Source organism: Bifidobacterium castoris, from assembly GCF_003952025.1.
GTDB classification, from domain to species: domain Bacteria; phylum Actinomycetota; class Actinomycetes; order Actinomycetales; family Bifidobacteriaceae; genus Bifidobacterium; species Bifidobacterium castoris.
Map to the genome: position 1 here is coordinate 1 of NZ_QXGI01000012.1, position 55,661 is coordinate 55,661.

Consider the following 55,661-nt stretch of genomic DNA (forward strand, 5'->3'; position numbering starts at 1 on the left):
GTGGGAGAACATGGACGAGGTGCCTAGGTGACATCGTGAACGGTACGACCGTAACGACCACCCTCGCACAATCGTTGGTATTCCAACCTTTTGTGTACCATGTGCATAGCAGGTGGGGGGCACATGCCCCCCACCTGTTTTCATTAAATTTTCATTACACGCGCGGAGGTGTGTGGGATATGCCAAGGAAGAGGGCGACCGGGGCGGCACGTCCGTACCCGTATCGGCAGAAACGCAAGGACGGCACCTATGTGGAACGGTGGAAGGTCGAACTGACGTTGGGCAAAGGTCCGGACGGCGGATACCGCACCAAGCAGATCACCGCGAGCACGTTCAGGGAATGCCAACGCAAGTACAAGGAGGCGTTGGAACGTCTCAACCGGACCGGCACGGTCGAGACGCCGGACGATGCGCCGCTCACCGACTACGTTGACAAGGTGCTCGAATCGGCGCATCATCGCGTCTCGCCGGGAACGATGAAGAACTACCGGGCCGGGGCGAAGGAGATACGACGCGCGTTCGACGGGGTGCGCGTGCGTGACGTGCGCGCGAGCATGCTGCGGTCGTTCCTCGACGACCTGTCGTCGCGTTCCGCCTCGATGACGGCGAAGGCGCGCACTCTGCTCAATCAGGCGTTCGACATGGCCGTCGGCGATCAGGTGATCCAGTCGAATCCGTTGGCGTCGGTGAAACGCCCGTCGAACCATGCGCAGACGGACCGGCGCGCGTTCAGCGTGCCCGAATTGCAGCTGATGCTGCGCAACGCCGCGACGATGCCGCTGCCGGTCGCGGCGCGCCTGTGGTGGCGGATGCTGACAGGCATGAGGCAGGGCGAGATTCTGGGCGTCGTCCTGGAGGATTTGCATTTGGATGCGCCATGCCCGTTCTATTCACTGCGATGGTCGATGACGTCGATTCCGCGCCGGCATGGATGCGATCGGCTGCCGGACGGGACATGGTCGTGCGGCAGGCAGGTCGGCGCATTCTGCCCGCAGGCGTATTACGACGTGCCCGACCGTTTCCGCATGCGTGTGCTGCATGGCGGCCTGTGTCTCAAGTCGCCGAAGTCGGGCAGGTCGAGGACGGTGCCGTTGATGCCGCAGTTGGTGCAGGTCGTGCACGCGTATCTCGCCTACACGGCGGATTGGCCGAACCCGCACGGCTTGTTGTGGCGTCACGAGGATGGTACGCCCATCGATGACGAGGAGGATCTGGACGATTTCAAGCGGCTGCTCGTCATGTGCGGCATGGACCCCAAGGAGCGGCGCGGCCATGAGACCCGCTACAGTGCGGTGACGTTGCTGCGTCGTGCGGGGGTGGATACGAAGACGGTGTTGGAGATCGTGGGGCATACGACGATGCAGGTGGATGACATCTATCGTACGGTGGATATGGAGGAGAAGGCCGAGGCGATGAACGAACTGGGCGAGTCGCTGCAACTGCCGAAGGGGCTGCTGCCCGGTGGGGAGGGGTGACGTGCTGTGTCTTCCGATTCCCTCGATTTCGACCGACTTGGACGGCGGCCTTTCTTTAGTTTTCCTTTACCTTACTTATCTATTACTTTATAAGACATATAGGAGTTCACCTAGCTCAGAGCGCGCCAACACGCCGCGTAGATATACAGTAGTTCATCTGGTGTGATATATTCGTGTTACAAGAAAAGCCCCGCCTTCTAGCGACCAAACTCTAAGACGGGGCACGGAAAGCAAGTAGCTTCCATGTCCAACTATAGCAGTCGGCATGGAGGCGGAAAAGATGGCACACATGTCCTACCAGAACGTTGACCTTGTGAACAAGGCGTCAAGCGAAGGACGCCTGCTCAAGCCGCGCGGCGGTAACGTCACCACCGACAGCTTCGTCAAGTGCGTGCTGACCGACATGGCGCAGGCGTCGATGCAGTGGCCTCCGACCGAGAAGATGAAACGCAACCACACCCCAGCACGGCTCTACACCGGCGGCTGGAGCATGATAGCCGACATTGAAGGCATGATGCTGCTCCCCAAGGAAATACTGTTCGAAGGCACCGAAGAACAAGTGGAGGCGGAGCGCGAGAAACGCGCGCGCACAGCCAAGGCGCGAATAGTCAAGGCGTGGGCGTTTCTCAAGGAGCGCGGGCTCATCAAGCAACTGTATCCGCAGTCACTTGGCAAGAATGCCGGATACCTGCTACTGATCGGCGACGCCACCGAGAACGATGCGGTCGAACAATGGGCATGGGACTGCATCGAATGGCGAGGAGGCGCGTGAAATGACGCAGTGGTTCACGTCTGATACGGTGTTGGCCCCCTTAAGTGTAGCTAACGAATCCCGTAGCGACATTTAACGGGCTTGGTGTGGTTCTCGCTGCACGATCCTTGCTTGGAAGGAGTGAAGATGATTAGTAGTTCCATCGTTGCGATTGGACAGCCCGGCGTTCCTGACTCGAATAAGTATCTGCTGTATTATGACGCCGATTGGGATTGCTGGTTCTTCCCGAACCGTCGTTCCACTCCGGATATTCAGGATGATGAGCGTGATCTGCGGAACTATTTGAGCGTCGAGTTCAAGGTTTCCGCGCAGGATTGCGAGCTCGCGATGCGCGGTACTGAGGAGAGTACGAAATACTCCACCGAGCATGACGAGGAACGGCACTATCGCTACCGCATCTACTCGGGTGACATGCAGACACTTCCGGAGCATTGGTCGCTGGACGGCGAGTTTGGGATCGGTGGTCACCGGTGCATGTGGATGACTATCGCGGAAATGCTTGCAGATGAACGCATTCATGCTGTCAACTACGATGTAGTGACCGCAGTGCGCGACAGTCTATGAAGCTGTCGGTCTGAGTGTAGATAGGACGTTATGAGGGTGGCCCAAATGGCTCAAATGGCTTGAATCATGTTTGGAATGCCATTGCCGCAGGTATGAAATGACCCCGCCTGGTTCGCTCTCCCGTGGGAGGTCGCGTGCGGGGTACTGTCACTGACGCAGTACCCATGCCGGTCTTCCCGTTCGACGACCGAGCACTCCCGATCCAGTAGGCGAGGACCAGCATGGGCCACTAGTGTTTACCGCGTACCAGCAAGCATACCACACGCAGTGAAGGCCACCCACCTAACACAAGGGGAGCGGCCTTCACCGCGTTTTCACGGATGAGGAATTAACCTCATCACACAACCAATCATAACAGGGGCGGCTACAGCTTTGTGATATACAGAATCCTCTCGTCAGCTGGGCCGTATGTGGTGTTAAAAAGCATACGCCATTTCCAACGGTATCCATCCTTGTCATATTGGCCTCGCAACGGTTCTTGATGTGTCTCGTAATATGATGCCGCTTTCTTCTCGTCGGCCTCGTAATGCTCGTAAACGTCATCAGGCATCAGGTTCGTCAAGCACTTCATCGTGCTCACGTTCCCGTATCCCTCGTCAAGGCTGAATGCGTACTGGATTTCTTTGCCGCGTTCCGACTGTATGTCGCATTTCTCTTCGGCTTGTTCGATCACATTCACTTGGGCTTGTTCGGTCACGTTCGCCTGCCCGCAGCCGCTCCCGGTGAGCGCTAATGCGGCGACCAGTACTATTGCGGTGCCGGTTTTGAGTGTCTGGTTCTTCATGGTGCCTCCCTTTCTCTCTTTTTGTTTGGTGGTTCTACCGTACCGTGTTTTCGTGGTGGGGTTTCGCCGCCGTGTTGCATGTTGTCGTTTTTCCGTCGTATCATTGCAACTGTTCGAACAGATGTTCGATGATACTGGGAAAAAGGAGCGTCGGCAGCTCCGCCAAGAACACGCCGACGCTCGATGAACGACCTACGAGGAGGTCATATTGTTAATTGTAGTGGAAGCACCTAATCTTCATCTCCCTTCCTTCGTGATGCCGCGAGCTTCGTCGATCAGTGCGAACCCGTTCGCGAATCCGAGTACTTGGGCGATTAGGTTTATGTCTTTTGTGGTCCATGGCAGTAAGCCTCTGTATCGCGGGCTTACGTATGCCTGTGTCCGACCTATCGTCTCGCCTAATTTAGTCTGAGTCATTCCTTTCTCTTGCAATCCTCGCCGTATGGTCTCGGCGAGGATGATGGTAAAGGGGTCCATTTCTTCATATTCTGATTTCCTTACCATATAAGACATGGTATCGCATATGCTATAACCGTCAATCTCGACACGCCGAAGAAATAGCCGGAATACCTATGTATCTGGCCGCATACAGACAAGGTGTATAGCATATGCTTTGACAACACGACGGAAATGCGTAAACTGAACATCAGAGCGTATAGCAAATGCTATGCCAGAAAGGAGCGTGCTGATGACTGATATGGATTCGCTGATTTCAACGGCGATTCGCACAACCGCAGCTCGTGATAACCGAACTATGCGGTCAATCTGCAAGGGCATTAACTTCAGGCCGACAAAGTTCTATGACAGGTTGTCCGGAAGGAGCTCTTGGAACACCCACGAAATCGATGCGGTAGCCAAGGAACTCGGGCTCGTTGACGGCTGGGAACTAATGGACCTCGCAAAAGAAGAAGCGGAAATCGCCTCGCGACGCAACGCAGAGAAAGCCTGACTCGTCGGCAAAAAGGAAACAGCCGGTGCGTGAACACCGGCCAAATAAAAGGTATGAGATGAATACTACAACAGCACTACAGACATTCGACTTCCATACGAACGCAGTCCGCGTTCATGTCGAAGGTGAGCACGTCGAATACTGTGCGAAGGACATCGCGGCAGCACTCGGCTACAAGGACACTACCAACGCAATCAAGCAGCATTGCCGTGGGGTGGTGAATCGCCACCCCATCCTCGACAGCCTCGGACGCACTCAGGAAGCGGTCTTCATCGGTGAAGGCGACGTCTACCGGCTGATCGCATCCAGCAAGCTCCCCGCCGCAGTCGAGTTCGAACACTGGCTGTTCGATGAAGTCCTCCCCAGCATTCGCCGTCATGGCGGCTACATGGCAGGTCAGGAATCCATGTCCCCAGAAGAGATGGCGCTTGCCTCCCTGAAGTGGTTGCAGAGCGTCGTGGACGAACAGAAGCGCCAGATCGAAGCGCAAAAGCCGAAGGTCGTGTTCGCTGACGCGCTCACCGCCAGCAAGAAGGACATCCTCGTCGGCGAGTTGGCGAAGATTCTCAAGCAGAACGGTATCGAGATCGGCCAGAACCGCTTGTTCGCGTGGCTGCGCGAACACGGCTGGCTGATGAAACGTAACGGCATCCGCAACTTCCCGACACAGAAAGCGCAAGACATGGGGCTCTTCTTTGTCAAGGCGAAGCCAGTCACACTGCCCGACGGCTCCACCATCACGTCGTACACGACGAAAGTCACGCCGAAGGGACAGCTCTACTTTATCAACAAGTTCCTTGAGGGGGAGACGGCATGAGCTACACCAGCAACTTTCAGGACGAGCCGCATACCGCAACCCATGATGACGAATACGCGAATCTCGTGTATTCAGCCATATGCAACCTCGATAAAGAGATTGCCGAGAGGGCGAAGCTGAACACACTCGAGTGGGCGAAGGAAGACGGCCTCACCGAAGAAGAGACAGAAAAGGAGATCAAGAGGCTGCAACGCAATGCGATGCACTCATGCATAGACGTATTTGACGAAGCTCAAGCAATCGTCGAATGCATGGAATCGCGCAAGGCCGGTGAAGTCATCCTCGCGACAGCAGAGGCAAAAATCGCATTCGATAACATGTGCGGCACCTTGGATGACTATGAGCGCATCTTATACGAGGCGGTGCGGGCAGTCATGCTTCGCACACCAACATATGAGGAATGGTTGGCGCAGAACCCCACACCAGATACCCAAGAGGAGGATCAGGCATGACCGAGTTCAGGACTGCTGCCGAATTGTCGGCGCGCAAGGCTGGGAAGCCGATCAGTGATCGTGCCCGCATGTGGGCGATGGAAGAAGCGTTCATCTGCGCACTGACCGGACAGCGTGAGTATGCATGTTATCCGAAGTCGTTCGCCTCGTACACTGCCGCTGACATGTTCGCACGCACGGTAGCGAACCGTACGCGTCATTCGTTCAGGCCGGAAGTGTGTGGCTTCCCGGGACGGTTCAAGACCATCATCACCAAGGATGACGGCGAGTACCACGTATGGGTCGCCTATGAAACGAACACAAGCAAGGAGGATTCCGATGCTTGACCAGAAGAACGTGTCCGCGTATGTGGATGACGAGATGGGTTCGGAGTCGCGTCGTGTGCGTTATGGCGTGGTGAACGTGGTGGCTGCGATCACTGCGGTTGGCACGCTCATGGTGATGGTGTTTGGTCCGGGCGCGTGTGCTCGTCCGGCTCGGTATTTGTTCAGTTGGCTTGTGCTGTTGGTGTCCACGCTTGTTGCGGTGGCGCCGTTGGTGGACTTGCTGCCGGAGGAATGCTTCGACGACGAAGAAGAGGAGGAGTGATGGGTGACCCATTGTATTTCGTCGATCATGACGGCGACCCGTATGTTTCCGTGGCATCCCTGTTGCGGTTTCTTGACCGCAAGATTGAAGCGTTGGACGTGACGTTGAAGTCCATGAGGGAGAGCAATGCGATCGATGGCGTGAGCTTACTTACAGGCATGCGGCTTGAGGTGGTGGGCATCCGCGCTCAGATTGATGACATGGTCACGCTTCGCGACGACCGCATCGAACAGCTTGAGGATGACTGATGGTTACGCGGAAGAACCGGGACCGGATTCTCAAATGGGTCGCGGATGACGTGCCTATCAGGTGGATCGCGAAGAACACGGGGCTGACCGTTTCCGAGGTCGAGCTGATCGTCGCCCAGGAGGAGCGGAAGGCGTGGGAGGCGCAGGAATGACGACCGTCGTTGATTGCGAACCGTCTTGCCGCACCTATCTGAACCCAGCTTTGTTCGAACGGCATGAGGATTCGCACAAGAAGCTGCTGCACATTCTCATGCCGGGGGACACGGTCGTCATAGGTCAGTCGGCGCGGCCGGGCGTGGTGCAGGTCGTCCGAAACGTGGTGGTCGGTTTCGAGAACGGTTGTTTCACGATCGATCAGCGTCCCGACCGGCTCGTGCTGCCGCATTATCTGCACACCGAACCGACTGACCCGTACGACTGGCGTCTGCTCGTCGTGTTCAAGCCCCGTCAAGGAAAAGACGGCATAAAACCCTCGTCATAACTGAACAGGGGACGGTCGTGCCTGAGTTCTCAACGTATCGTCCCCACACCCACATTCTCTATCGGAAGGAAGCGTGTTTTGGCAAGGGAGCACTACGAGCGGTTGGACATCCTGTCATTGACTGAAGCGTCTGAGGTGTTCGGCATCTCGGTGAAGGCGTTCCGTTACAACTTCAGCCACATCATTCACTCGTTGCAGAAGACGAAGCTGGGCACCGGATGGGTGCGCTACGGAGACTTGTACGACGCGTTGGGTGACATGCCGATTCTTCCGCCGGATGAATGATCCGCATTGTGGCCGTCGCAGGTTTGCCCCATGCACAACACCGCCCGTATGGGGGTGTCGAACGCTGGAGCCGGTTCGATTCCGGTGCGGCCAACTATGCGGGGTGGGCGTCAACGCCACGCGAACCCGGTTCTGAGGATTGGCCGGGAGACGCGAACGATGCGTTTGCGGCTAACGACCGTCGTCCTTCCATGACGGTCGTCCTTCCTGGACTCCTGTGGGGGATATGCCGCCGCAGCGTCCACGCCCGCACCAGATTTCACACACATGACAGAACGGAAAGGAGGATCCTGATGGACTCTCATGGGCATTACACGGGGGTGTGCGCGGATTGCGGACGGACGTGTCCGTTGTATGCGCGTCGCATGTGCCGGACCTGTTACAGCCGGTTCGTCAACGACATGAATGTCGGCGTGTGCACGGTGTGTTCGCGTATCCGTCGTCTGGTCGCGAAGCGCATGTGTTACACATGCTACTCGCATGCGCGCGGCTACAAGAAGCCGCGCCATGAGGGGGAATGCCGAAACTGCGGCCGTCATATGCGTCTTGAAGCGAAACGGTTGTGCCGCACCTGTTACAGCAAACAGCTGGGCAGATGGGAGCAATGCTCGCAATGCCATGAGCGGCGACTCATCTACGGAGCTTCGCTTGTCTGTCCACGATGCCGACTCAGCAACTATCGCAAACAACACAGAAAGGAACACGCATCATGAGGACGCGTATCAGCAAACACGGCAAATACGAGATCAGGGAAGGCGTCGCCAGCGAAATCGGCGACAGCCTGGAACCCGGCGACCTGCTCACCACGCTCACGGCAGACGGCAAGTCAATCGACGTGGAAGTCATCAATCCGATCACGAACGATGACGAGTTCAACGAAGCGATCACGAAACTGCCGGCGGAAGTCTTTATCATAGTTGCTCTCGCTCGGGCGACTGTCACCGACTTCTACTCCCTGCACCCCTATCTCGTGCGCTGCCTTCAGGATGGCGAATACAACATGTGGCTGTCCACTAAGACCGAAAGTATCCCGGTCAAGATCAAGCATCCGCTGCACGATGACGAGCCCATCACTGCTGACAAGGTGGACGCGGACATTATCACCGAGAAGAAGGTGTACACGGACGGCACCGTGAAGGTGCCTAACATGCCGGGCCTGTACAAGGACTGCTCCGGAGATGTTCTCGTAGCTTTCCACAATCTCGGTGCTAGCAAGCTGTACTACTCCTACATCACGATCGAGGGGCAAGAGTGTCTGAGCCTTTTTGAATTTGCGAGGCCGGTCGAAGATCTAGCCGACAGGTGGGCGCCGTACACGCGTATCACGTCAATCGAGCAGCTGCGTAAGGCGATCAACGCCGGGGTGGAATCGTGAGTGGGAAGAAGAAGCCGATGCCGCAGGATGCGTTGGTTCCCGACGAGCTGACGCCCGACATGACGCTGATGCTGATGAAGCCGGCGGCGGATTTGTCCAAGGCGTGCGCCGCATACCTGATGAAGGTGCGCACGCTCATGGAAACCCGTGACAAGGATTCATGGCGTGAGAAGTGGCCGGATTCGGAAATGAGCGAATGCGTCGAGGTCGTGTACGACACGGCCGATATGGCGCAACGCATGCTGAAGACCGCGCAGGCGATCTCGACGATGCTCGTAACCCCGTTGAACAGTCATGAGATCGTCCTGTTGGACGAGTTGCGTCGAAGTCTTGAACCCGACGACGTGGACATGGACACGGGCGAACTCCAGTGAAAGACAGTAACGAACGCCCGTTGCCCAGTGATGTGCCAGTGGAGGACACGCTGACGATCAGTGAGTTCCTCCACTCGGTACACCACCCGCAAGAGGACATGACGCGCGCGACGATCCGGTTCGGACAGTACGCGTTCAACCAATACCGCAAACAATACGGTCGGCCACCGTACACGCGGCGCATCAACGGCAACGGGCCAGTCAAGGTCTACCTAGACCCGATCGAATACATCTTTCTGTGCAGCACATACGAGCAGTGGCGGCGCAGGCAACAAGGAAAGGAACACGCATGAACCTGTTGGAAGAGACTCTGGCGGACATCAAACGGTATGGGTATACGACTGCCGGCGTGCTGTACGTCGGCAGTGAGGACGGCCGTGTGCAGATGACATGGGAGCAAGCCGAACCGTTTTTGAATGTCAATTACGACGCCGGGTATGGTGCGCAAGAAATCGTGAAAGACCTGTGCGTGCGTTTCAAGGGTGGGGCGATGCTGATACGCCATGAGTACGACGGCAAGGAATGGTGGCGGTTCGTCCCCGCGCCAAACATGCATGGCGCCCCGTTCAAAATCGTGAAAGGCGAATACAAGTCTCTTGCCGATGTCAACTATCCAATGGGAATCCCCGTCAACACCAAGGTGGAGGACTGATGGGGAGGCATCTGGTTCGTGATTGTGATGCGTTCACGCTTGTCCGGTTCACACAGCCGACCGCTGCGGAACGTCATGCGGCATGGCTCGACCATCGTCGTCAAGGTGTCGGCGGTTCCGACATGGCGACGATTCTCGGCATCAACACGTATAAGACGCCGTACGAACTGTGGCTGGAGAAGACCGGCCGTGAGCACCCGGTTGACATCAGCGGTAAATGGGCGGTCGTCAAGGGCAACGCATTGGAAAAAGAGCTGCGTAACCGGTTCCGTGACCTGCATCCAGAATGGGAGGTGTACGACGGTACCGACAAGAGCCTGGTCAGTCGTGCGCACCCCTGCATGATCGCATCCCTTGACGGCATCCTCTACGACGAGACGCGCGGATTCGGAGTGTTGGAAATCAAGACGACGAGCGCGCATCGCGGACAAACCGACTGGCATGACACAGAAGGCAACCTCAGGATTCCCGACTATTACCTGACACAGGTCACGTTCTATCTGGCCGTCACCGGTTGGACATGGGGCGTGGTTTATGCGGACATCGGCGAAACGGAACCGGTCGAGATCATGTTCGAACGAGACGAGGACGACATCAAGGCCGTCATCGACGCCGCCGAATCGTTCTGTGGGTATGTCGAGCGTGACGAGCCTCCAGCGTTGACCTCCACGGACGTGGACAGGGTGCAGCAGGAGGAACAGCCAGAAGGGTACGAGCAGGTCGATGACGGTGAGTTCGATAGGCTCGCCGGGCTCTGGCAGCAGTTTGACGACGCCGAGAAAGCCGCCAAAAAGAGCAAGACGGGTATCGGCGACCAGTTGAAGAAAATGGTCGGCGATACGCGTCGAGGTCTTGTCAGCGCGCACGCACAAGTCGGCTACAAGGACGTCAACTACAAGGCGCAGCCGGAGAAACTCATTCCCGCGAAGGACGCGTACACGGCACGCCGTTTCTACGTCAAACCACTCAATAACGACTGAAAGGAACCATCATGGGCGCATTGGCGACCACAGCGAAGAACAACGAGTTGACCACGATGAACACCATGGGTGACATTCATGCGCTGATCCGCGGCAGGCGCGCACAGATCGAATCGGTCATGAGCGGCGTTCTCACTCCAGAACGGCTTTATTCATTGTTGCAAAGCGCGGTGAGCCACGAACCGAAACTGTTGCAGTGCACTCCGGAAAGCATCGTGGCGTGCTGCATGAAATGTGCGGTGCTCGGTTTGGAACCGTCGAATGTGGATGGTTTGGGTAAGGCGTACATCCTGCCGTACGGGAACAAGAACTATCAGACAGGACAGGTGGAGGCAACGTTCATCCTCGGATACAAGGGCATGATCGAACTCGCCCGCCGTTCCGGTGAGATCAAGTCGTTGAACGTGACGCCCGTGTTCGAGGACGACGGCATCAAACTGTTCATGGACGAAGCAGGACAACCGTACATCAAGGCCGGTGAGGTCAATCCGCTCGCCAACCATACACCGGACAAGCTCATGTTCGTGTTTTTGAACGCCGAGTTCACCAACGGCGGCCACTATCGCACATATATGACGCGTGCCGAAATCGACGCGGCGAAGAAACGCAGCAGTGCAGGGGACCGTGGCCCTTGGAAGACGGATTACGTGGCGATGGCGCGCAAGACCGTCGTGCGGCGCGCGTTCCCCTATCTGCCGGTGAGTACCGAAGCGCAGTCGGCGGCCGTGGAGGACGAGACCACGCCGCATTTCGATTTCCTCGACCGTAACACCACTCCGGTGGGTGAACCGTCTGACGTGATGCAGGAGGCGACAGCATGAGTTTGCCTGATGTGACGATTGTCGGGAACCTGACCGCCGACCCGGAGCTACGCACCATTGGCAACGGTTCGAAGGTCGTGAACTTCACGATCGCAGCGAGCTCCCGCCGGTTGAACAAGCAGACCAACCAGTGGGAAGACGGTGACGTGTGGTTCCTCAGCTGCAACGCGTGGGACGGGGAGCATCACATGCTTGCAAGCAACATCGCGGCCTCCCTGAGCAAGGGGATGACCGTCATCGCCTATGGGCGTGTACGCCAACGTGAATACCAGGCGAAGGACGGTTCGAAACGGTACGTGGTCGAGATGACCGTGGATCACGTCGGCTACGACTTGCGTAAGTCTGCCGTTGCCGTGAACCGTCCGCAGCAGTCGGGTTTCAACCCCAATGGCGGTTTCCAGCAGCCGGCACAGCAGCAGAACGGGTGGGGCGCGCCCTCACAGCAGCAGGCGCAGCAACCGGCGGCAGACCCGTGGGCCAGCTACAGAGAGTTCGGTTCGTCCGACGGGGCGCCGACATCAAACGAGGACGACTTCTAAGGAGACACAATATGACAGCAACATCCGTGGATATCCCCAACACCCAGATGACGAGGCGTCAACGGTTCACGGCAGTGGCGAGCTTTCGCAAACACCACGCATGGGCCGTCGACTACGAGCCGCACACACTGCTCGACCATAACCCCGGCATGAGCGTGCGTGAAGCGTTCGAACAGCTCAAGGCCGAAGCGGAACGCGAACAGAGGCTTCAGCAGGAGAAGGAACGGCGCGACGTGCAACGCACGGCCCACCGGCTCTATAACACGCGTTACTGCGCGTTGGAGGAGCCGGAACGCATCCAACTACGCATCTTCTTGGAGAACGGGGGACGCAAGGACATCGCCGACGCGTTGGTCGACAATGTGACGTGCAGCGCCGAATCGATCCGCAAACTCATCGACGAAGGCGAATGGGACCGCGACCCGGAAAAGGACTGGCTCGCGATCCTGCCCCCACGAGCGCAACCAGAACCGACGGTAGGCGGCATAGGCCGCTTCCTCGCCGACCTACGCGCACACCGACGCAAATGGCGCATGTGGGGGACTTTTCCCACAAGTGAAGGAGCTGAACACGAGGCGCGTGTACTGAGTCAACGAGCCGGCCTCGGATTCGACATCCGCACCGTCACCTACCAGCCGGACGGCACCACCGGCGTATTCGCCCGACGACCATAAGGAGCACATCATGGGCAAACGTAAAACCGTTGCGGTTCTTGCCGCAGTGGTCGTGGCCGTTGGTGTTGCCGGCTGCGACATCAAACTGGGGGATTCCGACGGTACGCGCATCGAGTGCGAATACGTGCCGATGACCCGTCCGATGTGGATAGACGATCAGATGTACCTGATGCCGTATCAGGAATGCATTCCCGTGAGTGTTGACGAGGAGGCGACGTGATGCATCATTGCGATCTTCCACCGAGGCGTGGGAACTTCTACGAAGTGTATCGGTGCCCTGTGTGCAGACAGTGGTGGTTCAACAATTGCGGCCTCTGGGTACACAGAAGCCGGCTCTTCCTGTTTTTTGCCGGCTACAACGATCAGTGCCGCAGTTTCCTGCGTCACAACGGAAAGGGGCGGTCGTGAGTAATCCGAGCAAGGCCAAGGGTACGCGATTCGAGTCGGCCGTATGCGACTACCTGCGGTGGGCGTTGGATGACGAACGTATCCAACGGCTCACCTTGCACGGCAGCAAGGATGTGGGCGACATCGGCAACATCTACTTCTGTGGTGCGCCGGTGGTCATCGAATGCAAGGCGACGCGCACACCCAACTGGCGCAAACACTGGGCTGAGTGCGAAGTCGAGATGGGCAACCGCGACACCGAGTTCGGTTGGGTCATCCGCAAACGCCCTGGCCTGGGCATGGACACACGAGACAAAGTCGGCAAGCATCTCGCCTACACGAGGAAACAAACCTACTTCCAGATGTGCGACATGGCCGGCGGCATCGACCTCGACCACCTGACCGAGAAAATCCCACGCAACCCGCTACTAATCGGCCTACCAGTCGAACAACTAGCCCTCTTACTCAACCACATGCAACCGTTAGGACCCGAGGAGGAAACATGAGCAACTACCGCGTACTCAAACCCGTCCCCCATATAGACAAGCTTGACGCTGGCGACCGTTGCACGCTCAAACTCCCCGCCGGCGGCACGGTCGAAGGAATCATGCTCACAAGAGCTATCCGCATTGACGAAAGTCTTCTACGCATCGTTTGGTTCAACGACGGCCGCTCATACCCCGTAAGCCTAGTAGAAAGCTGGACGGACTTCTGCCAATTCGTAGGAGGCTGGCACGACACCGACAACGATACGAGAAAGGACCAGTCATGACCATTCGCATCTACAAGCCCGAAGACGTGCGCGACCTACCCAAACCCGTCACCCTATGGGCGGTATGGGAAGGCACCGACGGACGACACCACGAAAAAGCTTACGCATACACGACCGACATTGAAATAGGACACTTGCCACCAAGAGGAAGGCAGTACACCAGCACGGTCCCCGGTGAGCATCCGCTACTCACTGCCGACTACGAGGAAGACGCGTCCCAAGTGCTGCCCGGCACGTTGCGGTTCATCCGCATCGAGGACGTCGCGCGCCTCTACCGGTACGTCAATAAGGCTGGGGAGACCGTGGTGTTCCACTGGGACGGATACAGCCCCGCTGAAATGGTGGCCGACCGTGTGCGCACGCTCAACGGCTTCTATCTCGACCAATACGACCGCGAGTATTCGCATATCTTCTACCCGCGCCTCGTCGATCAGGACGAACGGCTCGAACCGGACGAATGGGCCGACGACTACGACAAGATGCTGGAAAGGAGTAGGCATGAGTAAGACGACGCTTAAGCAATGGTGGGCGGACAACAAGCTCACCCTGTTCAGCCTCGCATACGGTGTGATAATGATCGCCGGGAGCCAATGGCTGCCCATCACGCCACGCGTCATCCTCACCGCGGCCGGCGGCATCATGACCGGTATCGCATTCCCGCTCGGCACGCTTTGCTGGTTGCAGGACAAAGCCATGGAACAAGCCGCAAGCGACATGCAAGCCATGCACAAAGCCGCAAGCGACGAAATCAAGGTGACTGTTCCATACGGCACCGAGTTCAAGGATTCCACATGGCGCGCGGCACGCATGTCCTACGCAGGCATACATGCGGAACACCACGACTGGAAAACATGGGACCAGCTCAGCGAAGAACAGCAATGGACGCTCATGGCGCACACGCACGTGAACAGTCTCATTGCGCTCGAAATCGCCAAACGCTACAACGAACCGCAGGAGGAAACCTGATGACGGATAATGTGAACCATCCCGCGCATTACGAATCCAACGGGCCGTTTGAATGCATCGAACTGGCACACTACTACGATTTCTGCGTCGGGAACGCGATCAAATACGTGTGGCGCCACATGGACAAGGGGAAACCGTTCGAGGACCTGAGCAAAGCACTCTGGTACGTGTCGTGGGAACTGGACTGCACCGGCGACCCCCTCATCAGACAGCCACCGTTAACCGACGACAAGCTCTTTATGCTTGCGGACACTGATTTCGCGCACATGCGCGAGTTCTGGGAAGCGCTCATAATCCACAACCTGCCGAACATGCGCGCAGCCATCGAACGCCGCGCGGTCGCGCTCACAGGAGTGGGCAGACTCGAACGGTTCCAGCCAGGATCGAAGCCGCTCGGGCACGGACATGTGAGCGCACAGACGCAAGGCAAAAAACTGTTCATGCTGCGCAGGCAAAGCACCCCGCCGGTGATTGTCGGCGAAGCGATGCGCGCACGCGGCTTCGACTGGGAGAACAACACCATCCTCCTCATCGAACAAGGCATTCGCCGCATTTACCTCGACGAAGCCATCGCCCTGCTCGAAACCTACGGCTACTGCAAAGCGAACATGTTCGCAGCAATCAACTTCATCCTGAAAGAGAGCGTCACCAATGAGTGCAAACAATGAGCATCTGCTGCTGTGGATCGACACCGAAACCACGGCAATCAAACCAGAAGACGGCCAACTGTTGGAAATCGGCATGCGCATCACCGACCTCGACGGCACACCCATGACAGAGCCGGGAAACTACGATTCGTACAAGTTCAGCACCGTCATCCCGCACTCGTGCATCAACTACACGCGTGACACCGCGTATGCGATCCGCATGCATCAGGACAACGGGCTGCTGGACGAAGCTCTGTGCGCCGAACCCCCCGTGAACGCAGGCGAATGGTTGCTGGATCGCGTCGACCGCCTGACATTCGGTGGGCCGAGCGTCAGGCTGCACCCGGCCGGCACCAACGTGGACTTTGACCTCGCATGGCTCAGAGCCCACCAAGAACCACTTCTCACCGGCCCGGCGTGGAACGAATACGTGTCGTATCGCAAGCTCGACATGAGCACGATCCGTCTCACCCTCGAAACGGTAGGCATCAACCCATACGAAAACAGCAGGAAGGCCACGCATCGCGTGGACGACTGCCTCGACCGCGACATCTACGACTGGACGCACTGGGCCGAATGGGCCAAAAAGCACATGAACATCATGGAAAGGAAGAAATGGGAGAAATGGGAGAAGGAAGCATGACCGATTGGCTCAACGACGACCAGCTCGAAGCACGCATCATGTGCGACCGTCTCGTCGAACCCACCGGTATGGCGCTCAACAGCATCCAGCCGGCAAGCGTCGACATGCACCTAGGCGACTCGCTGCTGGTACAGAAACCGGGACAGGTCATCAACATGCAATACCCCGAACGCATCCAATACACCGGCACCGAGCACGTCGGCGAATTCCAGCTGAAACCCGGCGCATTCATATTGGGTACCACGCAGGAGACCGTCAACTGTCCCGTTGACCTCGTCGGCCAGCTCGTCGGCAAAAGCACCGTCGCCCGACACGGCCTGTTCGTGCACGTGTGCGCAGGCTTCATCGACCCCGGCTTCTCGGGACAAATCACGCTCGAACTGTACAACGCGTCATCCAACACACTTGTGCTCACGCCCGGCATGACCATCGCACAACTCGTGTTCAGCAAAATCGACCCGCCAGCCTACCCATACGGCAGCAAGGAAGCCGGAAGCCACTACCAATTCCAGACGGGCGCGACCGCACCGAAAGGAGACCTGAAGTGAACCAGATTCCACCACCCCTGTTCAGCGACCGCCGGTGTGAGTATTGCGGACGACCATCGATAGGCGCCGACCGCTGCCCGCACGCGATAGACCGACGCCACCCATGCCCGGCGCGCGTACAGGACCAGCAGCAGCGGCATGAACGACTACGACACATGGGGCGATGAACGATGGACGACAAGACCGCAAAACAGCTGACCGACGCGATACACGACGTGCTCGGCATGGTCCCGTTCGTGCTCGTCGCCGACACGTCCACACCAGACGAAGCGTTCGGCGACGAGCGTACCACCCGCATCAGCGTCACCTCGCCGCCGCACCAGACCTCCTACACGACGATCGGCCTATGCGCATGCGGCCTCGACCTACTGCGCTACGGCGACGACGACGAAGACGACGACTGGGACGACGAGGACGACTAGACACGTGGACACGTTGCTGCTCATAGGCATCCTCGCCGCACTCCTACTGATCTCATGGTGGACCGACGGACACCACTTCTAACCAAGTTAAGGAAACACCCATGGACGATACCGGCAAGTGCCCCGAATGCGGCGCACCAGTAAACGTCATACACGTCAACAGAATCGGCGACCCGACACACCACCGGTATCACCGTTGCACGGCATGCGACTGGGCCGACGCGCCAAGCAACCTGTTCGGCGCCGACGAAACGCAAACCGAGCCGGCGCCGACTTCCACAACCCCGAAGAAACCCAAGACAAGAGGAGAGAAAAACATGGCTGTCAGCAAAAGACTACGATTCGAAGTTCTCCGCCGCGACGGAATGGAATGCCACTACTGCCATAGGAAAGACGTTCCACTCACCGTCGATCACGTCATACCACAGGCGCTCGGCGGCCCTAGCACTGCGGAAAACCTCGTGGCGTGCTGCCGTGATTGCAATATCGGCAAAACATCCATCAACCCAGACGAACCACTCGTCGCGGGCGTGTCCGAACAGGCCGAAGCGTTCAGAGAAGCACTCGCAGAAGCGAAAGCCGTGGTCGCGTCCGACTTTCTTTGGGAACAGGAGTACATGGACAGGGTGCGGGACCTATGGGAAGACGCCACGTCACTTGACGACGAATACTGCCTCCCCATGCCCGTAACATGGCGGTCAACCGCAAGATACTGGGGACAGATCGGAGTGCCGCGCGCCTTCCTTGAGTACGCATTCGGCATAGCCAAGGAGCGGTACGACAGCCACCGTCTAACAGCTAAAAAAGCATTCGCGTACGCCTCGGGAATCGTCGGCAACCGCATGGAAGAAGCGGCAAGACTGGCACGGGAAAAGGTGAAGTGACATGCGCATTCGCAGCATCAGACCTGAGTTCTACGATTCAGAAAGCATGGGCGCCGTGTCATGGGACGCGCGCTTCGTGTTCGAATGCCTGTGGTCGTACGTGCAAGACAATGGCGTGAACCGTGACAACGCGCGCATGATACGTGGCACATGCATGCCCTACGACAGTGATGAAGTGATCCCGCGCATCGAAGCCGCGTTGGACGAACTCGAAGCCGTGGGCTGTGTCGTGCGCTACACATGGCATGGCAAGCGGCTTTTGTGGCTTCCGGGCTTCCTGACCTACCAGAAAATCGACCGTCCGAGCACATGCCTGTTCCCGACTCCACAGCAGGCCGAAGAGAGCGAAGCCTCGACGACTACTCGCGAGACACTCGATGGTCACTCGCGAGACACTCGCGAGACACTCGCGACCGGAGTAGGAGTAGGAGTAGGAGTAGGGAGTGAGGATATTCTTTCTAGAGGGGGAGGAGGTAGTAAAAGTACCTTAACGCGCGCGCGCACGCGCGAGGCCGCCCCCACTCCCGCCGGTGAGGACGTGGATGAGGATGCTCTAGTGGAATCGTGGCGCCCGTCAGCGGAGAACACCGCCCTCGCCGAACAGCTCGGCGTGGACGCAATCAGGCTGGAGCGCAGATTCCGTGACAAGATCGCCCGCAAGGGGCTGACTGCGCTCGGTGTCAAACGGCGCACGCTGACGGCGCTAGACGCCACATTCCGCAGTTGGGTCGAGCATGAGGCGCAATGGGCGGGGGAGGGGACGAAACAGGTCAAACCACCCGACCCGGTGCATGCCGCGCCGCCTCGGCACTCATGGTGCGGGCCGGAGGTACGCGCCATCATGCGGCCGTACCTTGCCGCGTTCCCCGAACCGAACCCGGACACCACAGGGCCGGGAAAGGCGTGGTTCGAGGCGTGCAGGGACGTGGCACGACGCCTCGACGCCGGCGAGGACGAAGCCTCGATCATCGAATGGGTCGAAGCCAACTACGGGCCCCAAAACCCCACAAGTGCGGCAAACGACCCGTAGAACGATGAACAAGCGTCGATATGATAAACTATGCGCATCAGGCACGAAACGCGGTCAGGGATACCGTAAAACGGCGTACGGGTGTATGTACGCCTAAACCCGACGCCGTCACGTTGAGAACAGCGAACCCATCGCCAACGAAAGGACCCGACCCGCGTGACGTGCCCGATGTGCAACAACCCCTCCACGCCAACCATCTGCCGCACCTGCAAACGACAAACCGCACAAGACCTCGCATGGCTCGCCAACAACTGCGACGACCTCGAACACTACCGACTCAACCGCGCCTACGGCAAACACGCCGCAAACAGCGGAGGGGGACGACGGACGGAAGCACCCACGCCCGTACGCGAAGCCATCTACGACGCCCTCTATGTGGACCGCTACCGCAACCTCAAACAGACACTCAACACGTGGGCCATGTGCTTCTCGCAGCCGCCCGCGCCCGAAGGCTGCCTCGCGCAACAGGCACGCATCCTCGACGGCCTCGACCTGTGGACGCCGGGCAAGACCGCCGCCAGCGCCATCTACGCGGCCGAAACACACATCCTCGTCACCCGGTTGTGCGCGATCCTCGCGAACATGGACGAAACCCGCATCCACCTCGGCATATGCCCGAATCCCGAATGCGCACGCCCCGTGTACGCGGCCGCGGACGCACGCGAGGCCACCTGCGCGCACTGCAACAACACGTGGACCGCGACCATCCTGCGCCGCGCGACCGACGCGCAACTGTGCGAAACGGACGCGGAAGGCACCGCAGGCGAACTCGCCCTCATGCTCGACCAGGTCGGCATCGAAGTCGCGGCGAGCACGATCCGCTCATGGGCGTCGCGCGGCAAGCTCATGCCCATCCTCGACAAGAACGGCCACGCCACCAAACGCTACAAGCTCACCGACGCCTACCGACTCACCGACACCTACCGGCAGCAGCACCTCGACTGAAAGGACGACGACCATGCACGACGAAAAGGACGACACCATCAACGACCGCGACGCCATCGAATGCGCCGACAGCGCCGCATTCATGCTTGAAGCCGCCGTAAACAACCTGCGCCGCATCAACGCGGACATCAACGCCGTCGGCAGCTCATTCGCAGTGAACGAAGCCATCGAGTACACGAAAGTCACCGCGCTCATAGGCATCGGCCACGCCCTCACCGCCATCGCCCAAGCACTCACCGAGGACGAGGACGGGCCGGACGTCGCCGACATGCTCACCAACAACATAATCACAGAACAATTCAACAACTAAAACATCATGCCAGTGTGGGGAAGCGTAGGCCGGCGCAAAACGGAGCCGGCCTACGCTTCCTCATTTAAAACGCGCGGAACGCGCACCGTACTTCGCCGGATCACCGTCCGAGCAGTCCGGCGACCGCGTCGCCGACACGCTGCGTCATGCCGCGCTGCGCCATGTCGTAGTAGTCGACCATCTGGCGCGTGCTCCAGCCGCCGGCGGCCATGATGTCCTGTTCCGGCATGCCCGCGTCCATCGCCAACGTGCAGAACGTGCGCCGCAACGAATGCGGCGTGATATCAGGACGGCCCACCAACGCGCCGGCCAAACGCACGACATTGCGCGCCGCGTCCGCGCGCAGCCGTCCGCCACGCCGGGCGCGGAACACCGGGCCGCCGCGCCGCCTGCCGACATGGACGGCCAACGCTTCAACGACCGCGTCGGCGACGCGCACCTCCTGCTCATAGCCGCCCTTGCGACGGTACCGCAGAGTCCCGTCGGCCCGGTTCCAATCCTCGACATCAAGACCAAGGGCCTCACTGAGCCTAGGCCCCGCCAACAACAGCAACGCGCACAGCGCATACTCCTGCCGGCCCAAACCATGCGCAGCATCCAAGAACATGCCCGCCTGCTCGCGCGTGAGGAAACTACCCGTCGACCTGCGATAAGAGCGTGGCAAGCGCACACCCATGCCAGGATCACGCTCCAACACGCCCTCCTCGGTGACGAACCGGTAGAAACGGAGCACCACGCCGACCCACTCACGCACCGTCGCCGCCGGATGATCGCGGCGCATCCACCGGCAATACGCCTCGATATGCGAACGATGCACGCGCAACGCGTCAATGTCGTTCAGATCGCACCAACGCAGCCACGCGCGCAACGCACTGCGATACTGCTTGTAGGTCTGCCCCGTGTAAGGCAGAAGATACGCGGACAGCAACCAGTCCAAGCTCATCGTCTCCATATGCGCACCGTCTCCTTCGCGACCAACGGCTTATCGGCTGGGCCCTTGACGAACGGCGGTATCCACTGGCGCCGACGCAACGAATGCTTCGGCCCATACGCCTGCATGCGCCAGAAGCCACGCACGATGAACCGATGACTGTAGCCACGCCGGGAACCATGGCCGCCTTCCGTGGACGGCCCGGTCTCGCGGTGTTCGCGCAGCACGACCATGCGCACATCACGAACCGCCCGATCCACAACGCGCGGCGGCAACGGTTCGACCGGCGCCGGCCTTGTCGGCTTGACCACATCGCATACTGTCGGTTCAGCGCTCAATGCCCACACCGCATCCAATATGTCGCCTATCGTGCCCAACGCGCCCTCGAGGAGCTCACCCAGCGAATGGTCCAGCACCGGCGCCAACGGCAACGGGCACCGCAACGCTTCACGCACATTCCTGTCGTCGGTGAACAACGCCACGCCAGTATGCCGCTTACGCTGCCTGTCGATCTGAATGACCCACTGCACGGCGACGACATGCACGTCGGGCCCGCCCGGCCCGCACTCGAAATCCACGCCGCCATCGAAGATCACGAAGCCGGTACTCGAAGGCGCCTCCACCTCCGGCGGCTTCTCACGCAATGCGGTATGCACCGCCAACGTGGTCATATCACGGCTGACGAACCACATAGGCGAGTGCCGAAGCGAGTCGCCGTTACTCCACGCCTCCTGCAACGCATCCTCATAATCCGGACTCGGACGCTTATACGCCCAGTCGGTCTGCGCTTCAAACCAGTCGGCAAGGCTATCGCGCAGATACGGCATCCATACCGGCGTCAATTTCGGCTTCGCCTTACGTCGTCTACTCATCTCAACCACACACCTTCCTGTGTGGTAGGATCGACCGTGCGGTCGAACCCACCGTTTGATCGCTGAACGAACCGTGAGGCCGCAAAACCACCAAGACTCGGCCCCACGGTTCCATCCCAATCCCCGGCATTGTCGCCCCGGGGCGGCCGCACGCCGAACTCAGCCGACACTCTCAGCACAGAAGCCGGAAGCCCAGCCGCGCGCAAGGCCCTTGAACGCCTCGGCAACGTCCATCAGATCATCCGTACGTTCGCCGATGAACGTGCGCACACGACGCCCGCCCGGCTCCACAGCGGCAACCGTCACACGGCCACCCACGATATTGATCTGAACAGAACGCACCGGCAGATCAAGAGCGCCATCACGAAACGCACCAATCTCGCCGACGATGTCAGTGTCAGCCGTGAACGCATGCACACACTGGTCCTTCATGACGCTCACGCCTCCTCGTCACCGAACGTAGCGCGGTCCACGCCGAACAGTTTCGTAAAATCGTCGTAGAACGTCGCCGCGATCTCGTCATCGGGCCACGTGTTTTCGTCCCTCGGAACGAACCCGTCACAAACCTCAACAACCAGCCCCACGACGTCCGCGCCGAAACGCTCCTCCAACGTCTTCAGCTCGGCCAGGAACTCGCTCCACGCCTCGGGATTCCAGCCGCCGTCAGCAACGTCGAAGTCGGTCGTGTTCACGAAACACGTCGCGATCTCGCCGTCAAAGCACAGCAGCGAGTTCACCATGCCCATGATTATCTGCCCATAACGGCCTTCCAGCGCGTCATCCAAGCTCAACGGCTCAATCTCGCGGCCGTTCACAATCATCTTTCCCATGAGTATCTTCTTTCAAGTAGCGCCGCCCTGATACGCTAGGACGGCTGACAGTTAGGACAATCAGCATCGAGCGGCAGCCCCGACAGCATGACGGCTGCCGCTCAGTTCATCTATGAGTAGGGGGGGGGAGGTCAATCGGCGCGATACCGGTCCGCCAGCTGCTTCAGCGCGTACGCCACAGTCAGCAGATTCGCATACGCCTCGATATCGGATTCGACCAAGCCGGTCACATGCCCGGCAACACTGTTGACGGCATCGTAGAAACCACGCACGCCGCGCGACTCATCCCACGACGTATGCGAGTTGCCCCACGATACCCACATGTCCTCCACGTCGATCGTGCCCAGCAGATTAGACGCGACAGCCGCCACGCGCAGATTCAACACATGAGCCGCAACGGCCTTCCCCGGCGTCGCCCTGAACGCGAACCCGAAATCGAAATCACGGCCGTCAACATACAGCGTGCCCACCATGTGGCCGCCATCCACCGGCCCAGACTTCCACGACACCGGGAACGACACCAACCCGGCCACGTCCCCGAACACCTCAATCACAGTGCTCTTCGCCCGTTCGATATCCATCACAATCACTTTCCTTCGCTTGTTTGGTTTGAGTTTGGAGTGTGCGGCCGCCGCCATGGCGGCCACACCACAGAGCGATGTCAGGCGGCCCGCTGGAGCCTCGCAACATGCGCGGCTATCTCAGCCTCGACAGCCTCGTCACGGCCGGAGTTCTCATACCGGTCACGGCGCAGCACCTGAATTTCGTCGCCATGCCGGAACACATAGGCCACCTTTTTCTTGCTCACAGTGCCGTCACGGCTTTCCACGACGCGACGGATAGCATGCACGGCACGATACGGCACATCCGGGAACACGTCCCGCACACGCGCAATCGTCGGGATCACAGCCTCGCTAACAGCAAGCACACGCGCGTCCTCATTAGTTTGCGGCGGCACCTCAGGAATCTCAACCGTATCCGCACTGCACTCAGCCGGCAGTTGCGGCGCCGACACCACAGCACGCGGCGCCGGGGTAGGCGCGACGTCGGCAGCGCGCACGCCGCGATACGCGACGCCGCTCGGCGTCATCCGCCAACCGCGCTCAACATCGGCCGGCGTCGTCATAGGTATCCAAGTGGTACGCATGCACTCAGACGGCTCATACGGCGCGGGGACCGGCGTGAGAGAAGCGCGCAACTCTGGAAGATGCTCATTCCAGTCTTTTGTGTCCTTGAACCCGCGCGGTGCCGGCAGCCAAGTTTCCTCGCGCTGGCCTTCCCACGCACACACCCATATAGCGAGCGGCTCGACGCCGACGTACCACAGACGATGACGGGATCCATTGTCACAGTAGTAGCCGGCAGCAAGCCCAATATGCTCGGGCGTAACCGGCTCATGCTCAGCTGTCGGCGTCTCAGCTGACACGGCTGAAATTCCAGCCGTATCAACCATCTCCACATCGACGACGCCATCATGCTCAACCTCAACCGGCTCAACAATGACGGTTTCAGCCTGGGCAACATCGTCAGTCGTGTCGGCGTCGTCGTCGGCGGCGTCATCCGCCGGCGTCTCAGCGAGCGGCGTCGGCCGCGTCCAGCGCGTGCTCTGCCAACTCGCCACGCGCTTGCAGTCACGGCACTCTGCCGGATACTCAAAACGCGCCGCCGTATCCAGATCGTTCGCGCGACGGCACGCCGCCTCACTACGCAACACGGCAGCAAGCGCCGACGCGAGGCCGTCAGCATCCGACGTGCGCGCCTCGATGTCCCGGTTACGCACGAGCTTGCGATTGCACAGACGCTCACGCGAGCCGGCATGCAACTGCACGTCATCAGAGAGATTGTACTTATTCCACGTCACTACGATTGCTCCGTACCCGTCGGCGTAGATTGTCGCGACATTCCCCGCCGACAGATCGAGACGGAGCGTCTGGAGTTCCGCGACGCAATCGGGCAGCGCCTCGCGAATGCCCTTCTTCTGCCCTGACACTGCACGGTTTTCGTCCGCGAGCACATAGGCCTCCAGCTGATTGTTATCGAGATTGTGATAGATACGCATACGCATGATAATTTCCTTCCGAGTGGCCCGCCGCATCCATGCGGCGGGATGATTGATTAAGTTTGTGGGGCTGCCGCGCCGTGGGACGCGGCAGCGAGTATTAGCGACGGTTGTATTTGAGCCAGAGCGCCCAATGGATGCGCACGCGGATATTGTGCGCAAGCGGCCACGTGCCGGCGGCAGCAATCGCGATGGCAGCCAGGATCGCCGCGCCATTATCGGAATCATCCGCAAGCGGCACAAGAGCAAACCACACGGCGACCGCAGCAGCAGCCCAAGAGCACAGAGCGAGACAGACGGCACGCGCAAGACCCATATACCTCATGCGCGCGGTATTGGTAGGACGTTCGGAAATTGTTTCAGTAACTCGCATGATTGCGGCTCCTTCCATGTGCCGACCCCCATGTGGTACGATGGAAAGGCCGGAAATCAGTGATGAGTTTTTTGGCACCATTCCCCTAGAGGTTGCCGCCTCTCGGGGAAATTACGTTGACTAGAAAACTAGTCGGTAGAAGGCTTTTTGTCGGCGATTGCCGGTAGATGAGTACACGTCAGTCGTCGGCCGGAGCCGGCGGCAGACCAGCACGCGCAAGGTCATCTGCCGAGGCTCCGTACTCAGCAAGGCGCGACGACAGCTCCTCATCGTATGCGCGCTGCATGCCGATGCCGTAGCCAGGGCAGATACCGACGACAGCGGTACTATCGTCGCGTGAAACAGCGACTGTGTACACGTCTTTCCCGTAGTGCTCACCATGGCCTACCGTGAAAAAGTAGGCGCCGACGCCGGCGAAATTGAATGCCGACGATTCCATGTCCTGATTAAGGACCGTCTTATAGATACGCATGATGGTTCTCCCTTACCTACGAAGTTTTGATCTTGGAAAGCGTGCTCGCCTCCATGGCGAGCACGCTAGAGCAGCCCCGTGTCGAGTCAGGCGGTCAGGTCGCGGCGAGCCATGATGTCGCCGAGGTCGATGCCTGCGGCGATGACATCGAGACCGTCGCGCTCGAGCGGCGTGCGCTCATTCCAACCGGGCATGTCCGCCCAATCCCATTCAGTGACCGAACCATCGTCGTGCAGCGAGGCCATGTAGCCGAGCTCAACGAGCTTGGCATCGAACTGATCGATGTAGTCGGCGACGATGGCGTCGATGTCGAAATCGTCGGCGAAGTCGCCGGCAAAGTCGCGGACCATGGTTTCGATGCTGGCGTTGAAGTACTGCATTTTAATCTCCCTTTGCTTGTATCGGCCCCCATGTGATACAATCAGAGAGCCGAAATCGGTTGATGGTTTTGGCTTCTATCCCCCGGGAAGGTGCAACTTCCCGGGGGATTTACATTACGCCCGAAGCTTGGGGTAATGAGCGAAGCATTTATGTGGCGGAAACGCCTGATATGTACAGCGTACCACGTGAGAGCGCGAACGCTTGCACACGGCGTGTCGCCTGAGTTTTGAGCGGCCACGCCGCCCGAAGGCGGCGCGGCCTGACACTTAGAGCATCACATTCAGCAGCGCGACGACCTTGCGCGCTGTGCTGACCTCGACGGCCACGCCGTCGATTGTCACCACGACCACATCACGCTCGACATGCTCGATATCGAGCGCGTGGCCGTTCACTTGCAGATGCCCCGAAATGGTGCTACCCTTGGTCATATAGTCCCTTTCAGGCACTAACAGCCCGAAAGTAATACCCCGAAGGAGGCAACCTTCGGGGTATTTTTCATACCCTTCGGGCCGCTCACCATCGCCACACCGTGCCACGTGTGGCTACACCACGCGGGGAGCGTGGCTAGCGCGCCAGTCCGGTTATGATCCGGTAGGGCTAAACCCGCTGGCGCATGGACGACTGCTAATCGTCCAACAGTTTGCGCAAGTCCTTGACTTTGAGAGCGTCCGCGAGTTTGAGCGCCTTGCCAAGCGTCATGTTGGTGATTGGCCTATCGCCGCGCTCGTAATCCGCGTAATTGCCCTGAGACATGCCCGCTTGCGAGGCGAGCTCTGTCTGAGTTAAGTGCCTTGCTGTACGTAGCTCACGTAATCCCATCTCGGTTCCTTTCGGTCGTTTCTATGGTATATCGCGTGGCTGCGGTGATGTTCGCGTTGTTCGCTACGGTATCGCGTCCGTCTGCGCTAGGGCTGGACTTACAGCCGTTCGCGTTGTCTTCAGTTATCCGCTTTACGCCGGGGTCCGATTGTATCCAGTGTCTCTATCGGTAGGTGCCCACGAGCGGGATGCTCGCTTTCGCCATGCTCAGAGGTTGGGTTTACGGTTTGACCGGCTGCGCTTCCGGGCCTTGCCCTAGCAGCTTGTTGGCGGTGGTCTTATGGCGTTCATTTCAGTGCTCCTTCCGTGGTTGGTAGCTCAATCATACATAACCGAATAATCGGATGTCAAGTAATGCTGTAAAACCGTTGGAAACGCTAGCGTTCATCGGCGTGTCGCGTAGTGCGTATCAGGCGTGTATATAGCCGTGTCAGGCGGTAGGTGTGACGCGGACGCGTTAGTGTGCACGCGCTGCACGGCTACAAGCGCGCGTCCGCACGTCACGCGCGTCCGCACGTATGCGCGTGTACGCATGCGCCCACGTCGCGCGCGCACGCGTATGTGCGTCCCGCGTGCGCATACTTGCGCGTATCGCGTATATACGTCGTGTCGAGCACCGGGGCAGGGGAGGGTGCCCCGTATAATATACAAATGGCCGCTTGTGGTTCTGGTTCTGACTGTGAATGCGTTCTGAGACTTTTTGGAAAAGCTGTAACACGTTTCTCGAATCCCAATCGGCAGTAGGGCTGAGGCTGCAACGCTCGCTGCAACGCCGGCTGCAACGTTTATTGCAACGCGCGCCGCAACGAAAAGTGTGATATGATGCCTATGGCATTAGCATGACGTTCGATCGAAGCACGTCAATCATTCCCACCACAAACACTATCTCGGGTTGGGTTCCTCACTATCTCTTGCGGGGAGGTGGCCGTCATGGGCGTTAACGATTCGGGTCCGACGCTCACGGTCAACTTCACCGACAAGGACTGTGATAATCCGTTCGGCAGTGTGGAGCTGCTGCTTCCGTTGAAGCGCGTCACTACGAGGTCGGGTGCTGTGTGCGTCATGGTTGATGCCGATGAAACGAAGCGGCGTCTGCGCGAGGCGGTGATCGCGTTCGCGCAGGCGTTCGATTCGGGTTCGTGTGATGCCCTTGTAGCCCAATTGGTAGAGGCAAACGACTCAAAATCGTTGTAGTGCGGGTTCGAGTCCCGCTGGGGGCACTGGCCCGACTGTTGAGAAGTTCTCCATAGTTCCCTTCTCTCTTCTCACGGTCGGGTTCTTATAATCAGGGGTGTTCTGTGTTTTCGGTTCTTCCTGGAACGCCCCGCTTCGGAACGGTGGCTGAGTGGTTTAAGGCGCGCGTTTTGAAAACGTGTGAACCTCATTGGTTCCGTAGGTTCGAATCCTACTCGTTCCGCTTGTGCTGTGTTAGGGGTGATGCGCATGCCGTGGTCTTCGTCCGATCGCAAGAAGCGGTTCAATAAGGGGTGGGCCAAGGTTCGGTTGAAGGTGTTGGAGCGTGACGGGTATCGCTGTCAGTGGCCGGTGACTGATGTGGACGGGTTTCCGGCGGGTATTTGTGGCCGTCCGGCGAATGAGGTCGATCATATGAATCAGAGCATGGTGCGTGATGATGACCGGTTGAGTCGTTTGTGGTCGTTGTGTCATGAGCATCATAATGTGAAGACGCAGGTGGAGAGTACGCGTGGTAAGCGTCGTGCTGCCGAGCGGAGGAGGGATGCGGCATTCTTTGATCATCCCGCGTTCAAGTGACGTGCTCGGTGGAGGGGTGCGCTCGTGCAGAGTGTGCTCGTGGTTTGTGTCGTCGTCATTATGACATGGTGCGTTATCACGGTCGTATTGTGAGGCCGGTGCAGAAGAAGAAGCTGTGCTTCATGTGTGGCACGTATTTTAATGTGGGTAGTCAGGCGAAGGATTTCTGTAGTACGGCTTGCCGTATGCGGTATATGCGTTTGAAGCGTAAAGGCAAGGCGCCTCGTCGTGGGTTGAACAAGGTGATTACTGCTGAGGATGTGTTCAAGCCTGAGCCTGTGGAGCCTGATCCGGTGACGTTGGTGTTTTCGAATGCGGATGTGTTGGCCGCGTCGGATGGCGTGTGCGTGGAGTGTTACGAGCGGATTGATGCTGGTGGTCCGTGCGCGTCGGGTTGGTTGTTGCCGTTGGAGGCTGGTGGGAAGCCGGTGTTGGAGAATCGTGTGCCGTTGCATGTTGCGTGCAAGGCTCGTTGGGAAGCGAGGAACGCGAATGGCAGGGCAAGGAAGGCGCGCATCGCGGGTAAACGGCGAGACGCTTAAATGGGATGGTTTGGTGCGCGGCCCTGAGATGCCGGCGTTGCGTCCTGATGGTAAGGAGTGGTTGGCGAACTCGATTGAGTATTACGAGGAGTTTCGTCGTAGTCCGCAGGCGTTGAAGATGGGCACTGATTTGGATTGGCAGTCGGTGTTGGATTTGGTGTTTTTGAAGGATTGTTTCTATCGGCGTCCGGGTGCGCAGATGGCTGCTGAGATTCGTGCGCGTGAGAACGCGTTTGGTATTACGCCGATGGCGCGTCATGCGTTGAAGTGGGATGCGCCCGATCCGAATCAGATGGCTGCTGGTGGTGGCGCTGTGGTGAATGATGTGAGTGCTGAACGTATGAGTGGGTTGCGTAATTCGATTCTGGGTGAGTAGGTGGTTGGGGGTGGTGTGTGGTGCATGACATCATCCCCAAGGTCACGTTGGAGCAGAAGCGCCGTAGCATGGGTTTCTTTGCTGTCTGGTGGATTGAGACGTTCTGTGTGGTTGGTTCTCCGCCTGCTGAGAATGAGCCGATGGTGTTCACGCCTGAGTATGCGGAGTTCATGGTCAACTGTTATGCGTTGGACAAGTCGGGTCGTCGTCTGTTCGACCGTGTGTTTCTGTCGCGGCCGAAGGGCAGTAACAAGAGCGGTTTGGCTGCGTTGATCGTGTTGTTCGAGTCGTTGGCTCCGTGTCGTTTCGATCATTGGGCCGAGGAGGGTGAGACGTATGAGTTTCTTGGCCGCACGTACCATTATGTGAAGGGTGAGCCGGTTGGCCGTTTGATTCAGGGGTCCCGTGTCGCGTTGGCGGCGAACAGTGAGGACCAGACCGGCAACGTGTATGACGTGGTCTACCACAATTGTATGCATGGCCCGTTGGCGCAGTTGCGTGGTGTCGGTTTGGATGTGGGGCAGACGCGCATCCTCATTCCCGAGGAGTGCGGTGGTGGTGAGATCAAACCTGCCACGAGTGGCGCCGCGTCCCGTGATGGTGGTTTGCAGACGTTCCTTGTGTTGGATGAATCCCATTTGTTTGTTGGGCGTGCGAAGAGCATGGCGTTGACGTTGCTGCGTAACCTTACGAAGCGTGGCGCTGACGAGCCGTGGTCGTTGCAGACGACGACGATGTACCAGCCTGGTTTGAACTCGTTGGCTGAGGACACGTACCGTACCGCATGGAGTGTTGCCGAGGGCAAGACGAAGCACGATCAGCGCACGTTGTTCGACCATCGTTATGCGGTGCTGCCGGTTGAGGAATTGGGTAACGAGAAGAAGCTCATGCACGCGTTGATGGAATCGCATGGGTCGGTCGCCAAGTCCGAGGACGGGTACGATCATCTCATGCTTCCTGATGGGCGGGTCACTCGCGTGAATCCGAAGACAGGCAAGGATGATGAAGGCTATTCGTTGGCGTCTCCCGGCATGGAGCCGGGCCCGTCGAAATATGGGTGGATGCCGTTGGAGCGTCCTAAGAATTATGTGCTCAATGCGGGGTCCGACCCGTCCGAGGCTATCCGCTTCTATTTGAACTCGTTGACGAGTGCCATGGATGCATGGCTTCCTGAGTCGCAGATTCAGAATCATCTTGTGGGTCGTGACTTGTATCGTACGGGTGACAAGCGGCAGATGATGGACGCATGGAAGAACGTGATTGGCAAGGACGAGCCGATCACGCTCGGGTTCGATGGGTCCATCAGTGATGATTCCACGGCTCTTGTGGGTTGCCGTGTGCGTGATGGTTTGCTGTTCCTTATCAAGCTGGAGTCGAAGCCTGATGATGCTCGTGCGGCTGAGTGGCGTGTGGATCGTGACGCGTTTGATGGCATGGTGCGGTTCATGATGGACCATTACAATGTGGTCGCGTTCTTCGCTGATGTGAATCCGTGGGAGAGCATGGTGGCGCAGTGGGAACTTGATTTCGATGATCGTCTCATGGTGGGGCCGCGTAACCGTAATAGCGGCAAGATTCGGTATTGGACGAATGCGTGGCAGCGTGACGTGTATCAGGCGTTGGTGACGATGGCTGCGAACTTCCAGTATGAGCTGGAGGATGTGCCGCGTCATGCCGAGCCAAGGTTGGAGTCGGTAGCCTTGTTGGCCGACCCGCGATTGGTGGCGCATTTCCGTAACGCGCGGCGTCGTGAACGCGCGTTTGGTTATCTCGTGTTCAAGGAGACGCCGAACAGTCCTGAGAAGATTGATGCGATGATGGCCGGCCTGCTCGCGTATACGGCGCGCAACCGGTATCTGACCGACGGCGTGAAGGCCGAGGAAGAATCGACGTTCTTCGTACCATTCCGTGTCTACTAAATGAGGGGAGGGCGTGTGGTTGATTTCGGAAGTCTGATAGCCGATGACAACGAGAGTTTGGATGCGTATTGGTTGACGGTGCTCGCTAAGAGGCTTGAGGCGCGTATCCCCAAGCTGTGCAAGCTGCGCACGTTCTATGACGGCGCCGAGTTTGTGCCGACGAATGCGATCCCGAGCGGTGTTGACCAGACGTCGTATGAGATTTATCGGCGTTTCCTTGAATTGGGTACGGTCAACTATGCGCGTGTGATCGCGGACAACGTGTCTACCCGTCAGAAGCCCATCGGTTTCCGGCAGGTGTCCGATCGTGCGGTGCGCAGCGTCGAGGCGGATACGGCATGGGCCGATAATCATATGGATTTGAAGGCCCGGCAGATGTTCCATGACGTGAGCATCTACGGTTCCGGCTATCTGTTGGTCACGCAGTTCGCGTATCCGCAGCGCATTAAGGTGCTTACCCCGTGGGAGACGTGGGTGGAAGATGAAGCCGAAGCGGCCGTGTGGTACACATACAGCGAGTTCGAGGGGCGTGAGTATCTGCAATTGTTCCGTTGCGAACGTGATGATAGCGGCGTTCTTAAGCGCGTTTACTCGCGCACGGCGTCTCGTGAGTCGGACCGGCGCACGTTGTTGGCCGAATCGGATACGGAGAACATTTACAAGGTGTGCAATGATCCGGAGACGAAGCTCAACACGCTTTCTTCGGATTTTCATTGGGATGACGGCACGGAGGAGTGTTCGTTTGGTCTGGCGTGCGGGGGCTTGCCGTTGGTTCGGCTTGGTTCCGGAACCGGCATGGGCGTGTACGAGCCGCATCTTCCGATGCTCGCCAGTTTGGACCAGGAGCGTTTTGACCGGTTCTGCATCCAGACGATGCAGGCGTTCCGGCAGCGGGCCATCAGGGGCATGAAACGCGCTGTGTATACGGAGAACGATATTCAGGTCGTCAACGGGCAGAAGAAGGCAGGCGATCCGGTTGACCTGAGCGACGCGTTCGCGATGGGTCCGGCGGCGTTGTGGCTGCTGCCTGAGGGTTGTGAGATTTGGGAGTCGCAGGTTACGGATATTCAGCAGTGGGTGACGGCGTCGTCCGCTGATGTGAAGCAGCTGGCTGCCGCCACCGGCACTCCGTTGGATGTGCTCAGCCCTGATGTGTCCGGCAGTGCCGAGGGTGCGCAGCTGAAGCGTGAGACGTTGGTGATGCGTGTCGAGGATTTGAACGCTAGGGCCAATGATGCGCTTGTGCGTGCGATGCGCATGGCGATGGTCGCTGCGGGCAATGAGAGCGCCGCGGCGGAGCGGTTCGAGACGGTGTGGGCGCCTATCGCGCCGAACTCCGAACTGTCCGAGGCGCAGACGGCGAGCTTCCTCAAGGATGTGCTGCCTCCGAAGACGATCATGCGCCAGTACCTGCATATGACGGAGACCGAGATTTCCGAGGCGATGCAGGACATGGCCGATAACACGTATCAGAACGCGTTCACGACCGCGTCGGCGGCTACGGACGCCGCAGCCCAGGCGTCGGAAAACACCGGAGGGTTCGTCCGTGTGGATGATTCCGAGGATGGTGTGAAGGCACTGGTCGATGTGGATGGTGATACCGGTGGCGACGTCGACGGCTGATCGTGTGTTGCAGGCGGTTGACACGTTCGCGCAGCAGCGTGCCGAGTTGATCCAAACATATGTTCGACAGGTGTGGAACGTGTGGAAGTCGTTGACGCCGGCTGATTGGTGGAACGACGCGGTCACGTTGGGCGCGGCCTCGCAAGCCGCTCGCTTCGAGATGGCGTTCCTTGAGACGGTCGGCCGTCTTGGCGTGAGCTATGCGGACGCGATGCTCGGCATGGCCGGTGTTTCCTCCGATGGCGCATACGACGTGTCGTATGTGGCGCCTCGGCAGGGGACGACGCCGCTTCGTGTGATGGAGCGTGTCGCGGACACGTACCGTGGTCTGGCGGTGCAGTCGCCTTCGCTGCGCCCTGATTCGTGGGATGCGCTTGAGGGTGCGGACCTGTCCACGGTGACGGGGTGGCTGCGCGCATCGTTGGATCGGCTTGAGGATATCGCGAACACGGATGCGCAGATGACCGCGCATCGGCTCGCGTTGGGTCGGTTCTCCTCGAAGGGTGTGACGCAGTACCGTCGCGTCATCCATCCCGAGCTGTCGAAGACCGGTACGTGCGGTTTGTGTGCGGTGGCGTCGACGCGCGTATACAGTACGCGTTCGCTGATGCCGTTGCATTCGAACTGCAAGTGTGGCGTCGCGCCGATCACGACCGTGAACGATGTCGGCAAGGACATCACCGAGAAGGATTTGGAACGCTACTACGAGTTGGCGGGCAGCACTAGCGCCGCCGATCTGAAGAACATCCGGCTTCAGGTGCAGACGAACGGCGAGCTCGGCCCCGTGTTGGCGGCCGATGCCCGCAAGGACGGACGCACGGTGAGCAACTGGACGCCGCCTGACCGCAAGACCACGCGGGAGCAGGCGAAACGCATCATCAGCAACTATCGCGCCTACGAGGACATGTACCGGGAACTGCTGGACGACGGCGCCGAAAGCGTCAAACGGACGGTGGACGGACGTACCCGCGTGTTCAAACGCACACGCAAGGCGACGATGGTGCAGTCAAGGAACTTTTACAGAACATATATCGAGGTCCTTCGCAACGAATGGCCTGACTTGTAAACAAGCTCATGTTCATTGCCTGAAAGGAAATGAAAATGGAAAACACCAATACTGCCACCGATCCCGTCGTCGAGCCGGAGACCGAACCGAACGGTTCCGTCACGGACGGCGCGGACGACATTCAGAAGCCCGACGCCGATTTCGAAGCGCAGGCGGCCCATTGGAAGGCCATGAGCCGCAAGAACGAGGATGCGTTCAAGAAGGCGAGCAGGAACCTTGCGGAACGCGAGGCGCAGCTTGCCGAACGTGACCTGACGATCGCGCGCATGACCGCGCAGAAGGAGCATCCCCAGCTTACCGACGAGATGTTCGAGGCGATGTGCAAGGAGACCACTCCGGAAGGCGTGGCCGAATGGGCGGACAAGCTCGCACAGTTCATCGATGTCAAGAACGAACCGGCGAAGAGCGATGTTCAGGACGGCGACGAATCGGATGCCTTCGCGAAAGCGTATCCGCAGACGAAGGCGAGCATCGATCGTCACAACATGTCGAAGGTGTCTCCGGGCAAATGGGTAGGAGCCCAGGAATCCGAGGCCGATCTGCGCAAGCGTGTGCGTCAGGAGATCGAGGAGCGTCGTAAGAAGGCGACCGGCAGGCAGTAATCGCAAACTACAGAAAGGACACCAAATATGGTGAGTATGATTCATTCGACCGGTGTGAGCACCGTCGATGATGACCAGACTTGGCGTTACGGCGAGCAGTTGCCGGGAACGGTGAGCGTCACGTTGGACATGGATACGTTCTCCAAGGCGACGGAAGTCAAGCAGAAGCAGTACATGACGGGTTGGGGTGATGCGGCCACCGAGCTGTGGATCAAGTCCGGCCTGCCGTTGGCCCGTATCACGTCGGGCGCGTCGGCGGGCCTGTACGGCCCGTATGACCCGGATGCGAAGGACGGACGTCAGTCGGGTGTCGCCGGTCTGCTTGAATCGCAGATCGGGGTCGCCGTGACCGTCAACGGCTGGGAGGTTCAGGACAGCGAGATCGTTGGCATGCGTTTCCGTGGCAACGTGATTGTGGAGAATCTGCCGGTGGTTCCCGACGATACGGTCACGTGGGAAGGTGACTTCGTGTCGGTGAAGCCGGATACCGGCGAGACGAAGCGTCTGTTGAACACGGCCGCCGCGACCGCTCCGGCCACTCCGGGAACCGGCGACTGACGGCCGTTTCCTGTCTGTTTGATTGCCCGCCATGCTTGGCGGGCTTTTCTGTTTGTACGAAAGGATAATCGATGGCAACTCTTGACAAGAGCATCATCACGCCGAGCGCCGCGTCCACGATCGTTGACGAGGCGTTTGAGGCGACGAACGACATGCTGCCGTTGAGCAGCGTGTTCCCGTTGCAGTCGAACAACGGTGAGACGACCGTGCACTGGACGCCGAACCTTCCGGTGGCGCAGACCGAGAAGATGGACTACCGTGCGTGGGACGGCGAGGCCGGCTACGGCAAGACCACGGAAAGCAGCATCGAGAAGTACGGCGGCCTGCTCCCGTTGTCGAAGAAGGCCCACATCTCCGAGCGTGACATCATCACGCATAAGACGGATACGGAATGGCTGCGCGCGGCCGCGGAAGGGCATCTCAAGCGCATGGGCATGGAAGCGGCCGTCACCGCCGAGCTGCTGCGCATCCCCGCGATTGTGAACGCGAAGTTCACGATCAGGGAGAACGGCGTCAACGCCGAATACGATTTCGAGCGTCCCGCCGCGCTCAACGATCTCACCCCGGCGAAGAAGTGGACCGCCGCCGACGCGAACCCCGAAGCCGACATCGAGGGGTGGATCAACGCGATGGAGGCCGAGAACGGCGGTCTTCCGGGCGCGGTCATCACGACCCGCAAGGTCATTCAGGCCTTGCGCAGCAACAAGTCCGTCATCACGGACTACACCAACCAGAGCAAGACGAACGCGCCGGAACGCATCAAGGCCAACGAGGTCATCGACTGGCTGCGCGGCTACGGCCTGACCGATGTGCGTCTGATTGACGAGATGTACACGCAGGTCGAACGCGAGAGCGGGTTCAAGCTGCCGGTCAACGTGGGCACGCTGATTCCCGAAGACACGTTTATCATGTTCAGCTCGTTCAACGACACCAACCTCGGCGCGACCTACATGGGTCCGACCGTCGAGGCCGCGACGCCGGAGTACGAGATCAACCGCACCGACAACTCGGGCATGGTCGGTTACGTCATGTACGACAATGCGCCGACCCGTTACGACGTGTGGACGAACGGCGCGCTCATGCCGATCCTCAAGCAGGCGGTCTCCACACTCAAGGCGAACGTGCTCTGACCTTTGGGGGTGGTGTGCGATGGCGGTTGATGTTTCCGAAATCGAGTGGATGAGATACATGGTCATCTATGGTGGGAACACGTCTGAAGCGTTCGCTCATCGTCTGGATGACGATAAGTGGACGATTCCGCATTGCCTGACGGCGTGCGAGATCGCGTTCGCTGAATGCCCCACGGCCCGTTACCGGTTGGATTCCGGAGCGTTGAGTGAGATGACGTTCATCTATGTGATCTGTTCGATGGTGTTGCGTGTGGCGCGTTGGTCGATGCGCAAGAGCGAATCGAATGGCGCGTACACGCGCACCGATCAGGTCATGGACATGTCGCAGCCGGGTTGGGAGGTCAGTCCCGACTTGCATGTGACGAAGAAGGAGCGGGCGCTGCTCACCGGGGTGAATGAGGATTCCGCACCGTTCGGCACGGCGATGCTTGGTCTTGACCGCGCGTACGGGCGGTGAACCATGGTGTTCCTGTTCGATGACGTGATGAAGGGTGATGACGGCTCCATATCGTCTTCGTTTGATTCGTTGCCTGAACAGGCGGAATCTTCTTTTGACAAGGAGCCGTTTTCCAAGCCGACGGATTTGTTGTATTCGTCGAAGATCATTGTGCAGCTTGCCTCGGTTCACCGGTCTGCGCATGGCGTGACCTATGAGTTCGGGGAGAGTTTCTACTGTTGGTGTTCCCTTGAGGGGCGCGAGCAGCAGGCGGGCATGTTCTCGATTTCGGGCAGTGAGGACAAGAGCCCGCAGTCGTCCGGTGGTCTGCGCGAGGTCACGGTCGCTCAAATCCAATGCCGTGAATGGCATGGTGACATCCATTCGTTCGTGTGGATTCATGGTGACCTGTACGACGTGGACGGCGCTCCCGAGCATCGTCGGCATGGCAGGACGCATCATTGGGAGATTCGTGTGCGTCGTGCGGCCGAATTGTGGCAGATTCCCGAAGAATACCGGTTGGCGCCGAAGCTTCCCGCGGAGGACGCGCCGGTGTGGGGCGAGAACGGGGAGGCGTCGGCATGGTACGAATCCGACTCGATAGGCACCTGAGTACGAGGGTTGCGGAGGAGTTCGGTCCGGCGTTGACGCGCGCTGAAGGCAAGCGGGTGTTGGCGAGGGCGAAGGCCCTTGCCGATGCCGCCGCCGTCGGACGTAACCCGGGGCATTCCGTCGCGAACCGTATCGAATGGGGCATCAAGTATCACGGTATCGATACGACGGTCGGTATGACGGTCATCGGCCGTGACGGCTCCGACGTGACGTTGGCGCACGAGTTCGGAGCGTTCAACGAGCAGGCCGGACGGTTCGTTGAGGGGCATCATGTGATGCAGCGTGCGGCGAGGGGAGGCTGACCGCAATGGTGGGCTCCATTGATCTGAACGTGTGGCCTGAGCTGCGTCCGCAGTTGGATGCGGAAAGCCTGGTCATGTCCCTGTTCGAGCAGGGCTTCGCACAGCCGCCGGAAGGGTCGGTTGGCGAGGAGTTCCGTACGCGCGCCAAGCTGGAGGCCCGTTGGACCGGCGAGCCGGATGACAGTCCGAGCGTGTTGTCGGTGTCTGACGGGTTGCCGAAGGTGCTCGTGTTCAACGAGATCGACGTGGACGTGGACGCATACGCGCAGGCGACCGACGTGGTCGTCTTCCATGTGGAACCGCCCGCGTTCGCCTCGCGGAACCATCAGGGCGCGTTTTGGGACGTGTCCATGAGCGTGCTCGTCGAATCCGTGGACGCCGACAGGGCGTTCCGTCTTGCAGCCTATGTGCGGCAGCTGGTCATGTGCTGGCCGTTCATGGGGGCGACGGATGCGGGCCGTGTGGTGCAGATTCGCACGCCGCCGTCGTTCGCGAAGGCGGCCGGCGGCAAACAGGCCACGTCGAAGAGGATCAAGCAGTATTCGACCGCGTCGGTGTGCGAGTTCGTCGTCCGCGACAACGCCTCATAGCGCCCGCGCTTTCTATTTCATTCCCGCATTGCCGTTTGGCATGCGGTTTTCTCATATTTCCAAGGCCATTCCGTCATCGTGCGGGTGGCCTTTCGTGTTTGAAAGGACACAAAACTATGGCGATCAATGACAAGTCTGTGCACAAGAGCACGTACGGCACGATCTTCTACGCTCCGGTCGGCACCGCGCTGCCGGACAATCCGCTGGAGGCGTTCAAGATCACCGCCGACGAGGTGACCGTCGGCACGGGCGCCAATCAGGCGACGTGGAAGAACCTCGGCCACACGTCGGCGAACAACATGGCCGAACTGACCATCAACCCGGGTGACGCGAACTCGTCCGACACGTGGATCAAGAAGAACTTCCGTACCACGTACGGCGACGCGTCCGCGCAGTTGAGCGTCAAGGCGTTGCAGATCGACAAGGAGACGTTGCAGCTGGTCTACAACGGCACCGTCAGCACTGATGGCGGCGTCGAGGTGGACATCGCCGCGAACCCGAAGATTCTCGCGCTGGTGCTCGTCGCCCAGGAGACGCCGGACGATACGGACCCGGCGAAGTGGCTCGTCGAGATGCGCCGCACGTCCATCACCCCTGACGGCGGTCCGACGCTGTCGCGCGACGACTTCGTCGAGCAGGGCCTGATCGCGCAGATCGAGGACCCGGGCGACAACAAGAAGCCGCTGCACTTCGTGATGCCGACGGCCTGATTGATGCTTCCCCTTGTGTCTTCTCTCCCGCGAGGCACGAGGGGAACCCTTTTGTAAGCGGGGGATTGTTCATTGGTATTCAAGGCGGGAGAGAAAGACATGGCGACCGATAATGGTGTGCAGGTCGAGAACACCGAGGAAAAAGAAGAAGTCCACATCCCCGAAACGTGGGAAGCGCTCGTAGAGGGCACATCGGTGCTGACGGGTTTGCCGGAGCCGAAGCCGGCGCGCGAGTTCACGTTCGCTGATGCGTGCGCGTTCAACGAGGCGCGTACGGAACTGCTCGCGGTCTGGTCCGCTCAGGAACGCAGGCGGCTTGACGCGGATGCCGGTACGGCGCAGACGGCCGTGAGCATGGTGAAGGAACGCAACGAGACGGTCGGGCGTATGCTGGGCTTCCTCAAGTCCATTGTGCCCGACCCGGCCGGCGTGGATGCGTGGACGACGGGCATGGACCCCGACATCATGTTCCTCGCGTTCCTGAACGTGGTCGCGTATTATGCGGACCAGTTGGGAAAAGCGTCGGCGTCGAAGGCGTCTTCGACGGGTACGAAACAGAACTGACCGCTGATTTCCAACGGTTCTACGGGTTGGACGTGACCGACCCGTCCGGGTTGAACGTGCTGCGTTTGACCCGGCTTATCGAGGGGCTGTGCATGATGCCGGACAGTCTGTACCGTGCACGCCTGCTGTCGGAAAGCGACACCGACGACGAGGGGTCGGATGCGAAGAAGCCGGTGGTGTTGCCGTGGCTCGGCTGGGATGCGAAGACGATGCTGCTCACCGATGTGCGCAACCTCGTCGAGGCGTGGAGCCTCGCTCAGGCGGGTGATGGCAAGACCGACCCGGCTCCGGTGCATTACCCCTCCTATAAGGAACCGTCCGAGCTGCCTCGTGGCGAGGTCGGATTGGACGATTTCATGATGGCGGCCCAACTGTTCGGCATGGGCTGACATCACCCCCGTCTTGGTGCGGGGTCGCCTATGTGAGCCAATTGGTAGGCGCCGCGTATGCGGTGTGCCGGTTCGAGTCCGGCCGTAGGTGCTGACACATGTTCTGTAACGGCAAAAAAGGGGGCTGCACATGGCTGCTGGGGTCAAGGCGGGTACCGTCTACATCGACGTCGAACCGGACACGAGCGGTTTCTACCGCAAGGTGAAGGCCATGCTGGAACGGCTCGACGACCATCGCATCGACTTGGATGCCGACGTTGATCTGGCCGGGGTGCGTTCCAAGCTGGAACGGTTGCAGCGTTCGGGCGGCACCATCGAGTTCGATGCGCGTATCAACACGAGCGCGTTCGACAAGGTGCACCGTCAGCTGGCTGAGATGGCGTCGCTTGCCGACATCGACCTGACGGCTGCTACCGACGATTTCGACAAGAAGGTCGCCGACTCCTTCAACACGATGCGCAGGAACTACGCCGACGCGCTCAAGAGCATGGGCACCGACGCGACCCGTGAACACACTAAGCAGATCAAGCAGCTTCGTGAACTTGAGGATACGCGCGGCTCGTTGTGGACCGACAAGTGGAACCACATGGCGAAGTACCGCGACGATCTTGCGCAGCTTCGAAGTGAACTCGCCAAGAACATCGAAGCGCAGAAGCAGCTCGGCGAGGCGCGGGATGCGGCGATGGCGCGCCGCAGCTCGTTCAAACGCAACAGCGACGACTACCGTAGTGAAAGCGCGGAGGTCAAGCGTCTGCGCGCCGAATATTCGGCGTTGGGCAAGGAGATTCGCAAGCAGGAAAACGAAGCCGCGAAGATGACGCGGCAGCAGACCCGTTTCCTTGAACGCAACGCCGCCGAGGTCGCCAAGGTCAATGAGCGCATCAGTGAACAGAGCAGAATCGTCAAGGACACGGCGGCCGCCGTGCGTGCGGAGATCACCGACGTAGACAAGCTTAATCGTGTCATGCGTACGAACGATGCGCTTATCGACCGCAACGGGCTGAGCATGCGCCGTCTGGAACGCGACCTTGGGGATAACGGCGCCGCGTTCCGCAAGGCGTCCCGGCAGGTGCGAGAGCATAACGCGCGACAGCGTGAACTGTCGAAGTCGCTGATGGCTACCGAAGGCAACGTGGATGCGTTGCGCCGCACGTTGGGCCGCTTGCAGTTCGCTGACACAAAGTCGCATATCAAGGACTTGGACGCGATAACGAAGCGTGTCGCCGAATTGCAGAGGCAGCTGCTGGCGGTGCGCAACAGTCCCGAGCACACCATCAAGTTCAAGGCTGAGCTGGACAGCGGCACGTTGCGCGCCGATCTGGAGCGGTTGCAGCGTGACGTTCAGGTCGAGGTGCGTGTCAACGCGCAGCAGATGGCCCTTGAGAAGCTTGAGCGTGAGCTCAACGAGCTTGAGCACAGGCGCGTGAACATTCCCGTCGATTTGAAGGTGGATTACGAGAACGCGATAGCGGAACGCAAGCGCCTGATCGAGCAGATTCGCAAGAATCCGGAACTGGATTGGGAAATCAAGTCCAACGTGGACATCGACGAGACGAACGCGCGCCGTAAGCTGCGTGACTTGCAGGACGACTACCAGACGCTGAGCATGGACGTGGATTTGGAGACCGCGTTGGCTCGCGCCCACTTGGCGTATTTCACGCGTCCGCGCACGGTGGATATCTTCGCGAAGTTCCATGGCACGGATTTGGGGAAGATTCTCGGTGGCATGACCGCTGGGGCGACGGGGCTGAATGGTGTGATGAACCAGTTCCGTAGCTTGGTGAACTTGTTTGATTCGTTGGACAAGGTGGTGCCCAGGGTCGCGCTTGTCGGAGCGGTCCTGTCCGATATCGGTGCGGGTGCGATCAATCTGGCCGGTACCGTCGGCGGGTTGGGCAAGAGCATCGTCACGATGAGCAAGGCCGCGTATGCTGCGCCTGCCGCGTTGACCGGCATGGGGTTGGCGTACTCCTCGCTGCGTATGATTATCGGCGAGAATGGTGCGGCGTGGACCGAGAACATCAACCTTGCCGGCACGGCGCTGGAGGGGTTGGGCGAGAAGCTTCAGGACACGTTCTACGGCAAGGCCGCGCCCGCGTTCAAGGACTTCGCGAATCAGGTCGGGAACGTGGTCGGCCCGCAGATGCAGAAGTTGGCGTCTCTTGAGGCCGACGTGTTCACCGGCATGCTGGACATGGTGTCCGCGTCGAACCAGGTCGGTCAGGTCGGCCGTGTGTTCACGCATGTGAATGATTCCATCAAACTGCTTGTGCCGGGTGTCGAGAGCGTGGTTCGCGCGTTCCTTGACTTGTCCGATGCGGGCGGCATGTATCTGTCGCAGTTCTCGAACTGGATCAGCCGCAATATGGAATGGTTCTCGACGTGGGCGCGTACCGTGCAGGCCGATACGTCCACGGTGGACAGCGCCATGGCGAAGGTCAAGGAACAGGCCGGCTATCTGGCGGATTCGTTCTTCGCGTTGAAGGGTGTGCTACAGGGCGTGTTTGAGCCGTTGGTGCAGAACCAGAACGGTCTCGAACAGTTCGCGGCGACCTTGAAGAAGGCCGAAGACGCGGTCAATTCCATCAGTTTCCAGGACACGATGAACGCTTGGGTGCGTGGCGCTCAGGAGGCGCAGCATGGCATGCGGGATGCGTTCGGGCAGATCGGTGACGCGGCGAACATCATGCGTAATGATGTGGCGAACGTGATGGCATCGTTTGGTGAACTGACCGGCAACGTGTTCGGCGACCTGACCGGACTGTTGTCGCGTGTCTCCCCGTCGATCAGCAAATTCGCGGATGGTGTCAAGGACGGGTTCTCGTCCATCAGCGGTGCGTTGAAGGACGCCTCGCCCATGTTTTCCCAGTTGGTGAGCATGGCCGGTGAATTGTCCCGCACGTTCGGCGGCACGTTCGCTTCCACGTTGAAGGCTGCGGCGCCGATGATCGAACAGGTCGCGAAAGCAACCGAGAGCGTGGCGAAGGCGTTCAACGCATTGCCTGATGCCGTCAAGGGTGCCGCCGGCTTGTGGATGACGTTCGGCCGTTCCGGCATGCAGGCGTTCTCATCGATCAAACAAGGCATGTTGGAGAACATTCAGAACACGCTCCAGTATCGCGGTACGTTGGCTGAGCTCGGGTTGAGCGCCGGGGAGGCCGGCCTCAGTTTCGGGCAGCTCGTCCAAGCACAGATCGCCATGCGTAACGGCAACATTGCCGGAGTGCTTTCGCAGACTGGTTCGAATGCGGCTGAGATGGCGTCGAACATGGGGAAGGCGACCGGTAAGGCCGGTGGTCTTGTCGGTGGTTTGAAGAACGTCGGTAGTGCGGTGCTCGGCGCGTTCGGTGGTGTGCCTGGACTGGTGGGCACCGCAGCGGCGGTCATCGGCGGCGGTGCGATCATGACTGCCATCTCCAGCTATTCGCAGCACGTGAGTGATCTCAATAGCGTGCAGGACGGTTTCAACGAGGCGATGCGTGCCACACCGGGCACCTTGGCGCCAGCGGCGAGCAGTCTCGACGAATTGGCGAACCGGATGGATAACTTCGCGGTCAAGACGAAGGAGGCGTTCTCTCAACAGCGTAGCTTCTGGGACAATATCAACCCGGCAAGAACTGATTTCGATACGATCAATGACGCGCTCGACAAGATCGGCATGAGTGTGGATGACGTGTCGAAAGCTACTGGTGCCGGCCGCGACGAGTTCGAGAAATATGGGCGCCAGCTCTCGGACATCAGCAATACGAACATGCGTAAGTATCTTGAATCGTCCGGAGACGTGGCCGAATCCTACAAGGAGCAGGCGGACGCCGCCAGCACTGTGCTCGACAAGATGAACGACTTGCGGAAGGCCATGCTTGACGAGCTCAAGGTCAAAGCCGTTTCAGTGGGGAAGACCGCTGAATACGTGGACCAGTTGGACGAGCAGGGCCAGTCAATACAGTCGATCAGCGCCGGCTTGGTGACTGCCGAGGAACGTATGCAGACGTATGCTGCGGCGACGTCGAAGGTGTCGCAGATGCTGAGTGATCAGCGTTCCGCTTGGACGAAAGCGCAGGCTGCCGGCAGCAGCTACTACAGCACGCTTGACCAGATGCCTTCCATGCTGGAACAGGTGCGCGCGGAGGTCGAACAAGGCAATAGTTCGTGGAAGAACATGGCGGAAGGATTCGACCTGACGACCGAATCCGGGCGGAGTGCCGCGGATGCCATGAGCGCACTTGCTTCGAACGCGAACGCGTACATTGATGCGATGGTGGCTCGTGGGGACAGTTGGGATACGGTCAACGGCAAGTATTCCGAACTGCGCAAGAACCTTGAGGAAACCGCACGTCAGGCCGGTGTCGCCGAGGAGGATGTGTCCGCGTACGTGGACACATTGCTTGGCACGCCTGAGTCCATTAAGACCAGAATCGAGCTACAGGGCCTTGAACAGCAGTCGCAAATGGTGAGCCTCATTGAGGCGATGCAGGTGTTGTTCCCCGATGGTTCACGTGACCAGACCCGCAAGTTCCTGTTGAAGGCCGTGGCTGAAGGAACGCTAAGCGTTGAACAGTTGAGCAATATGCTCAAAGAGTTGTCCGATGGCAAGCATGAAATCACGTTGAATGCGAACGGCGATCAAGCGGTCACGGTGTTGTCCGACGCTGAATCGCTTCTGCGTGGATTGTCCGCCAACACATGGTGGGCGTATGTTCAGGCGCGCGCCGAAGGCAAGAGCGACGTCGATGCATTGAAGGAGGCGCTGGAAAGCACTCCCGAGGCGCGTGATGCGTTCATCAAGGCGCATGAGGAAGGCAAGAGCGACGTCGATGCGCTCAAGGCGGCCATCGATGAGATCAACAGCAAGAAAGTCAAGATCGACGCCGACACGGATGGCGTGCCGGAGAAGATCGCGGCGCTCGAGTTCGACATCGAACGCGTCAGCAACAGCAGCGGCATCAAAATCGACGCCAACATCGACCCGGCCATTCGCAAGATCGCCGAACTCAACGGTTGGGCGGTCGATGACAAGACAGGTGAAATCTACCTGAGTGACGACCAGTACAAGGAAGCACTCAAGTACATCGATGGCATCAAGCTAGACCCCAAGACGGGTGAACTGCTTGCGGAGTCCAACGAGTACACGAAGAAACTCGCAGAGGTCAACGGTTGGACCATCGAGGACAAGACCGGTCGCATCATCCTTGACGACGGTCAGGCGTTGTCCGTGTCCAAGGAGTTGCAGGCGCTGCTCGGCTCGATGGATGGCAAGGTGTGGAAGGCGTTCATTTCCGCGCTTGTCAGCGGGCAGAGCGAGGTCGATGCGTTGAAGACCGCGCTGGACACCGTCCCCGAGTATAAGGACGCGTTCCTCGAAGCCCACCAGAAGGGCATGAACGATGTGGACGCGCTCAAGTACGCCATCGAAAAGGTCACCGGCAAGAAGGTCGTCCTCGAAGCGGACACCGATCCGGCTAATGCGAAGATGTCCGCGTACATCAACGATCAGTCGGCTGTGAAGACGATTCCGGCTGATATTGCGCTTGGTGAGGCTGACGCGCAGTTGGCGACGTGGGCTTCGGTGGTTGTGAAGAAGCCGGTGCAAACCGAGGTCGAGCAGCCGTCCCTGATGGGTACGATCGCGAGCATCACTTCGTTGATTACGTCCACGCTGATTCCTCCGGCGAAGATTCGCGTCGAGGGTGATGACACGGACGCCCAGACGAAGATCAACGCGGTGCGCGCGTTCGGCGGGCAGACGCTTGCCGAGATGTGGGCGCATATCCTTGGCGAGGATTCGCTCGCGCGTTCGTCCATCGGTGCGATTGCCGCGTATGATGGTCGTACGATCGCGGAACCTTGGGCGAGGGTCCAAGGTGAGCATACGTTGGCGTCGGCCGTTATCCGTGCCATCAGCTCGTTCAATGGCAAGACGATCGCGAAACCTTGGGCACGTGTGCAGGGTGAGAACGCGATGGCCCGAGCGGCCATTGCGGCGGTTCAGGCGTTCAACGGTTTGACGATCGCGCGTCCTTGGGCACGTGTGCAGGGTGATGATTCCGGCGCTCAGGCGGTGTTCTCCGCGATTGCGAGTACGAACGGGTCCGTGTTGGCTACCCGCTACGTGGATATCGTGACGCGCAGCTCGGGCGAGGTGAAGGCGGCGACGGGTGGTCGTATTCATGGCCCTGGCAGTGGTACGTCGGATTCTATTCCGGCGATGTTGTCGAATAACGAGCATGTGATTCGTGCGGCCGCTGTGAGCAGGATCGACCGTGAGGTGGGTCCGAATTTCCTGAATGTGCTCAACCGTACCGGCGATCTGAGCAAGGCGTTGGCGAACGCGAACAATCGGTATTTGGATTCGGCCCGGTCGTTGACGCGCAGCGCGTATGCGACGGGTGGCAGGGTTCGGACGATGTTCTCGGGAGCAGCGAACGTGCATGTCGATGGTGGCAAGACCGTGAACCAGACGTTCAACCTTCAAACGAAGGTTGTGCGTTCGGATCAGGATTTGCACGCGGCGGCGCAGATCGACCGTGCGGCGTTGATGCGTAATGCGAGGAGGGAGGCGAGGCTGTGAGTGTCGCGTTTCTTGAATTGTCGGCGAATGGTGTGGCTCCGGTTCGTTTCGAGTGCGAGCCGGGGCCGGCGCCCCGCTTGTTCTTCCTTGAGGAGGGTATCGATGGATGGTATTCGACGCCTGATCTGAAGGTGAGCACGGTTGAACGCGGCAATGGTGATGGTGCGCATGATGTGCCGGAGTCGTGTATCGATTATGCGACGCGTACGGTGCAGGCGACGGTCGGCGCTTTGGGTGGCGACCGGGCTGAGACGTTGCGTCTGTGGGATTTGGTGCGCCGGTTCGCGCATCGGCTTGTCAGGCTGCGGCTTGTGGATGACGATCATGATTGTTTCGTCGAGGGCATGCTGCGGCTTGAGGGGCCGGCCGAATGGGAGGCCGATTGGATGCAGGGCGTGGTCACGGTGGTGTGCAACCGGCCTGAAATCCTTGCGACGTCGCCGCAGACGGGGCAGATGCTGCCCGTGTTGGATGTGGCGGATGGCAACGGCCTGTCCTACAACCAGCGCGGCTTGGAGACGTACTGGACGGGCGAGCCGAACAATTCAATATCGGTGTTGCGTACGGACATGTTGCGCGGCACGTCCGGGTTGGCGTATCCGTTGACGTATCTGACACGGCGCAAGGTCGTGCGTCCGAATCAGGTCACGTTCACCAATCAGGGCTCCTCGCCTGCCTATCCGGTGTTCACGTGCAACGGGCCGATGCCGAACGGTGTTGACCTTGTGGTCGAGGGCACGGGGCAGTGGCTGCGTTGTTCGCAGCCGGTGTATGGCGAACCGCTTGTGTTGGACTGCCGTAGCCGTACGGCGCAGGTGGGTGGTTTGGATGTGTCGCGCACGCTTGTGTCGCGTGGTTTCCCCATAGTGCCGCCGCACGGGAGCGTGACGGTGACGTTGCGCACGTCGGGTGACGGCTGGGTGGACGCGTTGATGCGCGATACATGGATGTGACCCACTGGTTTTCTCAAAAGGGCTGCACCCGGTCGGGTGTGGCCCTTATCTATTGGTTTTCTTTGATTAGGGGTGGACTTATGACTACGGCTCTTGGCGTGTCCTGTGATGATGACGGCAACGGTGTGACGCCGTTGACGCATCGGCATATCATCGGTGGTTTCTTCCAGAACACGGGCATCATGGACGGTTTGGCGGTGTCGGGTAAATCCGATCTGACGTATCAGGTTTCCGCCGGTGTGGCCGTGTGTTCGCGGGGCGCTTCGGACGGCAAGATGCTCGCGTACTGGCCCGGCGGTGCGACGACGGCGGTGGCGGCGGGCGACCCGTCGAATCCCCGCATCGACGTTGTGTGGATTCGGGCGTTGAACAAGCCCGAGTATGCGGCTGATGTGGATAATCAGGTGCATGTGGGCGTCACGCAGGGTGTGCCGGCTGCGTCGCCGGTCAAGCCGACGATCCCGACGGACGCGACGGAAATCTGCCGTATGCTGTTGCCGGCCGGCGCGACGGCGACGAACGCGGCGACCATGATGGGTGACGCGTCGTATGCGTTGCCGTACGGCGCCACGTTGGGTGTCCTGGCTGAGAACTGGGACAGGCGTTCGTTCGGGTGGACGGCGGACAAGGGCGTGGTCGTGCGCGAGCAGAAGGTCACGTTCACGGTGCCGACCGACCGTCTGGTGCGTTTCTGCTACAAGTGCAACTTCTCCGCGTCGGCTCCGACGGCGACGAGCGTGAGCGAATGGGCGATGCAGTTCTATTTGGATGGGCAGGTGCTGGACCATTCGGCGACGAATTTCGTGTCGCACAGCACGTCGTGGACGACGCATGAGACGAGTTACGTGGCGGTGGTGCCTGCGGGTACGCATACTGCGGAGATCGGCGGATGGTTCGGGTACGGCAACAAGCCGAATTTCCATTACAACGATTCACAGGAGGGGCCTTCGGGCACGTGGACTGGGCGCAGGTTCCTGCTGGTGGACATCGGCGCCTCCGCCTGACAGGAGGTGGGGCATGGCGTATCGTGACGGTTGGAATTTTTTCCTGTATGACACGATGACGGGTTTGCTGGCCGAGCAGATCGATGTGCCGGCGTTCACGTGGAGCATGAGCGTGTCCGACGCGTCGTTCTCGACGACGAAGGACAAGGGTTTCGGTATCGACGACGTGTCTGGTTTGGAGTTGCCGTGGGGGCAGATTCCGGGCGTGGACGCGGCGGCGCGTGCTTCGGCCCTGATGCCGTATAAGCGTGGGCTGGTGGCGTTCTGGCATGCGCAGACGGATGATGTGAACATGCCGGGCCGTCCCGTGTTGGGCGGCGCGCTGGGTGTGCGCAAGTCCTCCCAGTTGGATGTGTCGGTGCCGTTCGTGTCGATGCTCGCCATGCTGGAGGACCGTTATCTGGTGCACGAGGGTTGTTTCGGCAAGGGGGCGGGCAACAGTTCGCCGGACGAGTTTAGGTGGGTGGACCTGTCGTATCGGGCGTTGGCGTGCGAGACGATCCGTCAATGCACCGAGGTGAAGCCGGGCGGTGAACTGCCCATCGACCTGCCGTATCTGGGCGAGAAGGGCACGCATCAGCTGCCCGAGATGGCGGGTGACGAGGAGGATGCGACGGAGTCGTCCGAGAAGACCGTGAAGACAGTCGATAAGTCCGACGGATGGGTGACGACCACGACGGAGGGCGACACGGTGACGGTCGTGGATCATACGGACAAGGTCACGTCGAAGACGGTCACGGTCAAGGAGCAGTACACGGTGTGGGAGAACGGTAAGCGCGTCACGCGTACCCGTGACGTGCAGAAGACGATCCGTACGGGCCGTACCGTGACCGAGGTGAAGACGGTCACGAAGCCCAAAGGCAGTTATATGGTCGAGAAGACGGTGACGAAGACCGTCACGACATATTCGTATGACGGCGCCGGCAAGGAGACCGGCAGCACGAAGAAGACCGAGGGGCCGACGACGACTGTGGAGCAGAAGCCGGTCGAGGTGCGCTACAGGGATTTCAATGTGACGAATCATCGGTGCGCGGACATCCTGCGCGCCATCGCGAACAGTGCCGGCGGCCCCGACATGCAGTTTCGCCCGTACCTGACGGAGGACGGGCAGCATATACGCTACCGGTTCCTCGCCGGCTCGGACGGTGACGTCTACTTGCATCAGGACAAGCGTCTGAGCTTGGCGTATGCGGCGGGTGAGGCGTGCACGTTGGAGAACATCACGGTGGACAGGGCGCAGCCGATGATGCGCGTCTACGGTGTGGGCGCCGGTACCGGCAGCGGCACGTTGACGTATCTGGCCGAGGATTTGTCGTTGGTGAACCGGCACGACCCGTGGCCGCTCGTTGAGACCACGTTCCAGGATTCGAAGGCGGAGGAGATCGGCCTGCTGCGCAGTGGCGCCACGGCCGTGTTGTATGCGAACCGGGAGCCGTTGATGCAGGTCAAAGGCGAGATCAACGCGTTCGACGAATCCGCCGGCGTCCCGCTGCATCCCTTGGGATCGTTCTGGCCGGGGGAGATGTTCGACGTGTCGATTCAGGGCTTTCCTGACTTGCCTGACGGCGTGTACGGGATGCGTCTGATGCAGATGAGCGGCGATGAGACTGGCAAGGTCGAGCTGACGTTCGACATCATGGCCGACCCTGTGACCTGAGCTGAGGGAGGTTGCCGTATGGCGATTCATGAGGAGTTGAACCCGGACGATGCGGCGCTGCCGTTCATGGCTGCGCGCGCCAACCGGCTGTTGGGCACGGACAATGCGGCGCGTACCGCCGGCGTTATCGTGGTACCCAACCTTGACGGGTCGGACACGGTGCTCGGCGTGAACGGCGTCGCCACGTGGGTGGGGGATACGACGCCGCCCGGCCGTCCGTTGGACATCGAGGCGACGAGTCATCTTGGCACGGCGCTGATCCGTTGGGGCGGCCAGCTTGAGGGCGGTATTCCGACGGATTTCCGTTGCGTGCAGGTATGGGCGAAACCGGTGGATGACGCGACGGCCGTAGGGACGCTCGTGGGTGCGCTCTCGTCTGCGGGCGAGGTGAACACGGGCGTGTTCGAGGCCGGCACCGTTGTGGATGTGTGGGCGACCGCGTTGGACAATGCGCATGACAGGGACGGTTCGCCGGCTTATAACGAGTCCGCCGAGTCGGCGCATGTGCAGGTGGAGATTCTGCCCATCGTCACACAGCAGGAGTTCGACGAGTCCGCTGCGAACATCCTCGCGGCGGCGGACGAGTCCGTCAAGGCGCAGATCGACAAGGTCAACGAAACCATTGGGGCGACTTCCGACAGGATCGATGCGAAGGCGAAGGAGATTCTGGAGGCTGCCGCGAATGATGCCACGGAGAAGGCGAATGCGGTCAGTGCGAAGGTGGACGTGGCGCAGGCGAAGGCTGATGCGAATGCCGCGGCTATCGAGCAGACCAACAAGACGGTCGAGGCGAACAAGCAAGCGGCCGATGAGGCGCAGGCGCAACTTGATAAAACCCTTACCGAGCATGGCAGCATCCTTGCCTCGGTGAACGAGGATCTTGCGCAGGCGAAGAAGGACATCCTCGCCAATACGACGATGGCATCGAGTGCCGAAAGCAAAGCGGATGCGGCCAATCAGACCGCCACCGCGGCAGCCGGTACGGCCACGTCCGCGGCGTCCGCGGCGTCGAACGCGATCACTGTGGCGAACACCGCGGCCGAACTCGTCAAACAGTATGGTGACCGCAGTGTGGTGTCCAGTGTCATCGAATACGCGACAAGCACGTCGGACTCGGTTGCGCCGGAGGATTGGGTCACATGGTGGGAGGGCACGCCGAACGATTCGGTGAGTGTGCTTGCACTGTGTTGGGATACGGCGATGCCCGAACACAAGGCGGGTGAGTACACGTGGATGCGTACCCGTCTCACCTATGGTGATGGCAGTGTGGCCGTGTCGGCTCCGGCGCTCATCACCGGTGACAAGGGCGCGCAGGGTGAGCCGGGTGAGCCGGGAGCTCCGGGCGGTCAGGGTGTGAGCGTGACTGGTGTCACGAACTTCTGGGCGTTGGCGTTGGCGGAACCCGCGCAGCCGACCGATAAGACGCCGGGTGCCCCGTGGACGGTGAGCGAACCGGCGTACGACCGGGCGAAGCAACTGTACATGTGTTCGCGTGTGGATTATTCAAACGGCACGTGGTCGTATACGGCGGTCGCGTTGTCCAGCGCATACAAGGCGTCGCAGGAGGCGGAGACCGCTGCTCGTGACGCGATCGAGACCGCGAGGAACGCCGAGACCATGGCGAACACCGCGAAGCAGACCGCGGATGCGTCGAAAAACGAATCGGCCGAAGCGAAAACCATCGCTCAGGGTGCGGATGCGACGGCCACGCAGGCGAACGCGACCGCCACGGCGGCGAACCAGGCGGCGACCAGTGCCGCGACCGCGGCGAACAGTGCGAAACAGGACGCGGCGAACGCCGCCGGCATCGCGAACGGCAAGGCGGATGTGCTGATCCAGTCCACTGAGCCGGCCACGGACATGCGCAAGGCGACGACCTTGTGGATCGATACGACGAATGGGGCGAACACGCCGAAACGGTGGGACGGGTCGGCGTGGGTCGCGGTCACGGACAAGAAGGCCGTGGACGCCGCGAACGCCGCCGCTACGGCGCAGGCAAGCGCCGACACGGCGCAGTCGACCGCCAATGAGGCGAAGACCATGGCTGCGAACGCGGACGCGAAGGCCGTAGGCGCGAACGCGGCGGCCGTCAACGCGCAGACCACGGCGGACAGCAAGAACACCGTGTATATGCAACCCACCGACCCGTATGACGAACCGGACAAGGCGAAACGCATCGTCCCCGGTGATTTGTGGTGGCAGACCAGCGACAAGGCGCCGGAAACGTATTGGACGGGCGCCGCCAATAATTCCGTAAGCGTGTTGGTGGACTACAGCGGTGAGATCGTGCACATGTGGGTGTGGAACGGTTCGCGTTGGAACAATCACGTGCTCTACGCGCAGGACATGCTCGTCAACGGGAGCATCGTGGCGGAACTGCTCGCGGTCGATTGCGTCGAGGCGCGCCACATCAAGGTCGGTGCCATCGAGGCCGACAAATTGGCCGCGACCGCCTTGTATGGCAAGGTCATCAAGGGCGGCCGCTTCCTGACGGCGAACGAACGTTTGGTCATCGACAATGAGGGCCTGCTGCTCAAGGATTCCGGCGGGAACGCGACGATCACGATGAACGCGGCGAACGGCAGCGCGACGTTCATGGACGTCGGCATCGTGGACGGTGCGCTGACGACGCCGAGCATCATGGCCGGCGACATCGAAGCGTCTAACATCGACGGTTCGACGGTGACGGGAGGCACGGTGCAGACCGTGGCCGACGCGAACCGTGGCATCAAGCTCACCGGCGGCAATCTCGACATCTACCGGGCGGATCAGAAGCGTTTCCTGCGCGCCAACGAGGCGGGCGTCGTCATCTCCGACGGGACGAAGAACGTGCTCACTTTCGCCCCTATAGACGGCGAATGGGTGCTGAGCCTCGCTGGTGCGATCCAGTCCGGCGGTGAAATCTCGGGTGCGGCCATCACCGGCGCGGTCATCCGCACGAACACGCAATGGGATTCCGACGTGGACACGGAGAAGTACCGTGGCGTCGTCATCACCGACGGCGGCCTGTACTGCTACCGGAGCAACGGAAAGATGGAGTATTCGCTCGCGTTCAACGCCATGAGCGGCGACCTGATGCTCAACGGCGCCATCTCGACGAATAGCGAGATACAGTCGCCGACCATCACCGCCGGACAGATCATCGGCTCAAACATCTATACGAGCGGCAACGCGGACAACCGCGTGAGCATTGATTCGTCCGGTCTGACGGTGACGCGTGACGGGAACGTGTTGATCGCGTTCACGACGGATGGCAGAGTGGATTTGGGCACGTCGGGGATTGCGTCCGATGAGCATGTGGCTGTGTCGGTGGGCAACCTGTCCGCCGAGGTGAGCGAGACATACACACCCATCAGCACGTTCGACGAGAAGACAAGCAAACTGAGCGACGCCGTCGACGACCTTCAGTCGGACGTGGCCGAGCAGGATGCGCGGCTGGCCGACGAAATTGACCATCGGCGCCAGTACATGCGTTTCGACCCTGATACCGGGTTGATGATCGGCGACATGAGCGAATCGGACGCGTATCTGATGCGGTTGACGAGCACACGGCTGGAGTTCCGCAGCGGCGATTCGGTCGCGGCGTATGTGAGCAACGAACGCTTGAACATCCTCAACGCCGAGATTCTGTCCACGTTGAGGATCGGCGCGTTCGCGTTCCTGCCTCGCCAGAACGGGCATATGAGCCTGCAATACGTCGGCGCCGCAACGGCGGGAGAGGAGTAGCGTATGGCGGAAGCATTGGGGCCGATCGTCAACAATTGGCGTGTGCGGGTCAACGCGGTCGTGAAAACCACCGAGGGCGGCCGTTGCCTGATCCGTGCGGAGTGTTACTGGCAGGCGGCCAACGGGTACAGTTTCGCCGGGTTGAGCGTCAACGGCGTCGCGGTCGTTGATGGTCAGTCGGCGTCCGGAGCGAAGACCGGCGTGACGGTCGGTGCGAACGGTCAGGTTGGCATGTGCGCGAAGGAGGTGTGGGTGTCGCGCGGGCAGGCCGCGAAGAGCGTGCTGTGTTCGGCGACGGCGACGGTGACCGGCTACGCGGCCGGCTCGTCGAAGTCGGATGTGCGCGTCAGTGTACCCGCCCTGGCTGCGCACACGGTCAGATACGACGCGAACGGCGGCAGCGGCGCACCCGGCAATCAGACGAAGTGGTGGGGCAGCGTGCTCACCCTGTCCTCGACACGGCCGTCACGCTCGAACTACACATTCATGGGCTGGTCGACGACACGGAACGGTTCGGTCGCCTACCAGCCGGGCGACCCATACGGTTCCGACAAGGATTTGACCCTCTACGCGGTGTGGAAGCTCAAGACGAGCGCGCCGACGATCACGTCGTTCACGGCGCAGCGCGTCAACACGGCAGGCGAGGCGGACGAATCATCGGCGAGCGTGAGACTCACCGCCGTGTGGAAGTGCGATACCGCCGGTGATTCGACGAATGCCGTGCAGTCGTTGAAGCTCGCCTATCAGACGGCGTCCGGCTCGTGGACCGAGTTCACTCCGTCCGCGTCCGGCGCGTCCGGGACGACGACGATCACCATCGACGGACTGTCGGCTGACGAGACGTGGCGGTTCCGTGCGTCGCTCAAGGATAAGTACACGACCGTCACGTCGTACACGACCGTCGGACCGCAACGTTTCCTGCTGGATTTCTCGGCGGACGGCAAGGGTATCGGCATCGGCGTGGGCGCCCCGGTCGAGGGCGTGGCGATCGCCGGCGACCCGGTCACGGTCAACGGATGCAACGTGCCGCACATGTTCAAGGGCACGAAGGTCGTGTCACCATCCGCGTCCTCCAACCGTCATGACCTGTTCACGGCGGATCAGTGGGCGGCGATCGTCGGCGAGAACATCGATGCGGCCTCTGCCGTCGTGTTCGTCGCCAATGGCGACCTGCGGGCGAACAACATCTCGTTGACTGGCGCCGGCTGGAATCAGGATGACAAACGCTGGTACGTGTTCTGCTCGTCGAGCACGGGCGCCCCGTTCCGCGTCAACTACATGATTTTCATCTAAGAGGGAGGTCAAGGAATGGTAGAGGTTCCCGCACAGGAACTGATATCCGCGTTGCGCGAGCAGAACGCGCAGCTCGCGTATCAGGTCGCGGTGTTGACCGCGCAGAACCGCATCCTACAGGCACGACTAGGTGAGGAGGCGGCCCAT

The 55,661-nt window shown here is 59.9% G+C and carries 67 protein-coding genes and 3 tRNA genes (1 of these 70 running past the window's edge); 58 read left to right on the top strand and 12 right to left on the bottom strand.

Features of this window, described 5'->3' with window-relative positions; genetic code table 11:
* The first annotated feature begins 179 nt into the window (after positions 1–179).
* The 3 genes from D2E22_RS09780 to D2E22_RS09790 all read left to right on the top strand — a co-directional run bounded on the left by D2E22_RS09780 (position 180) and on the right by D2E22_RS09790 (position 2,811).
* Positions 180–1,475: a tyrosine-type recombinase/integrase gene (locus tag D2E22_RS09780; protein WP_126032892.1), complete on the top strand. Its 1,296-nt coding sequence runs from the start codon at positions 180–182 to the stop codon at positions 1,473–1,475.
* Positions 1,476–1,740: 265 nt separating this feature from the next.
* Positions 1,741–2,247, top strand: a complete 507-nt coding sequence (locus D2E22_RS09785; protein ID WP_126032893.1) for a hypothetical protein — start codon at positions 1,741–1,743, stop codon at positions 2,245–2,247.
* Positions 2,248–2,373: 126 nt separating this feature from the next.
* A complete protein-coding gene (locus D2E22_RS09790; RefSeq protein ID WP_126032894.1) occupies positions 2,374–2,811 on the top strand; it encodes a hypothetical protein in 438 nt (145 codons plus the stop codon).
* Positions 2,812–3,175: 364 nt separating this feature from the next.
* Here the strand turns inward: D2E22_RS09790 and D2E22_RS09795 are convergent, their stop codons facing one another.
* On the bottom strand, positions 3,176–3,595 hold the full coding sequence (locus D2E22_RS09795; protein WP_126032895.1) for a hypothetical protein: 420 nt from the start codon (positions 3,593–3,595) through the stop codon (positions 3,176–3,178).
* Between the two features lie 688 nt (positions 3,596–4,283).
* Between D2E22_RS09795 and D2E22_RS09800 the strand changes: the two genes are divergently transcribed.
* The 30 genes from D2E22_RS09800 (at position 4,284) to D2E22_RS09935 (ending at position 20,384) form a co-directional block, all read left to right on the top strand.
* A complete protein-coding gene (locus D2E22_RS09800; RefSeq protein WP_126032896.1) occupies positions 4,284–4,544 on the top strand; it encodes a hypothetical protein in 261 nt (86 codons plus the stop codon).
* A gap of 58 nt (positions 4,545–4,602) precedes the next feature.
* Positions 4,603–5,361, top strand: coding sequence for a phage antirepressor KilAC domain-containing protein (locus tag D2E22_RS09805; protein WP_126032897.1), 759 nt, complete (start codon positions 4,603–4,605; stop codon positions 5,359–5,361).
* On the top strand, positions 5,358–5,813 hold the full coding sequence (locus D2E22_RS09810; protein ID WP_126032898.1) for a hypothetical protein: 456 nt from the start codon (positions 5,358–5,360) through the stop codon (positions 5,811–5,813). Before D2E22_RS09805 ends, D2E22_RS09810 begins: the two co-directional genes overlap by 4 nt.
* Positions 5,810–6,139 (top strand): hypothetical protein, encoded by a 330-nt coding sequence (locus D2E22_RS09815; protein WP_126032899.1) that lies wholly within the window; start codon positions 5,810–5,812, stop codon positions 6,137–6,139. The genes D2E22_RS09810 and D2E22_RS09815 overlap by 4 nt, the downstream gene beginning before the upstream one ends.
* Positions 6,132–6,401 carry a hypothetical protein gene (locus D2E22_RS09820; RefSeq protein WP_126032900.1) on the top strand — a complete coding sequence of 90 codons (270 nt, stop codon included), beginning with the start codon at positions 6,132–6,134 and terminating at the stop codon, positions 6,399–6,401. Before D2E22_RS09815 ends, D2E22_RS09820 begins: the two co-directional genes overlap by 8 nt.
* Positions 6,401–6,649, top strand: a complete 249-nt coding sequence (locus D2E22_RS09825; RefSeq protein WP_126032901.1) for a hypothetical protein — start codon at positions 6,401–6,403, stop codon at positions 6,647–6,649. Before D2E22_RS09820 ends, D2E22_RS09825 begins: the two co-directional genes overlap by 1 nt.
* Positions 6,649–6,801, top strand: coding sequence for a hypothetical protein (locus D2E22_RS10620; protein ID WP_164518504.1), 153 nt, complete (start codon positions 6,649–6,651; stop codon positions 6,799–6,801). Before D2E22_RS09825 ends, D2E22_RS10620 begins: the two co-directional genes overlap by 1 nt.
* The gene (locus D2E22_RS09830; RefSeq protein WP_126032902.1) at positions 6,783–7,130 is read left to right on the top strand and encodes a hypothetical protein; all 348 of its coding nucleotides are present in this window, start codon (positions 6,783–6,785) and stop codon (positions 7,128–7,130) included. Before D2E22_RS10620 ends, D2E22_RS09830 begins: the two co-directional genes overlap by 19 nt.
* Positions 7,131–7,208: 78 nt before the next feature.
* Complete coding sequence (locus tag D2E22_RS09835; protein ID WP_126032903.1) at positions 7,209–7,415, top strand: hypothetical protein; 207 nt, start codon at positions 7,209–7,211, stop codon at positions 7,413–7,415.
* Positions 7,416–8,124: 709 nt separating this feature from the next.
* Positions 8,125–8,790 carry a hypothetical protein gene (locus tag D2E22_RS09840; RefSeq protein WP_126032904.1) on the top strand — a complete coding sequence of 222 codons (666 nt, stop codon included), beginning with the start codon at positions 8,125–8,127 and terminating at the stop codon, positions 8,788–8,790.
* A complete protein-coding gene (locus tag D2E22_RS09845) occupies positions 8,787–9,164 on the top strand; it encodes a hypothetical protein (RefSeq protein ID WP_126032905.1) in 378 nt (125 codons plus the stop codon). Before D2E22_RS09840 ends, D2E22_RS09845 begins: the two co-directional genes overlap by 4 nt.
* 38 nt (positions 9,165–9,202) lie before the next feature.
* Complete coding sequence (locus tag D2E22_RS09850; protein WP_126032906.1) at positions 9,203–9,457, top strand: hypothetical protein; 255 nt, start codon at positions 9,203–9,205, stop codon at positions 9,455–9,457.
* Complete coding sequence (locus D2E22_RS09855; protein ID WP_126032907.1) at positions 9,454–9,816, top strand: hypothetical protein; 363 nt, start codon at positions 9,454–9,456, stop codon at positions 9,814–9,816. Before D2E22_RS09850 ends, D2E22_RS09855 begins: the two co-directional genes overlap by 4 nt.
* A complete protein-coding gene (locus D2E22_RS09860) occupies positions 9,816–10,796 on the top strand; it encodes a YqaJ viral recombinase family nuclease (protein WP_126032908.1) in 981 nt (326 codons plus the stop codon). The genes D2E22_RS09855 and D2E22_RS09860 overlap by 1 nt, the downstream gene beginning before the upstream one ends.
* Positions 10,797–10,807: 11 nt before the next feature.
* Positions 10,808–11,617 carry a recombinase RecT gene (locus tag D2E22_RS09865; protein ID WP_126032909.1) on the top strand — a complete coding sequence of 270 codons (810 nt, stop codon included), beginning with the start codon at positions 10,808–10,810 and terminating at the stop codon, positions 11,615–11,617.
* Complete coding sequence (gene ssb / locus D2E22_RS09870) at positions 11,614–12,156, top strand: single-stranded DNA-binding protein (protein WP_126032910.1); 543 nt, start codon at positions 11,614–11,616, stop codon at positions 12,154–12,156. The genes D2E22_RS09865 and ssb overlap by 4 nt, the downstream gene beginning before the upstream one ends.
* An 11-nt stretch (positions 12,157–12,167) precedes the next feature.
* The gene (locus D2E22_RS09875) at positions 12,168–12,830 is read left to right on the top strand and encodes a hypothetical protein (RefSeq protein ID WP_126032911.1); all 663 of its coding nucleotides are present in this window, start codon (positions 12,168–12,170) and stop codon (positions 12,828–12,830) included.
* 10 nt (positions 12,831–12,840) lie between these two features.
* Positions 12,841–13,050 (top strand): hypothetical protein, encoded by a 210-nt coding sequence (locus D2E22_RS09880; RefSeq protein WP_126032912.1) that lies wholly within the window; start codon positions 12,841–12,843, stop codon positions 13,048–13,050.
* A 184-nt stretch (positions 13,051–13,234) separates the two neighbouring features.
* Entirely contained in the window at positions 13,235–13,723 is a 489-nt protein-coding gene (locus D2E22_RS09885; RefSeq protein ID WP_126032913.1) for a hypothetical protein, read from the top strand.
* Positions 13,720–13,989: a hypothetical protein gene (locus D2E22_RS09890; protein WP_126032914.1), complete on the top strand. Its 270-nt coding sequence runs from the start codon at positions 13,720–13,722 to the stop codon at positions 13,987–13,989. Before D2E22_RS09885 ends, D2E22_RS09890 begins: the two co-directional genes overlap by 4 nt.
* Positions 13,986–14,495 carry a hypothetical protein gene (locus tag D2E22_RS09895; RefSeq protein WP_126032915.1) on the top strand — a complete coding sequence of 170 codons (510 nt, stop codon included), beginning with the start codon at positions 13,986–13,988 and terminating at the stop codon, positions 14,493–14,495. The genes D2E22_RS09890 and D2E22_RS09895 overlap by 4 nt, the downstream gene beginning before the upstream one ends.
* Positions 14,488–14,955 carry a hypothetical protein gene (locus tag D2E22_RS09900; RefSeq protein WP_126032916.1) on the top strand — a complete coding sequence of 156 codons (468 nt, stop codon included), beginning with the start codon at positions 14,488–14,490 and terminating at the stop codon, positions 14,953–14,955. Before D2E22_RS09895 ends, D2E22_RS09900 begins: the two co-directional genes overlap by 8 nt.
* A complete protein-coding gene (locus tag D2E22_RS09905) occupies positions 14,955–15,623 on the top strand; it encodes a DUF3310 domain-containing protein (protein ID WP_126032917.1) in 669 nt (222 codons plus the stop codon). Before D2E22_RS09900 ends, D2E22_RS09905 begins: the two co-directional genes overlap by 1 nt.
* Positions 15,607–16,245: a 3'-5' exonuclease family protein gene (locus D2E22_RS10625; RefSeq protein WP_164518505.1), complete on the top strand. Its 639-nt coding sequence runs from the start codon at positions 15,607–15,609 to the stop codon at positions 16,243–16,245. The genes D2E22_RS09905 and D2E22_RS10625 overlap by 17 nt, the downstream gene beginning before the upstream one ends.
* Positions 16,242–16,793 carry a dCTP deaminase gene (dcd, locus tag D2E22_RS09910; protein WP_164518506.1) on the top strand — a complete coding sequence of 184 codons (552 nt, stop codon included), beginning with the start codon at positions 16,242–16,244 and terminating at the stop codon, positions 16,791–16,793. Before D2E22_RS10625 ends, dcd begins: the two co-directional genes overlap by 4 nt.
* Before the next feature lie 170 nt (positions 16,794–16,963).
* A complete protein-coding gene (locus D2E22_RS09915) occupies positions 16,964–17,215 on the top strand; it encodes a hypothetical protein (protein ID WP_126032919.1) in 252 nt (83 codons plus the stop codon).
* Between the two features lie 101 nt (positions 17,216–17,316).
* Positions 17,317–18,099 carry an HNH endonuclease gene (locus D2E22_RS09920; protein ID WP_206431426.1) on the top strand — a complete coding sequence of 261 codons (783 nt, stop codon included), beginning with the start codon at positions 17,317–17,319 and terminating at the stop codon, positions 18,097–18,099.
* A 1-nt stretch (position 18,100) separates the two neighbouring features.
* A complete protein-coding gene (locus D2E22_RS09925) occupies positions 18,101–19,129 on the top strand; it encodes a hypothetical protein (RefSeq protein WP_126032920.1) in 1,029 nt (342 codons plus the stop codon).
* Between the two features lie 156 nt (positions 19,130–19,285).
* The gene (locus tag D2E22_RS09930; RefSeq protein WP_126032921.1) at positions 19,286–20,074 is read left to right on the top strand and encodes a MerR family transcriptional regulator; all 789 of its coding nucleotides are present in this window, start codon (positions 19,286–19,288) and stop codon (positions 20,072–20,074) included.
* A gap of 13 nt (positions 20,075–20,087) precedes the next feature.
* Positions 20,088–20,384, top strand: a complete 297-nt coding sequence (locus D2E22_RS09935) for a hypothetical protein (RefSeq protein ID WP_126032922.1) — start codon at positions 20,088–20,090, stop codon at positions 20,382–20,384.
* Positions 20,385–20,484: 100 nt separating this feature from the next.
* Here D2E22_RS09935 and D2E22_RS09940 read toward each other — a convergent pair whose 3' ends face one another.
* The 11 genes from D2E22_RS09940 to D2E22_RS09985 all read right to left on the bottom strand — a co-directional run bounded on the left by D2E22_RS09940 (position 20,485) and on the right by D2E22_RS09985 (position 27,121).
* Complete coding sequence (locus D2E22_RS09940) at positions 20,485–21,327, bottom strand: tyrosine-type recombinase/integrase (RefSeq protein ID WP_164518507.1); 843 nt, start codon at positions 21,325–21,327, stop codon at positions 20,485–20,487.
* Positions 21,324–22,157, bottom strand: coding sequence for a hypothetical protein (locus D2E22_RS09945; RefSeq protein ID WP_126032924.1), 834 nt, complete (start codon positions 22,155–22,157; stop codon positions 21,324–21,326). Before D2E22_RS09945 ends, D2E22_RS09940 begins: the two co-directional genes overlap by 4 nt.
* A gap of 189 nt (positions 22,158–22,346) precedes the next feature.
* Positions 22,347–22,628: a hypothetical protein gene (locus D2E22_RS09950; protein ID WP_126032925.1), complete on the bottom strand. Its 282-nt coding sequence runs from the start codon at positions 22,626–22,628 to the stop codon at positions 22,347–22,349.
* Positions 22,625–23,017 (bottom strand): hypothetical protein, encoded by a 393-nt coding sequence (locus D2E22_RS09955; protein ID WP_126032926.1) that lies wholly within the window; start codon positions 23,015–23,017, stop codon positions 22,625–22,627. Before D2E22_RS09955 ends, D2E22_RS09950 begins: the two co-directional genes overlap by 4 nt.
* A gap of 131 nt (positions 23,018–23,148) precedes the next feature.
* On the bottom strand, positions 23,149–23,601 hold the full coding sequence (locus D2E22_RS09960) for a hypothetical protein (RefSeq protein WP_126032927.1): 453 nt from the start codon (positions 23,599–23,601) through the stop codon (positions 23,149–23,151).
* A gap of 77 nt (positions 23,602–23,678) precedes the next feature.
* Entirely contained in the window at positions 23,679–25,082 is a 1,404-nt protein-coding gene (locus D2E22_RS09965; RefSeq protein ID WP_126032928.1) for a hypothetical protein, read from the bottom strand.
* Positions 25,083–25,176: 94 nt separating this feature from the next.
* Complete coding sequence (locus D2E22_RS09970; RefSeq protein ID WP_126032929.1) at positions 25,177–25,449, bottom strand: hypothetical protein; 273 nt, start codon at positions 25,447–25,449, stop codon at positions 25,177–25,179.
* A 178-nt stretch (positions 25,450–25,627) separates the two neighbouring features.
* A complete protein-coding gene (locus tag D2E22_RS09975) occupies positions 25,628–25,921 on the bottom strand; it encodes a hypothetical protein (RefSeq protein WP_126032930.1) in 294 nt (97 codons plus the stop codon).
* An 86-nt stretch (positions 25,922–26,007) separates the two neighbouring features.
* A complete protein-coding gene (locus D2E22_RS09980; RefSeq protein WP_126032931.1) occupies positions 26,008–26,301 on the bottom strand; it encodes a hypothetical protein in 294 nt (97 codons plus the stop codon).
* A gap of 267 nt (positions 26,302–26,568) precedes the next feature.
* A complete protein-coding gene (locus tag D2E22_RS10630) occupies positions 26,569–26,730 on the bottom strand; it encodes a hypothetical protein (protein WP_164518508.1) in 162 nt (53 codons plus the stop codon).
* Positions 26,731–26,926: 196 nt separating this feature from the next.
* Positions 26,927–27,121 (bottom strand): helix-turn-helix domain-containing protein, encoded by a 195-nt coding sequence (locus tag D2E22_RS09985; RefSeq protein WP_126032932.1) that lies wholly within the window; start codon positions 27,119–27,121, stop codon positions 26,927–26,929.
* Positions 27,122–28,267: 1,146 nt separating this feature from the next.
* On the opposite strand from D2E22_RS09985, the gene D2E22_RS09990 reads away from it, so the two are divergent.
* The 25 genes from D2E22_RS09990 to D2E22_RS10640 form a co-directional block, all read left to right on the top strand.
* Positions 28,268–28,341 (top strand) — tRNA-Leu (locus tag D2E22_RS09990).
* 111 nt (positions 28,342–28,452) lie between these two features.
* A tRNA-Ser gene (locus D2E22_RS09995) sits at positions 28,453–28,538 on the top strand.
* Between the two features lie 8 nt (positions 28,539–28,546).
* Positions 28,547–28,894 carry an HNH endonuclease gene (locus tag D2E22_RS10000; protein WP_241218400.1) on the top strand — a complete coding sequence of 116 codons (348 nt, stop codon included), beginning with the start codon at positions 28,547–28,549 and terminating at the stop codon, positions 28,892–28,894.
* A gap of 492 nt (positions 28,895–29,386) precedes the next feature.
* Complete coding sequence (locus D2E22_RS10005) at positions 29,387–29,812, top strand: phage terminase small subunit (protein WP_126032933.1); 426 nt, start codon at positions 29,387–29,389, stop codon at positions 29,810–29,812.
* Positions 29,813–29,832: 20 nt separating this feature from the next.
* Entirely contained in the window at positions 29,833–31,731 is a 1,899-nt protein-coding gene (locus tag D2E22_RS10010; RefSeq protein ID WP_126032934.1) for a hypothetical protein, read from the top strand.
* A 15-nt stretch (positions 31,732–31,746) separates the two neighbouring features.
* Positions 31,747–33,354: a phage portal protein gene (locus D2E22_RS10015; protein ID WP_126032935.1), complete on the top strand. Its 1,608-nt coding sequence runs from the start codon at positions 31,747–31,749 to the stop codon at positions 33,352–33,354.
* Positions 33,355–33,358: 4 nt separating this feature from the next.
* On the top strand, positions 33,359–34,420 hold the full coding sequence (locus D2E22_RS10020; protein ID WP_126032936.1) for a hypothetical protein: 1,062 nt from the start codon (positions 33,359–33,361) through the stop codon (positions 34,418–34,420).
* Between the two features lie 35 nt (positions 34,421–34,455).
* Positions 34,456–35,022 carry a hypothetical protein gene (locus tag D2E22_RS10025; RefSeq protein ID WP_126032937.1) on the top strand — a complete coding sequence of 189 codons (567 nt, stop codon included), beginning with the start codon at positions 34,456–34,458 and terminating at the stop codon, positions 35,020–35,022.
* 27 nt (positions 35,023–35,049) lie between these two features.
* Positions 35,050–35,580, top strand: a complete 531-nt coding sequence (locus D2E22_RS10030; RefSeq protein WP_126032938.1) for a hypothetical protein — start codon at positions 35,050–35,052, stop codon at positions 35,578–35,580.
* 71 nt (positions 35,581–35,651) lie between these two features.
* Positions 35,652–36,710, top strand: a complete 1,059-nt coding sequence (locus D2E22_RS10035) for a major capsid protein (RefSeq protein WP_126032939.1) — start codon at positions 35,652–35,654, stop codon at positions 36,708–36,710.
* A 49-nt stretch (positions 36,711–36,759) separates the two neighbouring features.
* Positions 36,760–37,167 (top strand): hypothetical protein, encoded by a 408-nt coding sequence (locus tag D2E22_RS10040; protein WP_164518509.1) that lies wholly within the window; start codon positions 36,760–36,762, stop codon positions 37,165–37,167.
* A gap of 3 nt (positions 37,168–37,170) precedes the next feature.
* A complete protein-coding gene (locus D2E22_RS10045) occupies positions 37,171–37,758 on the top strand; it encodes a hypothetical protein (protein WP_126032941.1) in 588 nt (195 codons plus the stop codon).
* A gap of 176 nt (positions 37,759–37,934) precedes the next feature.
* On the top strand, positions 37,935–38,060 hold the full coding sequence (locus D2E22_RS10910) for a hypothetical protein (protein ID WP_277600021.1): 126 nt from the start codon (positions 37,935–37,937) through the stop codon (positions 38,058–38,060).
* Positions 38,061–38,065: 5 nt separating this feature from the next.
* A complete protein-coding gene (locus tag D2E22_RS10055) occupies positions 38,066–38,650 on the top strand; it encodes a hypothetical protein (protein WP_126032943.1) in 585 nt (194 codons plus the stop codon).
* A gap of 116 nt (positions 38,651–38,766) precedes the next feature.
* On the top strand, positions 38,767–39,360 hold the full coding sequence (locus D2E22_RS10060; RefSeq protein ID WP_126032944.1) for a phage tail tube protein: 594 nt from the start codon (positions 38,767–38,769) through the stop codon (positions 39,358–39,360).
* Between the two features lie 99 nt (positions 39,361–39,459).
* A complete protein-coding gene (locus tag D2E22_RS10065; RefSeq protein WP_126032945.1) occupies positions 39,460–39,924 on the top strand; it encodes a hypothetical protein in 465 nt (154 codons plus the stop codon).
* Positions 39,925–40,016: 92 nt separating this feature from the next.
* A complete protein-coding gene (locus D2E22_RS10070; RefSeq protein WP_126032946.1) occupies positions 40,017–40,313 on the top strand; it encodes a hypothetical protein in 297 nt (98 codons plus the stop codon).
* Between the two features lie 26 nt (positions 40,314–40,339).
* Positions 40,340–40,404, top strand: a tRNA-Thr gene (locus D2E22_RS10635).
* A 39-nt stretch (positions 40,405–40,443) separates the two neighbouring features.
* Positions 40,444–46,881 carry a hypothetical protein gene (locus D2E22_RS10075; protein WP_126032947.1) on the top strand — a complete coding sequence of 2,146 codons (6,438 nt, stop codon included), beginning with the start codon at positions 40,444–40,446 and terminating at the stop codon, positions 46,879–46,881.
* Positions 46,878–47,834: a hypothetical protein gene (locus tag D2E22_RS10080; protein WP_126032948.1), complete on the top strand. Its 957-nt coding sequence runs from the start codon at positions 46,878–46,880 to the stop codon at positions 47,832–47,834. Before D2E22_RS10075 ends, D2E22_RS10080 begins: the two co-directional genes overlap by 4 nt.
* Positions 47,835–47,914: 80 nt before the next feature.
* Complete coding sequence (locus tag D2E22_RS10085; protein WP_126032949.1) at positions 47,915–48,838, top strand: hypothetical protein; 924 nt, start codon at positions 47,915–47,917, stop codon at positions 48,836–48,838.
* Positions 48,839–48,851: 13 nt separating this feature from the next.
* The gene (locus D2E22_RS10090) at positions 48,852–50,495 is read left to right on the top strand and encodes a hypothetical protein (RefSeq protein WP_126032950.1); all 1,644 of its coding nucleotides are present in this window, start codon (positions 48,852–48,854) and stop codon (positions 50,493–50,495) included.
* 18 nt (positions 50,496–50,513) lie between these two features.
* The gene (locus D2E22_RS10095; RefSeq protein ID WP_126032951.1) at positions 50,514–54,221 is read left to right on the top strand and encodes a hypothetical protein; all 3,708 of its coding nucleotides are present in this window, start codon (positions 50,514–50,516) and stop codon (positions 54,219–54,221) included.
* Positions 54,222–54,224: 3 nt separating this feature from the next.
* Positions 54,225–55,514: an InlB B-repeat-containing protein gene (locus D2E22_RS10100; protein ID WP_126032952.1), complete on the top strand. Its 1,290-nt coding sequence runs from the start codon at positions 54,225–54,227 to the stop codon at positions 55,512–55,514.
* 15 nt (positions 55,515–55,529) lie between these two features.
* A protein-coding gene (locus D2E22_RS10640) for a hypothetical protein (RefSeq protein ID WP_164518510.1) crosses the window boundary here: on the top strand, positions 55,530–55,661 show its 5' portion. The gene runs 6 nt beyond the window's last position; 132 of the gene's 138 nt are visible here — the first part of the coding sequence; the start codon lies at positions 55,530–55,532; its stop codon lies beyond the right edge, outside the window.

What these genes read in the sequence shown, in the direction of transcription:
- D2E22_RS09780 (WP_126032892.1), top strand. Translation starts at nt 180, where the DNA reads ATGCCAAGGAAGAGGGCGACCGGGGCGGCACGTCCGTACCCGTATCGG.
- D2E22_RS09785 (WP_126032893.1), top strand. Translation starts at nt 1,741, where the DNA reads ATGGAGGCGGAAAAGATGGCACACATGTCCTACCAGAACGTTGACCTT.
- D2E22_RS09790 (WP_126032894.1), top strand. Translation starts at nt 2,374, where the DNA reads ATGATTAGTAGTTCCATCGTTGCGATTGGACAGCCCGGCGTTCCTGAC.
- D2E22_RS09795 (WP_126032895.1), bottom strand. Translation starts at nt 3,595, where the DNA reads ATGAAGAACCAGACACTCAAAACCGGCACCGCAATAGTACTGGTCGCC.
- D2E22_RS09800 (WP_126032896.1), top strand. Translation starts at nt 4,284, where the DNA reads ATGACTGATATGGATTCGCTGATTTCAACGGCGATTCGCACAACCGCA.
- D2E22_RS09805 (WP_126032897.1), top strand. Translation starts at nt 4,603, where the DNA reads ATGAATACTACAACAGCACTACAGACATTCGACTTCCATACGAACGCA.
- D2E22_RS09810 (WP_126032898.1), top strand. Translation starts at nt 5,358, where the DNA reads ATGAGCTACACCAGCAACTTTCAGGACGAGCCGCATACCGCAACCCAT.
- D2E22_RS09815 (WP_126032899.1), top strand. Translation starts at nt 5,810, where the DNA reads ATGACCGAGTTCAGGACTGCTGCCGAATTGTCGGCGCGCAAGGCTGGG.
- D2E22_RS09820 (WP_126032900.1), top strand. Translation starts at nt 6,132, where the DNA reads ATGCTTGACCAGAAGAACGTGTCCGCGTATGTGGATGACGAGATGGGT.
- D2E22_RS09825 (WP_126032901.1), top strand. Translation starts at nt 6,401, where the DNA reads ATGGGTGACCCATTGTATTTCGTCGATCATGACGGCGACCCGTATGTT.
- D2E22_RS10620 (WP_164518504.1), top strand. Translation starts at nt 6,649, where the DNA reads ATGGTTACGCGGAAGAACCGGGACCGGATTCTCAAATGGGTCGCGGAT.
- D2E22_RS09840 (WP_126032904.1), top strand. Translation starts at nt 8,125, where the DNA reads ATGAGGACGCGTATCAGCAAACACGGCAAATACGAGATCAGGGAAGGC.
- D2E22_RS09855 (WP_126032907.1), top strand. Translation starts at nt 9,454, where the DNA reads ATGAACCTGTTGGAAGAGACTCTGGCGGACATCAAACGGTATGGGTAT.
- D2E22_RS09860 (WP_126032908.1), top strand. Translation starts at nt 9,816, where the DNA reads ATGGGGAGGCATCTGGTTCGTGATTGTGATGCGTTCACGCTTGTCCGG.
- D2E22_RS09865 (WP_126032909.1), top strand. Translation starts at nt 10,808, where the DNA reads ATGGGCGCATTGGCGACCACAGCGAAGAACAACGAGTTGACCACGATG.
- ssb (WP_126032910.1), top strand. Translation starts at nt 11,614, where the DNA reads ATGAGTTTGCCTGATGTGACGATTGTCGGGAACCTGACCGCCGACCCG.
- D2E22_RS09875 (WP_126032911.1), top strand. Translation starts at nt 12,168, where the DNA reads ATGACAGCAACATCCGTGGATATCCCCAACACCCAGATGACGAGGCGT.
- D2E22_RS09880 (WP_126032912.1), top strand. Translation starts at nt 12,841, where the DNA reads ATGGGCAAACGTAAAACCGTTGCGGTTCTTGCCGCAGTGGTCGTGGCC.
- D2E22_RS09890 (WP_126032914.1), top strand. Translation starts at nt 13,720, where the DNA reads ATGAGCAACTACCGCGTACTCAAACCCGTCCCCCATATAGACAAGCTT.
- D2E22_RS09895 (WP_126032915.1), top strand. Translation starts at nt 13,986, where the DNA reads ATGACCATTCGCATCTACAAGCCCGAAGACGTGCGCGACCTACCCAAA.
- D2E22_RS09900 (WP_126032916.1), top strand. Translation starts at nt 14,488, where the DNA reads ATGAGTAAGACGACGCTTAAGCAATGGTGGGCGGACAACAAGCTCACC.
- D2E22_RS09905 (WP_126032917.1), top strand. Translation starts at nt 14,955, where the DNA reads ATGACGGATAATGTGAACCATCCCGCGCATTACGAATCCAACGGGCCG.
- D2E22_RS10625 (WP_164518505.1), top strand. Translation starts at nt 15,607, where the DNA reads ATGAGTGCAAACAATGAGCATCTGCTGCTGTGGATCGACACCGAAACC.
- dcd (WP_164518506.1), top strand. Translation starts at nt 16,242, where the DNA reads ATGACCGATTGGCTCAACGACGACCAGCTCGAAGCACGCATCATGTGC.
- D2E22_RS09915 (WP_126032919.1), top strand. Translation starts at nt 16,964, where the DNA reads ATGGACGACAAGACCGCAAAACAGCTGACCGACGCGATACACGACGTG.
- D2E22_RS09920 (WP_206431426.1), top strand. Translation starts at nt 17,317, where the DNA reads ATGGACGATACCGGCAAGTGCCCCGAATGCGGCGCACCAGTAAACGTC.
- D2E22_RS09925 (WP_126032920.1), top strand. Translation starts at nt 18,101, where the DNA reads ATGCGCATTCGCAGCATCAGACCTGAGTTCTACGATTCAGAAAGCATG.
- D2E22_RS09935 (WP_126032922.1), top strand. Translation starts at nt 20,088, where the DNA reads ATGCACGACGAAAAGGACGACACCATCAACGACCGCGACGCCATCGAA.
- D2E22_RS09940 (WP_164518507.1), bottom strand. Translation starts at nt 21,327, where the DNA reads ATGAGCTTGGACTGGTTGCTGTCCGCGTATCTTCTGCCTTACACGGGG.
- D2E22_RS09955 (WP_126032926.1), bottom strand. Translation starts at nt 23,017, where the DNA reads ATGGGAAAGATGATTGTGAACGGCCGCGAGATTGAGCCGTTGAGCTTG.
- D2E22_RS09965 (WP_126032928.1), bottom strand. Translation starts at nt 25,082, where the DNA reads ATGCGTATGCGTATCTATCACAATCTCGATAACAATCAGCTGGAGGCC.
- D2E22_RS09970 (WP_126032929.1), bottom strand. Translation starts at nt 25,449, where the DNA reads ATGCGAGTTACTGAAACAATTTCCGAACGTCCTACCAATACCGCGCGC.
- D2E22_RS09975 (WP_126032930.1), bottom strand. Translation starts at nt 25,921, where the DNA reads ATGCGTATCTATAAGACGGTCCTTAATCAGGACATGGAATCGTCGGCA.
- D2E22_RS09980 (WP_126032931.1), bottom strand. Translation starts at nt 26,301, where the DNA reads ATGCAGTACTTCAACGCCAGCATCGAAACCATGGTCCGCGACTTTGCC.
- D2E22_RS10630 (WP_164518508.1), bottom strand. Translation starts at nt 26,730, where the DNA reads ATGACCAAGGGTAGCACCATTTCGGGGCATCTGCAAGTGAACGGCCAC.
- D2E22_RS09985 (WP_126032932.1), bottom strand. Translation starts at nt 27,121, where the DNA reads ATGGGATTACGTGAGCTACGTACAGCAAGGCACTTAACTCAGACAGAG.
- D2E22_RS10005 (WP_126032933.1), top strand. Translation starts at nt 29,387, where the DNA reads ATGGCAGGGCAAGGAAGGCGCGCATCGCGGGTAAACGGCGAGACGCTT.
- D2E22_RS10025 (WP_126032937.1), top strand. Translation starts at nt 34,456, where the DNA reads ATGGAAAACACCAATACTGCCACCGATCCCGTCGTCGAGCCGGAGACC.
- D2E22_RS10030 (WP_126032938.1), top strand. Translation starts at nt 35,050, where the DNA reads ATGGTGAGTATGATTCATTCGACCGGTGTGAGCACCGTCGATGATGAC.
- D2E22_RS10035 (WP_126032939.1), top strand. Translation starts at nt 35,652, where the DNA reads ATGGCAACTCTTGACAAGAGCATCATCACGCCGAGCGCCGCGTCCACG.
- D2E22_RS10040 (WP_164518509.1), top strand. Translation starts at nt 36,760, where the DNA reads ATGAGATACATGGTCATCTATGGTGGGAACACGTCTGAAGCGTTCGCT.
- D2E22_RS10045 (WP_126032941.1), top strand. Translation starts at nt 37,171, where the DNA reads ATGGTGTTCCTGTTCGATGACGTGATGAAGGGTGATGACGGCTCCATA.
- D2E22_RS10910 (WP_277600021.1), top strand. Translation starts at nt 37,935, where the DNA reads ATGACGGTCATCGGCCGTGACGGCTCCGACGTGACGTTGGCGCACGAG.
- D2E22_RS10055 (WP_126032943.1), top strand. Translation starts at nt 38,066, where the DNA reads ATGGTGGGCTCCATTGATCTGAACGTGTGGCCTGAGCTGCGTCCGCAG.
- D2E22_RS10060 (WP_126032944.1), top strand. Translation starts at nt 38,767, where the DNA reads ATGGCGATCAATGACAAGTCTGTGCACAAGAGCACGTACGGCACGATC.
- D2E22_RS10065 (WP_126032945.1), top strand. Translation starts at nt 39,460, where the DNA reads ATGGCGACCGATAATGGTGTGCAGGTCGAGAACACCGAGGAAAAAGAA.
- D2E22_RS10070 (WP_126032946.1), top strand. Translation starts at nt 40,017, where the DNA reads ATGATGCCGGACAGTCTGTACCGTGCACGCCTGCTGTCGGAAAGCGAC.
- D2E22_RS10075 (WP_126032947.1), top strand. Translation starts at nt 40,444, where the DNA reads ATGGCTGCTGGGGTCAAGGCGGGTACCGTCTACATCGACGTCGAACCG.
- D2E22_RS10085 (WP_126032949.1), top strand. Translation starts at nt 47,915, where the DNA reads ATGACTACGGCTCTTGGCGTGTCCTGTGATGATGACGGCAACGGTGTG.
- D2E22_RS10090 (WP_126032950.1), top strand. Translation starts at nt 48,852, where the DNA reads ATGGCGTATCGTGACGGTTGGAATTTTTTCCTGTATGACACGATGACG.
- D2E22_RS10095 (WP_126032951.1), top strand. Translation starts at nt 50,514, where the DNA reads ATGGCGATTCATGAGGAGTTGAACCCGGACGATGCGGCGCTGCCGTTC.
- D2E22_RS10100 (WP_126032952.1), top strand. Translation starts at nt 54,225, where the DNA reads ATGGCGGAAGCATTGGGGCCGATCGTCAACAATTGGCGTGTGCGGGTC.